We start from the raw sequence: 57248 nt of genomic DNA on the forward strand, positions 1-57248 counted from the left end.
CCTTGCCCCTGCTGATCCAGTACTTGCTACCGGAATCCTCATTCTAGCAGTCGCGATTGCGACGGTAACGAGTGCTGTCGAAATCGTGCAGGCGTACGAAAAGCGCGCGCTCACGGTGTTCGGAGAGTACCGAGAACTGCTCGATCCTGGTATTCACATCGTCCCGCCGTTCGTTTCCCAAACACACCGGTTCGATCTGCGGACACAGACCCTCGATGTTCCTCGCCAAGAGGCGATCACGCGGGACAATTCTCCCGTAACGGCAGACGCCGTCGTTTACATCAGAGTGATGGATGCCAAGCGAGCGTACCTCGGGGTCGATCACTACCGTCGGGCAACGTCCCTCCTTGCTCAGACAACACTTCGGGCGGTGCTCGGAGATATGAAACTCGATGAGACGCTTTCACGCCGTGATGAGATCAATGGCCGCATTCGGCAGGAGATCGACGAACCAACCGACCAGTGGGGAGTACGAATCGAAGCTGTCGAGGTACGCGAGGTGAATCCGAGTCGAGGTGTCGTGAGCGCGATGGAACAGCAGTCGTCCGCAGAGCGCCGTCGTCGAGCGATGATCCTCGATGCACAGGGTGAACGTGTGAGCGCCATTGAGCGCGCACAGGGTGACAAACAGTCAAATATCATTCGTGCGCAGGGAGAAAAGCAATCGCAGGTCTTGGAAGCACAGGGAGATGCTGTATCGACAGTGCTTCGAGCGAAAGCAGCCGAATCGATGGGTGAGCGGGCTGTCATCGATAAAGGCATGGAAACACTCGCAGAGATCGGCCAGAGCGACTCCACCACGTACGTGCTCCCACAGGAACTCACGTCACTCCTCGGGCGCTACGGCAAGCACCTCACTGGCGGTGATGCTCGAGCGTCCCCTATCGATCTGGAGAGTTTGACGTTTGATGCAGAGACCCGCGATCTGATCGGTATCGACAACATCGAGCAGATCACTCGGGGAGAAGAGACGATCGTTACAGAATCCGAACGCAGTCAGTAATCGCTCAGAACTCCTCGGACTCGGGTGCAATTCCGGACTCGTCGATCTCGAATTCTTCGTGGATGTTTCGAATCCGGTCACGAATGTCCGCAGCCAGCTCGAATTCGAGATTGTCCGCAGCTTCCTGCATTCGCTGTTCGAGTTCCGAGATGTACTCTTTTGCTTCTGTGCTCGAATCGGGTTCGACGCCAGTGACGCCACTGGTGTCTGTCTTGCTTCCGGGGAGATTCGTTTCTCCAACCTCCTTCTGGATCGTCTCGGGTGTATAGCCGTGTTCCTCGTTGAACTGCTGTTGAATCTCTCGACGTCGCTGGGTCTCTTCGATGGCCGATTGCATCGAGTCGGTCATCTCATCGGCATACAGTATGACTTCGCCGTTGACGTTGCGTGCTGCACGACCCATTGTCTGAACGAGGGTGGTCGTAGAGCGCAGGAATCCCTCCTGATCGGCGTCGAGAATGGCCACCAGTGACACCTCAGGAATGTCAAGTCCTTCACGAAGTAGGTTGATTCCGACAAGCACATCGAACTCGCCGAGACGGAGTCCTCGGACGAGCTCGTGGCGTTCGAGTGTGTCCGTCTCATCGTGCATGTACTCGACCGCGACACCAGCCTCTTCGAGGTATTCGGTGAGATCTTCAGCCATTCGTTTGGTCAGTGTCGTAACGAGCACGCGCTCGCCGTCCTCGATCCGATTATCGATTCGCGTGAGGAGGTCATCGATCTGGTTCGTCGCACTAGCGGTCTCGATGCTCGGATCTACGAGATGCGTTGGCCGCACGATCTGTTCTGCGATCTGATCTGAGTGTTCGCGCTCGTACTCGGCGGGTGTCGCGCTGACGTAGAGCTTATCGGCAGTACGCTCTTCGAACTCCTCGAACGACAGGGGACGATTATCGTAGGCTGTGGGAAGCCGGAAGCCGTTCTCGACGAGTGAATCCTTGCGCGCTTTGTCTCCCGCAAGCTGGCCGCGAATTTGTGGTAACGTTTGGTGTGACTCATCGACAACAGTGAGGAAGTCATCTGGGAAATAATCGAGCAGCGTGTACGGTGGTTCCCCCGAGTCGCGGTCGCTCATGTGAACAGAGTAGTTCTCGATTCCCGAACAGTACCCTGTTTCACGGAGCATTTCGAGGTCGAAGGTTGTGCGCTCCTCGATGCGCTGGGCGGCGAGGAGGTCGCCTTGCCGCTCGAAGTACGAAACGCGTTCTTGGAGGAGTCCTTCGATCTCTTCGATAGCTCGTTCGAGGCGCTCTTCGGGAATCGAGTAGTGTTCTGCGGGGTGAAAGAGCACTGCGCGCTGTTCGCCCTTCGATTCGCCCTCTAAAACATCGATCTTCTGCATCCGATCGACCTCCTCACCCCAGAATTCGACGCGGACGGCGTACCGCCCATACATGGGGAACACCTCGACAGTGTCGCCTCGGACTCGGAACGTCCCTTGCGTGAAGTCTACATCATTGCGCTCGTAGTTAAGATCGACAAGCGATGCGAGGAGCTCATCACGATCGATCTGTTGACCAACTTCGAGCCGAAGGGCCATCTCCTCGTAGTTCGCAGGATCACCAAGCCCGTAGATGGCCGAGACCGAAGCGACGACGATGACGTCGTTGCGAGTGAGTAACGAGCGCGTCGCTGAGTGTCGGAGTCGATCGATCTCCTCGTTGATCGAGGCGTCCTTATCGATGTACGTGTCGGTTTGCTCGACGTACGCCTCGGGCTGATAGTAATCGTAGTAAGAAACGAAGTACTCGACGGCGTTGTCCGGAAACAGCGTTCGGAACTCGTCGTACAACTGCGCCGCGAGGGTCTTGTTGTGTGCAATAACGAGTGTCGGTTTTTGCACCTGTTCGATGAGCCACGAAACGGTATTGGTCTTTCCCGATCCAGTCACGCCCAGCAACGTTTGTTCGCTTGCTCCATTTCCATAGCCCGCAGCAAGCTGCTCGATGGCTGTTGGCTGATCACCGGCAGGCTCGAATGGTGCCTCTACGCGGAACGGTCGTTCGAGGTCGGGACGGTCGGGTGAGAGCGGTGACGAACCAGAATTGGAATCGGAATCAGAACTGGAACTAGAGCGAGGGCTGGAGCCTGAGCTTGAGCTGGGGTCACTCATTGTCTACGATTAGGAGCGAGAGCACTTCAGGAACTCGATTGCGGTGGTTTGGGTTCGTTCGAGAATATCGACAAACACGAACACGGCTACTGATTTCAGCTCAAATTCTGATACACGTTTCTATTGAGCGTGGATGATTTTGATGATTGGCAGCTTCTCTAATCGGGGCTGTTGTTTCTATTGCAGCGAGAGTTTGAGAGACGAGATCTCCTCGAAAGCGCGACAGTGTGGTGGCTTGAGCATAGCTTCGCTTCGTAGCGGTCGTTCTCGGAAATCCTAAGTAGCGGACTCGACAGAGTATGAGTATGGCTAGTTTCCCCGAGGCAGAAGATCGGCTCCTCAACAAGATGATTTGCATGCGCTGTAACGCTCGCAATCCGGCACGCGCAGACAGCTGCCGGAAATGTGGATACAAAAATCTTCGACCAAAGGCGAAAGAGAGCCGCTCGGTCTGATTTTCATCACCTTTGGTGGTTAGCTACTTGGTACAATTAGTCCTCACTTTCAAGGTAGTCCTGTTGGACTGAAACGATGGCAGTGGAGTCCTCGCACGCGGCGTAGCGAGAAAGTGGTTCGGCGTTGAGTTCGAGGAACGTGTGTCCCCACCGAAATTTCGAGAGGAGTTGTTCTGCCTGTTCACGCTCGCCGAGAATACACAGTGCACCGGCGAACGCTTCGACAGTGTTCAGCTGGAAGGGCTGTCCGTAGTTCACGGGATTGGCGGCGACGAGGAATGGGAGTGCTCGATGTGTGCCCCGTAGTTGGAATGCTTCGCTTTCGGCTGTTTCCCACGAGCAATCGAGTGCGATGAGGACATCGTCAGTGTCGGCTGGTGAGAGTGCCTGCTCTGCGAACGGATTGAGAACAATTCCCGGAGGGACCGAGCGCGCCGACTGGTGTAACTCTGTGAGGTCAAAGCGCGCGAGCTTGCGAGCACTGCACTTCTCGGGATCGTCGTCTCCCTCGTACCGGACGTGAATCTCCACGCCTGTACTCGTCGCGCCACCGATAAAAGCCGACCGACCAGCGCGCTCTTGTGACCACCGCGCGTGGTTTCGCCATGGACGAACTCGTCCGTGAGTATTACCGAGCTATCGACGAGCACGATTACGATGCACTTCAGACCGTTCTCGCGCCCGCGTTCATCCACGACCGCCCTGATCGAACGATCGATGGCCGCGATGCCTTCGTTCGATTCATGCGCGATGAACGCCCCGAGACCGACACGACACACGACATTGTGGATCTGTTCCGAAAAGAGCAGGCTATTGCTGTCCGTGGGACTCTCAACCGAGCGAACGGTGAGACGTGGATCGAGTTCGTCGATGTATTCTCGGTTGAAAACGGTGTGATCGCATCGCTGAAAACGTACTCTCGTTCAACGCAGGAGTAACTCCGCGGCTATTCGTGGCTATCTATCGCTCTGGTCATGGGTGATCGATACCTCGCACTGTTTCTCCAGAATTTATCCAGCGCGACGAGATTCATCGGACAACACCGTGTTCGAGTATCGAATGTATCTCACCAGACAACGCTCACATACCAGTAGGCTCCTCGTACCCAAGGTTGCACTGTTGAGTTGTGCAACCGGTCAGTCCGTGCGCTTTGTTCCTCCCGCAACGATCGCTAACTCCGGTCGCTCTCGTTTCAATCCACTATAATCACCGTTTCGCCGGTAGTCGCTGTACTCAGCAAGCGCCTTGACCAGACACGTCGCTGCGCTGTTCGCATCTGGCAGTGGTGTCGTCGCTGCCGGCGTTCGTGAGTCCTCTGGCGCAAACACCACGCGGCTCACGCGCCCATCTGTTTGCTCGTGATACCGAAGCCGTGCTTCGTTCTCGAACCAACATCCTGAGATCGTTTCGCCCACCGCGCGATAGTTGGTGATGCGTGTAATCTGCGGAAGCTCCCAAGCACCGTTTGCTTCCTCGTTTCCGATGCCTGCTGCCGTTAGCACTCGTTCGACTTGCTCGGCATGTGTACAGTCCAGACACTGGCACGGTCGACACCACACACTGTCACCAACATCGACGACGTGACTGAGTTCAGCGGTTGAGACCGCACTGCGATTCTCGACCATTGACGGATTAACGCGCTGCCCCATTCGGTTGCGAAACTGCATAACTGGGAGGTTCATCGGTTATCACCCCACATCGAGTCTGTGAATCGATCAGCCGAGCTTACTGGACAGCCGGCACTATGTTCGAGCGGTACTCGACTCGTTTCAACTGTAATTCCGCAGTATCGGCACCGCACGACGTCAGAACTAACTAATTTCTCACACTGGTAGTTTGTATGATATTTTTCGATACCGTTACCTACGTCGGTCTCATTTCGGATCATGGGTTCTGTCGTTGAGAGAACCCCAGCGTTGGGTGTCCCTGCACCCGGCGTGATTTACGAACGAACACGCCTCCGGCACTGGCGTTCTCTACCGATCATCGTGCCGCGAACCATTATAAATATACTGATGATCTTCATACGAGTTTGTCATATTACCAGCTAACGGGAACGTATATCGAAAAAACCGTTCATTCTGTTGTGTCGTTACCCCTGTTCCCGATCTACTGTCGGGCCACACTCACATCAAAGCCTGACTGGTGTTACTCTCGATCGCCGCTCCCGAGCGCGCTTTCACCCACCGGTTCATGCCCCGCGATGACTTCCTGTCCTCCCATATATGGTTGGAGCGCATCGGGAACGTTCACAGTACCATCCTCGTTCTGGTAGTATTCGAGGATAGCAACCATCACGCGTGGAAGTGCAAGTCCCGAGGCGTTGAGCGTGTGGAGGTATTCTGCACTTTCGTGGCGCTCAGGCCGGTAACGCAGTCCTGCTCGGCGCGCTTGGAAATCCTCGAAGTTCGACGCACTCGACACTTCCAGCCAGCGACCGCCTTCTTCAGGCCCATCGGGCATGTCGTCAGCGGGTGCCCACACTTCGATATCGACCTGTTTCGATTGCTTATCACCGATATCACCGGCACAGATTTCGAGGATACGATAGGGCAGTTCGAGCCGACGGAGCGTCTCCTCAGCTTCATCCAATAATGCGTCGAAACGGTCGTAGCTCGTCTCCGGTTCGACGAAGTTGACCAGCTCGACCTTGTTGAACTGGTGGACGCGGACGATTCCGCGCGTTTCAGTGCCGTGCTCTCCGGCTTCACGTCGGAAGTTCGGTGTATACGCCTGATGTTTGAGTGGGAGATCATCACGGAGGAGGATCTCATCAGCGTACATATTCGTTACAGGGACCTCTGCAGTGGGACAGAGCCAGAGATCTTCGTTTTCGATCTTGTACGCGTCTTCGGCGAACTTCGGCAGCTGACCGGTCCCTGTCATCGATTCGCTGTTGATGGGAATCGGTGGGAAGACGTCCACGTATCCCTGCTCGCGGTGGAGATCGAGCATGAACTGGACGAGTGCGTGTTCGAGCCGCGCACCGTCACCAGTAAGGAAGTAGTAGCCACTTCCAGTCGTCTTTGCGCCGCGCGCCTCGTCGATAATAGCCAACCGTTCACCAAGTTCGTAGTGTGGAACAATCTCTGATGGAAGATGACGCAGCCCGTCGAAGCCCTCACGACGGAGCTCTACGTTGTCTTCTTCGCCCTCTCCCGGCGGAACACTCTCATGAAGGATCTGCGGGAGTTCGAGTAGCGCTGCCTCAAGCTCCTCGTTCAGTTCTTCTGCGCGTTCCTCGACGGTGTCGAGTTCGGCTTTGAGTTCCTGTGAGCGTTCGATCGCTTGCTGTGCTTCGTCCTCCTTTCCGTCCCGCTTGAGCTGACCGATACGCTCGCTGACCTCGTTGCGCTCGTGACGGAGCTCGTCGCCACGCGCTTTGAGTTTGCGCCACTCCTCGTCGATCGTGAGTACGCGATCGAGATCAACTTCGTCGGTCATTCCTCGTTTTTCGAGTGTGTCCCGAACGACATCTGGATGCTCGCGGACGAACTGCCTCGGTAACATGCGACCTGATTCCCACGGACAGAACTAAGGCGTATCGCATCCGTGATCTTCGTGAACACGAACGACAGAATCCTTTTGTCTCCTGCTCGTTCCTCTCTGGTATGGCTATCGGCGACCTGTATCCAGTCGAAACGGGCGACTGCACCGATCTGTATTACATCGACACCGGAATGTATGATACCCCTGAATATGGCGCGGTCTACATTCTCGATGCAGAGCGACCTGCTGTGGTCGACACCGGAATTGGCATGCGCTATGACGCTATTCTCGACGCAATAGAGAGGGTCGGTATTGCCCGCGATGAGCTCGAAATCATCGCGCCAACACATATCCATCTCGATCACGCTGGCGGTGCGGGGTATCTCGCTCGAGACTGTCCGAACGCCGACGTTGTCGTCCACGAGCGTGGTGCCCGCCATCTTGTCGATCCGTCGCGGCTAATCGCTGGTACAAAAGCCGCTGTCGAAGATCAGTGGGAGTTCTATCGTGAACCCATCTCCGTACCAGAAGATCGTATTCGGGAACTCACCGACGGCGATATCATTGATCTCGGTACCCACCAGCTGGTTACTCACCATGTGCCTGGTCACGCACCCCATCAGGTCGTATTCGAAGACCCAGAGAATAACGCTGTATTTACTGCCGACGCTGCCGGTATCTACGTGCCTGCCATCGATGCTGTTCGCCAGACGACGCCACCGCCGGACTTCGACCTCGAACAGTGTCTTGCTGATATCGAACTCATCCAATCACTTGAACCAGCGACGCTCCTATATGCTCACTATGGTCCCGCACCCACCGAACACCGACTTGATGAGTATGCCGACGTACTCACCGAATGGATCGAGTCTGTCGAAATGGTTCGACAGCAAAAGGATGACGTCGTCGATCACTTCATCGCCGAAACTCCGATGAGCGGCGTCTGGGGCGAACGAAAGGCTCGCGCCGAAGCGGCGATGAACACCCGAGGCGTCCTCCGGTATCTCGATACTCGTCACGACTGAATAGCTCTCTTATTTCCAGTATCTATCTCGGCCTCGTTTCAATCACTAAATCATATGATGTGATGAGTGAGTAGTTAGGGATATATTATTGATATTCGAAGATTTTAATTGATGTTCGGTAATTGAATAAATAACATTTGTATGAAAGTCACTTTCATTTAGAAATGCATCTAATCACCATTTTACCCATCTAAAGGCTTTTATCACTATTCTACATACCATTCACATCGGGATTGGTGAAACGGAATGAACATTGTCACCGCGCTCAGGCGGGAACTCACGAACACCACACCCACGGAACGGTCCCCCTACAAGTGCGGCGGCTGTGGGATGCGCTTTGAACTACAGCGACACGTCTGTCCTGCCTGTGGTGGGTACACGATTGAACGAACTGAGTGGCCCTGCCTCTCTGAGCGTTGACTCCGGCGTTCGATACGCAGTACCACAACCGATCTGGTGAGTGATTACGTTATTGTACGTATTCAAACTGAACACCGAAACAATTTTGTATAATATGAATAGTAAATATTTACTGTCGGCTATGCGCTTACTGCTACTCAACAGCCGACCTCCCCAGACACCACACTAACTCGACCTTGGAAACCGGTCAGACGTGTGCGTAGCATGACTCCCCGTCTGGTGGAGCCCTCCCTATTGTTGGTTTGTCACACAGCTACTCGAGCACTGTATAGTTCTCAAAATAGTTGGAGAGTGGCAGAAATCCGCTGGAGTCAGGCCAGAGCGGATATTACGAGCTCACTCCGAGCGCAGCCGCGACGTCGAGGAGGCCCGATCCTTGTTCGTTGCTAGACAGGCCGATGTCTTCGGCTGTATCCGTTAGGCGTTGACGTGCTTCGGTGTTCGTGTAGCCTTGTGCCATGAGCTGGGCACCAGCACCACTCACGTGTGGACAGGCCATCGATGTCCCACTGAGCGTTGAGTATCCACCGCCAGTGTACGTTGAGTAGATATCGGCTCCTGGAGCGGCGATCTCGACTTCCGGACCGGTTGAGGAGAAGCTTGCAAGTCCGTCGGAGCTGTTGGTCGCACTCACCGCAATAGCTTCTGGCTCGGCGGCCGGGTAGCCAACACAGTCGCTGCACGGTCCGCTATTACCAGCAGCAGCGACCACGAGAACGCCACGGTTGTAGGCGTATTGGACAGCGTCTGTGACCGCAGATGACTGACCGCCACCGAGGCTCAGGCTGGCGACGTCCCAGCCTTGATCGGCGACGTATTCGATTCCGGCAGCGACGTCCGAGAACGAGCCGCTTCCGGTACCAGTGAGTACCTTGACTGCGTGGAGCGTTGCGTTGGTGCTCACACCAACGACACCTTGACTGTTGTTGACCGCGTTGGCGGACCCGGCACAGTGCGTTCCGTGGCCGTTGTCGTCGTCCCAGTCGTAGTTGCAGTCCGATCCAGAACAGCTTGTAAATGCGGTTCCTGAACCGAGGTTGGCCTGTAGATCTGGGTGATCACTATCAATTCCAGTGTCGATGATAGCGATGTCGGCGCCGGAACCGGTATACCCACTGTCGTGAGCGTTGTCAGCGTCGACTCGGTCAACACCCCATGGGTTAGACTGAGCGAGCGCGTGCATCTGTCCGTTTTCTTCTACATATCGGACATCAGAACGCTGACGGAGTCCTTTTAGCGCCCGCTTTGGTACCCGAATCGTAGCAGCGTTGAATCCAAACTCTCGAACAGTCTGATTCGATGCTGAAATAGTCGCCTGTCGTCCACTCTCCTTGTCGTACCCGACGTTGACCTCTACAACATCGTCGGGACGAGCTGCTGCAAGCCCACCAAAACTGGCGAGGGCTGCAGTTCCGCCGATCGTTTGTAGCAACTGTCTCCGCGAAACAGGGTTTGTATTCTCTCGCATACCCAAGTAACCAATTATTTGGCACCAACTTATATTTTTTGCTCACTAATATATTGTGAATATATTATCGCACAATGCAATATTATATACAATACGCCGAAAACAAATTTTGTCACATATATTGACAATTCTCTATGGGTAATACTCGGGGTTGCTGTATTTTATATGCTGTTATTATAGTAATAACATGACAAAGGTTGTTATGAGGAAAAACACGAAAATAAAGTACTACGCGATCGTACAAGCAATTGTCTCGCGTCCTGAGAGTTGAACTCTCGCATACCCCGGACGTGAGACTTCCTACTTTGATTGACTGTAACTGTGTACGCGGAGAATGTGTGACGTACTCTTAGTGACGCGCACCGTCGATCACAGCTTGTCATTTGTCGCTCAGGACGCAGCCAATGTTACCGTGCTACTCTACCAATGAAATTCATAGTTCGCGTCCGATCATTTCAGCCCACGGTTCGAAACCAAACGTTTCGTAGAATGCTCGTGCGCGTTCGTTCGCTGGATCGACATCAAGGAGCATTCGATCAAGTGGGAGTGTTTGTTCGCGTGCATGATCGAGTGCGGCAGTGATGAGCATGGTTGCCGCATCAGTTCCTCGATATTCTGAGGAGAGATAGAGCTCGTTCAACACTGCTGCGTCCCAAATAAACGACAACGACTCGGGAAGGACGAACGCGTATCCGATCAGTTCGTCGTCCTCTGCAACGATAAGGCATCCGTCATCGCGTTCGATGCAGTCCGCGACCCACGAGAGGTAGCCACGTCGGTACTCTTCGGTGAGCTTTGCTTCGTACCGCTCTCCTTTCTCTTCGTCTTTCTGTCCAAGTTCCAACTCGAAAGACTGCTTGAGTGTCCAAAGACCATCCGCATCGTCCTGCTCGTACGGTCGCACCGTTATACCATCCATTTTGACCGTCACATACACGTGCTACTATTGATATCTGGTGGTTTTCCTCTTCATGCGTGAATCAGTCGTCGATAGAGATACGAATGGGCCGCTGCCCCTATCGCCTTAGAGTTCGTTTAACTTCCGGAGTAGCTGTCCTTGATACTGTTCATCGCTGTGCGTCCCTTTCAGTTCAAGGACATTGCGTTCGAGGCGGTCAAGAGCAACACGGAACGCCGAGTTGGCACCGTATCCTTCACCCGATCCAGCGACCTGACCACGGTTGGTCCGAAGACGGATTTGGCACTGGATGAGCGGCGTTCCACGGAGTTTTTCTTTGTGTTTCTGGAAGCGGACGTGTGCGTGCTCGACATTCATTCGTTGATATTTCTCAACGACCTGCTCGATGCTCTGTCTAATTTCTTCTCGTTGAAGCGTATTGAGGAGATCAATATTGGTAATCTGAACGTCGAGATATTCCTCTTCAGTAAACGTGAGTGCTCGGAGCACGTCAGTTTTGGTGAGAACGCCCGCAACGAGATCGTCTTCATCCATCGGGGTGACCACTAGTCCGCCGTAATCGTGTTCGAGCATCAGTTTGACAGCCGCTTCGACGGAATTTTCGAGCCCAATCGTCGTCACTGGGCTGCGCATCACGTCGTATACAGGAAGATCGAGAATTCGTTCTCTGTCACCGGCACGGTCGCCGTGGGTGGCCTTGTCCATGTCACGGACAGCGACGTCTATGATGTCGTGAGTGGTGACCATTCCCGTAAGCTTTCCACTCTCGTTGACCACTGGAAGTCGTGAAATCCCGTTCTCCCGAAGGAGGTTGATCGCACGCCCAATGTTGGTATCTTCTGTGGCTGTGACTACGTTTTCAGTATAGATCTGCTCGACAGAGAGGATATCGAGATTGTCGAGAACGGTTTCGAGGATTGCATCAGCAGTGATTATACCCCAGTGATCGTCGTGCTCGAAGACAGGGGCGACTTTCGTTCCTCCCTCGACGAGCATTCGTGCGACATCTCTCACGTCAGCGGTGCGGTCGATTTTCGGTGCCGATTCGGCCATTGCACCCACTTTCGTGCTGTCTTCAACGTGAGATTGTAACAATCTCCGCTCGGTGATGACTCCAGCGTACTCCCCGCTATTGGTAACAATGATCCCCTTCGGATTCTCGCGCTCGAAGATGGCCCGCACTTTTGCAAGGCGTTGGCCGGCATCGACCTCAACATCTTCTTGCGTCGCAATGTCTGCAATGTCCATGGTAGCCTCCGCGTCTCGTTTGTTTTGTATGGTAATCAAAGTGGCGCGCCAACGGCTATGGCCCTGGGACCTCTATGGCTAGTATGCTTTTCGACATCGGTATTCCCGATATCGGCGTTTTCGGGCCGTACACTTACCTCGCAACCGAATTCTTGTGGGGCTCAGTCGCGTTGTTGCTGTTATTACGCGCTGGTGCACTACGCACCGCAGCCCGCACGATACTCGTTCTCTATCCCTTCGCCTACATCTGGGACTGGTATACACTAGAAGTGGGCGTATTCAGTATCCCACTCCGAACCGGGATCGAACTGATCGGTATTCCCCTCGAAGAACACATCTTCATGTTCGTCGTCCCTGCGTTGGTCGTCGGCATCCACGAAAATCTGCGAGCACTCGACGACCACGCGCCCTCGATCCAAACTGAAAACAGGGACACACAGACTGATGCGAACACGAACCCACGAACAGATAGCTAGCACTGGAGCAGTGCCGTGTAATCTGATGTGGGGAAAGATTGGATAGGATGGGATGGGACTGGATGTGCCTATTCTCCTTCCCAGTAGTCGACATCGGAATCTGCGTGGAACATTTTCTGTAGCGTTACCTTTTTTCGTGGACCTCCGGGGGCTGCTCCCGCGACCATTCCGACCTTGTTCGAATCTGGGTAGACCATCACATCGGGTTCGTTCATCGTGGATACACACAGAAACCGAAGCGGTTCGTCCGAGGAGTTGATCACTTGGTGTGCGCCGTCTTCTCCTGCGGGGAGAGCAACGTAGCTTCCCTCGGAAATGTCGATCTCCTCTGTCTCTGTTCTGAGTCTTCCTGTCCCATCAAGCACGTAAATGGCTTCCTCGTTAGCGGTATGATAATGATAGGGAACTGGGCTTCGTTCCGGCGGTACCTCGTACAGTGTACAACCCAGCTCCTCGCCTCCAGCAGTCGCTCCGAGTCGGAGTCCCGTGCCAGCAAACTTCTCGCCGTGTGAGCGTTCCATTTGCTCTGCTTCGTCTTCGTGTACTACGCCATGCTCGTTCGGCATTACAACTATCTACAAAAGCCTGTTAAATCTATGTTCACCTAGCAGAGCGAAAGTAATCGGACCAAAAACTGCGTTAATAGTGTCTCGTTAGCAAGAGAACGGAAACAGAGTGACCAAAATAGTGGGTTCGGGCAGATTTGAACTGCCGACCTCCTCCATGTCAAGGAGGTGTCATAACCAGCCTAGACCACGAACCCGTTTTGCTGTTGCAATTCACTCTACTGCGGAGAGATACTTCAACCTTTCCGAATCGCTTCGCACATCCCGGCTTCGTATCGCCATTTGGCAAGTAGTTTTCGCCTTGATCTGTGCTATAGACACTCACTCACGCTGTCGACAGCATTAAGTCGATGTACACATTTGAACATGGTAGGACAACTTCGAACATTGGTTCCACTATGAATACATACATCGAGCGTGTGGCCGAGGGTGAGGATCTGACACAGGAAGAGTCTCGGGCAGCGGCGAGCGCCGTTTTCGAGGATGCGACAGAGGCACAAATCGGGGCACTCCTCACGGCACTACGCGCGAAAGGGGAAACAGAGCGTGAGATTGCCGGGTTCGCAGAAGGGATGCGTGATGCGGCACGCACGATCTCGCCAAGTCGTACACCACTCGTCGACACATGTGGGACGGGTGGAGACGACTACGACACAATCAACGTTTCGACGACCAGCGCTATCGTCGCCAGTGGTGCCGGTGTTCCCGTTGCAAAACACGGCAACTACTCCGTTTCGTCCTCATCGGGAAGCGCAGACGTTCTCGAAGAACTGAACGTGCAGATCGACGCCGAGCCCGCTGCCGTCGAACGCGGAATCGAAGCGCACGGCATCGGATTCATGCTCGCCCCTGTGTTCCATCCTGCGATGAAGGCGGTTATCGGGCCGCGCAGAGAGCTCGGCATTCGAACGATCTTCAACGTTCTCGGTCCGTTGACGAATCCCGCTGGAGCGAGCGCACAGGTTGTCGGTGTATACAACCGCGAGCTCGTTGGCATCATCGCACGCGCGCTCGCCCGAATGGATATTGAACGAGCACTCGTTGTCCACGGCTCGGGTCTCGATGAGATCGCCATTCATGGCCCCACACGAGTTGCTGAGATCACTGATGATGCAATCGAGGAGTACACCATCACGCCAGAAGATCTCGATCTCAAACAAGCCTCGATCGAGGCGGTTGCGGGTGGAACACCCAGTGAGAACGCTGAGGCACTCAGTGGGATCGTGTCTGGTGAACTGACGGGGCCAAAGCGCGACATCGTGCTTGCGAACGCTGGAGCTGCTATCTACGTCGCTGGCGAGGCGGACAGCATCGAATCGGGTGCCGAACGTGCCCGTGAGACGATCGAATCAGGTGCCGCTCGTGCGACACTCGACGAACTCCAATCCATCGCGGTTGCCAAATAGCTCATATAAACACGTTGAACGACATTACCAATACATGAACAATCTACGTCGTACGGGACAAAAGCAGACGGATCAAACGAGCCAAACGCGAATCAAGATTTGTGGTATCACGACGCAGAATGACCGCGATATTGCTGTCGCTGCTGGCGCGGATGCCGTCGGGTTCATCAGCGGTGTCACAGTCGAAACACCGCGGGAGGTCACGCCGGAGACGGCGGCCACTCTTGTTGCGACGACTCCTCCATTCGTTAGCACAGTCCTTGTAACCATGCCCGAACGGGTACACGATGTCGTCGAACGCATCGAACACGTGCGTCCGGATATCGTTCAGGTCCATGGACTGTCTCCTGATGCCGTGGAATGTCTCTCGTCCATGACGACTACCGCCGTGATCCCCGCTGTGACGGCAGCCGACACGGCGTGCTATGAACAGGTTGCAGACGCACTGCTTGTCGACTCATTGGACGAAAATGGTGCAGGAGGAACCGGATCGACACACGATTGGGAACGCACGCGCGACAAAATCGAGAAGATCGACACTCCCGTCGTGCTTGCTGGTGGTCTCACCCCCGAAAACGTCTCACGTGCGATTGAAATCGTCGATCCATACGGCGTGGATGTTGCAAGTGGTGTCGAACAGCGCGGTGGAAAGAAAGACGCCGACGCTGTTCGATCGTTCGTCGAACAGGCCCGGAGGGCAGTATGAACGGACACCGTGAGTCGAACGGAAAGAGAAACGAGATCGGGCACGCGACTGCAACTACGAGTGCAAGCACGACTATGGATCTCTCTCGGAGCGAGTTCGTCTCTCTCTCCGAGGACGATCGACCCGCTGTGATTCGAACGACGGCAGCGCTGGACAGCGACGTTGAGCCACTTGCAGCGTATGCTGCGCTAACCGAACACGATGACGCGTACGGATTTTTACTCGAAAGCGGTGAGAAGGTTGCCTCAAGCGACCCAGATGGAGCATTCACGTCTGCGACAGAGAACACCGACAGACACGCTCGCTACTCGTTCGTTGGGTACGATCCTGCTGCCGTTATCACTGTGATCGGTGATGAAGTGGATATCGAACTTCTCGACGATCGATACGAGGGGATCCTCAACACGACTGTTGAGGGTGACGTTCTCGAAACGCTCAGCTCTGTGCTTCCAGACGCTACCCTTCAGGGATTTCCCGATCGATCCCGGCGACAGCTCGATGGTGGGCTCGTCGGTGTGCTCGGCTACGACGCTGTATACGATCTCTTTCTCGAAGAGCGGGGATACGACCGTCCCGATACTCGCGTGCCCGACGCACAGTTCGTTCTGAGCGATACGACGCTCGTTTTCGATCACGTCGAGGACACCCTCGAACTCGTGTTCACGCCAGTTATCCGTCCTGATGAAGATGCGCGAGCAGTGTATGCCGATCTCGTTTCGGAGACAGAGCGCGTGCGTGCACTGCTGGCTGAGCATGGTGAGATCGAGACGGGTGGTTTCTCGAAGGAGGGTTCGGTCGCGGGGGACAAAGCGGAGTACGAAACCGCGGTTCGGCGGGCCAAAGAGCACGTTCTCGACGGAGACATCTATCAAGGTGTTATCTCCCGCACACGAGAGCTGTACGGAGAGATCGATCCACTTGGACTGTACAGTGCGCTTCGAGAGATCAACCCATCGCCGTACATGTATGTTCTCGGCTACGATGACCTGACGATCGTCGGTGCCAGTCCGGAGACGCTCGTCTCAGTACAGAACGATGAGGTGATGATGTATCCACTTGCGGGGACGTGTAACCGGGGAAGTAGTCCTGTTGAGGATCGTCGGCTGGCGGGCGAAATGCTCGCTGATGAAAAGGAATGTGCAGAACACACGATGCTCGTCGATCTTGCGCGTAACGATGTCCGCCGCGTGAGTGAACCAGGAAGCGTTACCGTCGAGGAGTTCATGAACGTGTTCAAATATAGTCACGTTCAGCATATCGAGAGCACAGTCACGGGGATGCTCGCATCCGATTGCAACGCGTTTGATGCAACTCGGGCTGCATTCCCGGCGGGAACGCTGACTGGCGCGCCGAAGATACGAGCGATGGAAATCATCGCATCACTCGAAACCAGTCCACGCGGTGTCTACGGTGGTGGCGTGGGATACTACTCGTGGACCGGTGATGCAGACGTAGCGATCGTCATTCGAACTGCGACAATCGAGCATGGCGTGTGCGATGTCGCGGCTGGTTTCGATGACCGTGATCGGGTTACAGTTCAGGCGGGAGCTGGTATCGTCGCCGATAGCGACCCCACTGCGGAGTACGAGGAAACAGAACAGAAAATGAATGGGGTGTTAGCCGCGCTATCGGAAATCGAGACCAACGAACCGGAGAATGTGAACCCACCAGAGGCAGGACGATGACTGAGACACGTGTCTGTTTTATTGACAACTTCGATTCGTTCACGTACAATCTTGTTGAGTACGTCAGCCAGCACGCTGATACCGAGGTGCTGCGCAACACTGCCTCGCTCGATGACGTGCGCACAGTCGATCCAGATGCGATCGTCATCAGTCCGGGACCTGGTCACCCGAAAAACGACCGGGATATCGGCATCACGCTGGATGTGCTCACAGAGCTAAGTACTACAGTACCAACACTCGGGATCTGCCTTGGATTAGAGGCAGCCGTCTACGCGTACGGTGGAGCGATTGAGCACGCGCCAAAACCAGTCCACGGCAAAGCATTCCCGATCGAACACGACAGCAGTGGTGTATTCGATGGACTTGAGAATCCGCTTCGGGGTGGTCGATATCATTCGCTCGTTGCAACTGACATCCCAGCGTGTTTCGAAATCTCAGCGACTACCCAATCCGACGGGGTCGATCTCGTTATGGCAGTTCGCCACCGCGAATATCCGATTAAGTGTGTACAATTTCATCCCGAAAGCGTGCTCACCAGCTCGGGTCATGCCCTCGTTCGGAACTTCCTTCAAACTGTGTAAAGTAGAGATTTCGTCTCGATAGATCTACGCATTGTTCATCCGGAGGGTCGTCTCTGTACCGCAAATTTGGCACTTACTCACGCGGTAGGGCTCACGCGAGAACTGTGCGTTTTCGGTCTTATTGCTTTCAGTGAGAATCTGGAGTGAAACACTGTGTGACGTTTCTCTGTCGCACGTCGGGCACTCCTCGTAGATAGCATTCTGCTTCGATTGGTGCTTCGTTGCTCCCATCAACTCCTCCTACCACATACCGGGGTATAAAAACCTATCTCTGTTGGGGGTCGTTTACGTCGATTATCGCCGTACGGAAGCCGGTTTTAGCAGAGACTGTTTTAGATTGGACGAGAGAGTTTACAAACGTTTTTCCAACGGTTTACGGTGAAATCACATGCATAGGGCCACTATATTTAAGTATCATCAACCAACCGTCGTGCCAGAAATAACGTGGTACGCTACGCTTAACGGTTCGCGGCACTCAGAAAGCGCATGGACCAGGTGTTCGCCCCGTGGCGTATTGAGTGGGTCGAGCGTGGAGATGCGAACGATGACTCTGACGGGTGTGTGTTCTGTTCGTTGCCAGAACAAGCGAACGATCGAGAGAACTGGATCGTTGCTCGGAGTGAACACGCGTACGTCCTGCTCAACAATTATCCATACAATCCAGGACACGCAATGGTTATTCCATACAGCCACACTGGTGAGTACGGTGATCTCTCTGATCAGGTGCTGCTTGACCATGCACGATTGAAACAGCGGACGTTTGAGGCGCTCGATCGTGCGCTCGACCCGAACGGCTTTAACGCAGGCTTGAATCTTGGACGGGCCGCTGGTGGCTCGATCGGGGATCATCTTCACACGCACGTCGTCCCCCGTTGGGACGGAGATACGAACTTTATGCCAGTCATCGGTGACACGAAGGTCATCGTTGACGCCATCGAGAACACCTACGATCGACTTCACGAGGCGTTTTCAGCACAGGAGAGAACATACATAGCAGACTCGGGTGCAGTGAAAGTCGAAGCACAAAATGAGTGAACGAAGCGACTTTCGCTTCGAATCACGTTCAAAGTGATATGGATCGGGACACCGCCCTTCGGCATGTCGGACTCCTTGTGTTGGGGATCAATGCCGTCCTCGCACTGGCAAAGGGTGGTGTTTATGTAACAACTGGGAGTATTGCTGTCGGTTCAGAGGCAGTGAACAGTCTCGCTGATGCCGTCTATAGCCTCGTCGTCGTCGCTGGTCTCTATGTGACGACCCAGCCGCCCGATACGACCCATCCCCACGGCCACGAGCGCATTGAACCGTTCGTCGCACTGTTTGTCGCGCTCGGAATCTTTGCCGCTGGCATTACTGTCCTCTGGAACGCTGTCCAGTCTATTTTGACTGGAACCGTCGCTGTTGCCGGTCTTCCAGCTATCGGTGTTCTCGCTGGAGCCGCACTTGTGAAATACCTGCTCTATCGGTACTGTCTTCAGATGAGTGAGACGTATCACTCGCCCGCCATCAAGGCAGCCGCACTCGACAACCGCATTGATGTTTTTACGGCTGGCGCAGCACTCGTCGGTGTCGTCGGTGCTGATCTGGGGGTATTAGTCCTCGATCCGATCGCCGGTGCCATCGTCTCCGTGGGCATACTGTACACTGGTGTAGAGATCGTCATCGACAACTTCGGTTATCTCGTCGGTGTGGCACCTCCGGACGGTCTCCGAGAGGAGATCCTCGACCGAGCGCTCGCTCACCCCGAAGTCAACGGCGTTCACGACGTCGTCCCTCATTACGTCGGTCCTGAGGTTGATGTGAGTCTCCACCTCGAAATCGAAGGCAACCGGACGCTGATCGAAGCCCACGATATTGAAACGACAGTCGTCGAATCGATTCGAAATATCCCCGAGATCGATGATGTATTTGTTCATCTCGATCCAAAAGAACTCGGGGAATGGAAGGAAAATGAAAGCGGACGAATCGGGGCCGAAGAAAACGATGACAATGAATGATGACGCTCAGATCTGGTGTTGGTCGTAATATGAAAGCACCTACTGCTAGACGGCAGTAATCGGCTACGTCTATCGTTGGTGAGAAACCGTCTCGTTTCGTCCGTCACTATACCTTGACGGTCAACTGCTCTACTGTCACGTACTCAGCTTTTCTTACTGAGCTCACATCTTGTCGTCGATCACCGTAACATCACACCGAATGTCCGCCATAATCCCACATTGTGGACAGCGCCGAACTCCGCTATTGACGTTTGTCATGATCATGTTACAGTCCCGACACAGGACGTTCGTGTAGGCGACAACCGGGCCGTCGGTGCTTGCAATGTCATCCTCTGTCATCGGTCCCGTATTGGTCAATCAACTCCCGGTAGTGTGTCCTGATTGTCATTCGGGTAATATCTGCCACATTGCTGATCTCGTGTTGCGTGAGTTGCTCGCCGGTTAGACAGGCGCTGGCGTACAGCGCAGCGGCGGCCAGTCCTGCGGGGTGTTTGCCACTCGTGTAGGTTGTTCCCGACACCGTTTCGAGAATATCGTGCGCTTCTCTGTGAACGTCCTCGGAGCAATCGAGCTCGGATGCAAATCGAGGGAGGTAGGCAGTTGGATCGGATGGCTCAATCGCTAGTCCAAGCTCGGTGGAAATGACACGATACGCTCGTGCAATCCGCTGTCGTTCGACGCGCGCGACCGTCGTGACTTCATCGAGTGTACGTGGAATACCCTCCCGACGGGCAGCCGCATACACCGCGCTCGTGGCAATCCCTTCGATCGATCGCCCGATGAGGAGGTTCTCGGCAAGCGCGCGTCGATAGATAACGCTCGCAGTTTCACGAACGGGTTTGGGCAATCCAAGCGCACTCGACATCCGATTAATCTCTCCGAAGGCTTGCCTGAGATTCCGCTCTTTCGAATCACGAGTGCGGTACCGTTCGTCCCATGTCCGGAGACGCCGCATCTGTTGGCGCTTGCGCGAGCTGAGTCGTCGACCGTGTGCATCTCGGTCTTCTTGACTGATAACGGTCGATAGCCCCCTGTCGTGAAGCGACGCTGTCGTTGGCCGCCCGACTCGAGAACAGTCCTCACGTTCGCTTGCAGTGTATGCGGTCCATTCTGGACCGTGATCGACGGTTCCTTCAGTGACGATTGTGCCGCATTCGGTGCAGACTGTTTCTCCGCGCTTTGGATCCGCTTCAACGTTCGAGTCACAGTGTGGACACGTTTGTTGACTTGGTAGTGATAGTTCCATAATGTATTACGAACAGCGTGTTGGTCGTTTACCCATCATCGATCGGAAAACGGCGTTTGTGAGTCATCAGACTCGATACTGAACTCACGACGCCGCAGTTCGCGCTTGAGCGTGAATGGATCAATACTCGTCCGCTTCCATCTCTGATCGGGATTTTGACGGTCGGCGTGACTGTCGCTGTAGAGCACGGTAAACTCGTGAACGACTCCTTCTGGTGCTTTCACGTATGCGTCGAACTCGGGGTCATCGAAGGATACGACCACGCGCTCCTCACGAAGCAGTCGGATCACATCCTTGTCACTCTCTGCTTCTTTTCGGAGCGCAAACACCCCACTCTGTGACTTTGCGTGATCATTCATCTGTCTCTCCCTCAGTAGCAGTGAGCCGCCACTGCTGTTCAATGCAGAAACTATTCGTATCTGTAGTCCGTTTTTGTGAACGCATCGGTATTATCTCGTTTCGACTCAGTTAGTCGTGGGCCGCTAATGTAGTGCTGATCGCTCCACCCTTTCGCCGGCGGTCGACGATTGCGAGGAGAGCGAATCGACACGATGCATCTGGTTCACACGACTGGAAACAAACACGACATAGCCCTCCTTTAATGTCACAATAGGGCGCATACAGCTGTCGTGCAGTAGTCCTCTCATGGTCGTGTGTTCTTGCTTGCCGGACGATGCTGGACACATCGTCTCGGCAGTTTCCTGACAACTGGTGTACATCACGAACTTTTCGTTTGGTAACCAGTTGTACGCTCGTTAGCTTCGCACGGTCTCCAGAAACAAGCCACATATACTTATATGTTTGAGATAATTCACTTCATCTTAATTCGATTTAGTATTGCTCATGGTATCTAATCCAAAATATTTTGGTAGGTGAGATAATTGAGTGTGACTATGGAATATCAACCAGAGATTAAGCTACAAGAGAAACTTTCAGAACTATTGATGGAAAGTGACTCAAGTGGTGCTGAAGTCGCCCGTGAGATCGGGGTTTCTCCCGCCTCGATTAGCCAGTACCGAAAAGGTGAAACACAACCCAGCTTGGACAAGCTCGTTGCTCTTGCACGAGCACTCGATGTAAGTCTCGATTATTTAGTCCTCGGCGAGAGCGAAGAGGCAGAAGAAGTTAGTGTTGGTCCAATCGCAGAACGAATGGATGATTCGCTCCAAGAAATGCAGATTCGAACTGCTGAACGGACGGCACTAGTTGCTCACGTTGGGCGACAGCTGTCACAGATGTTGGATGAAGAGATTGAGAAATTCTTATCTGAAGATTCCGGACGACATCTGTATGCAGGAATAATCACAGATACTGAAACTGGATCATTAGAAAAGCATAGTGAGACGACAAGGTTAATCTTACGAGATTTCAGCTATAATATGTCTCCCACAGAAATTCCAGGAAGCTTTTTCGCGACTGTCGCTAACAATCTGAGTCGTGGAAGGAAATACCAGTATCTCCTTGCACAAAATGCTAACACTGACTGGTCTAGCATTGTCAATGATTTCAGGACACTCTTAATAGAACAAACCAAGAGCGAAACCGCTGTTCGTAACAATTGTAGTTTCAAAATAACGACTGCTCCTCTATTGTCTGGCTATGCACTGTATCATCTATCAGAGGATAAGCTCGAAAAGGATGATCCGATACTATATAATTACGTTCATGAAAATAACTGCGTGGATGATGATGGTTGGTTTGGTTATTTGATCCCGCCATCGCTCGGTGGACGGGGAGAGCCAGTTATGGACAAAGAACATCTTGCTAATGCAATCGGGATATTTGAATCTCTCTGGCCTGAAGCAGAACCGGTCTAAGCCAGAGTCGCTTTCTTATTCGATTCAACGACAACGTCGAGGAACTCCATCTCAGCATCTGGACAAGTTTTCGAGATCAAGTCATAGGCTCGACGACAAGCTGCTCGATTATAATCTTCAGAAGTTTTTCGATTGCCACGTGCCACTAGCAATACTTCATTCGTCAAATCAGTGACTCTAAACTTTTCGGCATCTCTCGTTACTTCACCGAATAACGCGAGCATATGATCGTCGGTGCCGTATACGAGATCGCCAGATTGGGCCACAATGTACTCATCGTGGAAAATTGGGAGGAAACGCTCTCCACCACTCGCTCGCTGGATGATTACATCTCCACCCAGGGTTGCAGCATCATGCATCCCAAGGCTTACACCAAACTCAGCACTCGCAATATTGTATGCGTCGACGACGTTGTTGCGCCTCTTGAGTCCTTTCTTCTCGACGATTTTCACGAGTTGTTCTCCGGAGGGAGTTTGATCGGGGTAACCGATCTTCGAGAAAAACTCATGAAATTGTTTCACCTCTGGCTTATCAAGTATTGCATCGAGGTTGTCGTTTACTATCTTTTCAACTTTATTGATATCTCCGTCTAATTCGGGTGCCCCTATTTGGACATCAAGCCCTCGTATACGGCAGCCAACCGGACTTACGATACCCAAGTCATGGGCATCTTGTTTGACAACTATTTGGTTCATTGTATCCCCTTTACGTTCATTTATATCTCTAAGTTCTCCCTTAGTATACTTTTTGATAGTTTCCGAACATCACAATCATGCACCGATATCCGTGTTTTCAGTCCTCTAACCGGTGAGCGATTATTTTATATCGGATTTCCAAAACAATAGACGTTTTCCGCGCTCGTGATTTCAACGTCGAGAACGTCCCCCGGTTCGATACCGTGTTCGCTAGCGTTCGTAATGACAACTTGTCGGTATGCTTCATCGTAACACTGCACTGAATCTCCAGTTCCCGGCTGAACGACAAGTACCTCATGACGTTCACCAACCATCTCGCCATACGCATCGCCCACGATCTCCATTTTCAGCTCAACCATCTCAGACGAGCGTTCTTTTTTGAGTGTTCCTCCGAGACCTTTCAGTTGAGCGGCATCAGTATCCGGTCGCTTTGAAAACCGCGTTACATTGATCTTTTCAGGGCGGACTTCTCGCATCAGTGCGAGGCTCTGCTCGTGATCAGTGTCCGTTTCGGTCGGGAAACCGACGATGAAATCCGTCGAAAGTGTCCAGTGATCGAGTGCGGCATCAAACGTTTCAACGACCTCGACGAACTCCCGAACCTGATGTTGACGGCGCATCTCACCAAGAACAGTGTTACTCCCGGACTGAACAGGAGCATGAATGAAGTTGTACAATTTCTCGTTTTCGGCAAATACTCGTGCGAGTTCCTCACGGATACCGTGTAATCCTTTCGGGTTTGCCATACCGACGCGGATGCGGAACGTTCCGTCAATCTCACAGATGCGTTCGAGGAGCGTGTGTAGTTTTCGTTCGCCCCCGTCCCAGCCGTAAACGCCAGTGTCTTGCCCCGTGATGCGAATCTCCTTTGCACCCGCGTGGACGAGTGCGCGAGCCTTCTCGACGTTCTCTTCGACGGACGGGCTGTCGATCTTCCCGGTTGCTTGCTTTGTGATGCAGTACGAACAGTCGCTCATGCAACCCCGGGCAATCGGAAGGATACCAATGACACCGTCGAGAACTGGCTCGGTATCCGGTGTCGTCGTCGGACACTCGCCGTTTAGAACGGCGTTCGGAACAGCATCCCAGTGGAGAATATCGGCATCGACGCCAGCTTCATTAAATGTTTCACCCTGTGCGAGCGCCATACAGCCAGTAACAATGAGATCTGCTGTCGCTTCTTCGAGCTCTTTGGCCCGTTTGAGCATGTTGCGCTCAGTTTTCTCCACGACGGTACAGGTGTTGAGAATTGCCACGTCGGCTTCCTCGGGGCCGTTCGCACGGTGATGGCCTCCATCGCGGAGCAGTTGCTCTATCTGACGGCTCTCGCCACGGTTGGCAGTGCAACCGTACGTCTCGATGTGATAGCGGGCCATCGCTTGTCCGCCAATCCGGCCTGTGGAGGGAAAAACACGACGCTTCGACCTTCACTGAGCGGGATGAACACTTAGAAAGCATGAAGTGACGTGGCCATCCATGATGCGATATGAGCCTCGAAATCACTCACTATTGCCCGTCCTGTGATGAGGAACACACGTTCTATCGCACGGCGAGTACGCTTGTCCATCTCGGTGAGAAAACGAAATGGAGCTGTACCGAGTGTGAGTACGGCTTCGTCAAAATCGACAGCATCGAATCGGACGCAGATATCACAGCCTAACTAGAACATCGTATCTGTTGTTGATTTCGACGCTGCTTCGATTCTCGAATAGCTCTGTTCTCCGTTATACTCGATTTCACCTACGAGCGAGAACTACTCACGACTTAGGTGCGCCAATAGGCTGGTGTAAGGAGCACGAGCACCGGCAGGATTTCGAGTCGTCCGACCCACATCAGAAACACCATAAACAGCTTCGAGGTTGCCGGAAATGGGAGGTAACTATTCATCGGACCGACTTCGCCAAAGCCTGGCCCGACGTTACCAAGCGTAGCAGCGACGGCACTCATCGCTTCGAATGCGGTCACTTGATGGCCGACCCGCCACGCGTCCGCAATCACGAAAATGATAGCAACAAAGAAGAATACGAGATACAGCAGGGTAAATCCATAGATTCCTCGAATGGCCCGTTCATCGAGCGCTCGTCCACCTAGTCGGACCGGTGAGACCGCCTCTGGGTGTACAGTAGTGAACAGCTCTCGCCGGATGGATTTGATGATCACTACCCAACGGACAATTTTGACCGCGCCACCGGTTGAACCTGCAGATCCGCCGATGAACATCGCAAACAACAGTATGTACTTGGCGGGGTCACTCCAGGTGTTGAAATCCATGTTAGCATAGCCCGTTGTCGTGACGATAGAAACGATCTGAAATGTCGCATGGCGTGCTGAATCTTCGATTTCACCGACGATCGGCGGAACGTTCGTCGTGGTTGTTTCAATACCTGTGCCAACGAAGAGGAGTCCAGTAACAACAGCAGTGAGAGCGGCAAGAACGCCGACGTACGCCCGGAATTCAGTATCACGGGTTAGCCGCTCTGGCTCGCCGTTGAAAACGTGCCAGAACAGTGCGAAGTTCGTCCCTGCAGCGACCATGAAGGGAATGATTGCCCACTGAACCGCAGCTGAGAACGCCTCGATAGAGCGAGCCTCGGGTGAAAATCCACCCGTCGGCATCGTCGTAAGTGGATGAGCAACAGCATTGTACAGGCCCATGTTCGGAGCCAACCCAGCGAGGTGGAGTCCGTACAGAAGCGCCATTTCGGCGACGGTGAATCCGAGATACGCCAGCCAGAGTACGCGCGCAGTCTCGGCGATACGGGGGGTAAGCTTCTGAATGCCAGGTCCCGGAGCTTCGGCGTCCATCAGCTGTGCCCCTCCAACTGAAAGCTCCGGAAGAATGGCGACCGCAAGAACGATGATTCCCATTCCTCCGAGCCATTGGGTGAGCTGACGCCAGAGCATGATGGCGTGCGAATGGTCCGCGAGCGAGATACTGCCCATCACTGTTGCACCCGTGGTAGTGAAGCCACTCATCGACTCGAACAGCGCATTTTCGGGCTGTGCGAGTGTCGACTCGGTGCCGACGACTCCCGCAATCAGATACGGAACCATTCCGACGAGGGCAACGACTAACCATGTCAGCCCAACCATCAGGAACCCTTCACGCGCGCCTAAGTCGGGGTCGGGATCAATTCGCTCGAGAGCCACCCCTACCACGATGGTGAACAGAAAGGACACCGCAAATGTCGGTACATCCTCACCGTAGTAGAATCCAACTGCGAGCGGAATGAGAAACGTTCCGGAGAGGTATTTGATGACAGTTCCGACGAGACCGACGCTCGCCCGCCAATCAACGCGCAACCGCCAACTCATACAGCTTTTGCCACCGCATCAACGACCGCTGTCTCGGCGAACAGTACAACGTGGTCTCCGACTTCGATGACGGTGTCACCACGCGGTGTGATGAGCGTACCGTCACGGGTAATAGCCCCAACGGTCACACGTGCTGGCAGGTCGGCTGCGGATTCTCGGATCGGCTGCCCTGTGAGAACACTGTCGGCATCGACTTCGATTTCGAGCACCTCTGCTCGGTCGTGTTCGATGAGTGCGACGTTTTCTGTGTCGCTGTCACGCGTAAATCGAATGATCTCTTCAGCTGTTGCATCGCGTGGATTCACCGCTGCACCAACTCCCACCGCCTCGAAGAGGTCAGTGTACGCAGCGGTTTCGACGAGCGAAATCGTTCGATCGACGCCGATTCGGGATGCGAGTAACGAGGAGAACAAGTTCTTCTCATCCGATTCGAGCGCGGCAATCGCTACGTCTGCGTCGCCGACGTGTTCGCGGTTGAGAAACTCTCGATCCGTAGCATCGCTTTTCATCACGGTCGTTCCGGCGAGCATCTCGGCGAGTTCACGGGCGCGGTCGGGGTCGTGCTCGATCAATCGTGGACGGAGACCGCGATCTTCGAGTAACTGTGCGATCTGGACTGCTGCCTCACTTCCGCCAACGATGACAACGTCCCGATTCGCGCTGTCGTTGTCGCGCGCGAGATCACCAGCGAAAGCATGCGTGCTCTCGGGACTCCCGATCACGATCAGGTCGTCGTCGGCTTCGATGACCGTCTCCCCTTCGGGAATGATGACATCTCCATCACGGAATATGGCTGCGAACGTCAACTCTACGAAACAATCGACCTCGGCGACGGTTTGTCCAGCCACTGGACTGCCTTTGGGGACTCGGAACTCTGCCATGAGAACTTTCCCTCCGGCGAAGACATCGACGTCCTGAGATGCTGGCAGTCCGATAATTCGAACGATTGTCTCGGCGGCCAGAAGATTGGTACAAACCATAAAGTCGACGCCAAACGCGCCACCAGAGCGCTTCCACGTATCGAGGTAGTGCGTTCGCTTCACTCGGGCAATCGTGAATGCATCACTCACTGTCCTTGCTGTCGCGCAGGCCACGATGTTGGTCTCGTCGTCATCAGTACTAGAAATAAACAAGTCTGCATCTTCGACCTCGGCCTCTTGGAGCGTTGAGAGCGACACGCCGTCGCCTTCAATGGCGAGTACATCGAGCGAATAGGTGAGCGCATCGACTCGCGCCGTGTCTTTATCGATGACGATGACCTCGTGATCTTCGTCGAGGTTTGCAGCGATTGAGGATCCAACTTGACCTGCCCCAATGATGACCACGCGCATGTTACTGCCCTCGGACCATATCGTGGAGTGAGCGTGCCTGGGTAAGTGGATTACTATTCTGAAAGCAGCAATTTGCACGAGTACGCTCGAATTCGTGGCATCAATGCGTGAGTTCTGATGAGCAGGACTGTTCGAAACACGGTATCACACATCTGCCATTTTTCGCGCTGAACGAATGGAAGGGCGTATAACACGTTACTTTGGGACTTTCTAATTTATGGTAATCTCTCTTGATTGAGGCAACTGGTAAAACCGCCTGACGCACGTATTCTTTGTAGAATGTTACCAATCAGCACGATACCCCCATTAATCTTCCGGTTACTGAAAGCTTATATTATCTTGTGCTATAGTAACGCATGGAATCAACAGGCCCGGCAGAAAAGATAATGAGTACACGAACATACGACAGCACGGACGGTGAGGATACCGAATGGGAATGCATCGTCCTTGAGCTCGAAGACGGTGACGTAGTGATGTACGATCCAAGCAATCATTGCGCGTGGGTACAGTCCGACGCATCGATGGACATCAGTTCGCAGGTGTAGGCTACCAAACATCTAAGCGGTTGGCTGGTCGCTGTTTTACTATGATGCAGATTGTCGTCATCGGCGCATACGGCAGCGCTGGCGTCGCCGTCGCCACAGAACTCGCAGACAAGGGCGAGGTTGTAGATGAGGAGGTGAAACTCACACTGGTGGATGACGGCGATCCTGGTGGTGGTCTCTGTATCCTCCGAGGATGTATGCCGTCGAAAGAGGTGCTTTCGGCAGGTGCGCATCGATATCAAGCCCGACACGACGATCGCCTCGTCGGGTCGCGTCCCGATGTTGACCTCGAACATACCGTTGCAACGAAAAACGAGCATATCTCAAACTTCGCGGCTCATCGTCGTTCGACCGTTCAGGAGCTCTCTGAGCGCGACAATGTCGAATTCATTCACGATACTGCACAGTTCGTCGACGACCACACGATACGCGTCGGTGAACGGGAGATAGAAGCCGATTACGTCGTCATTGCAACTGGCTCGACGCCGAAGATTCCCGAACTCGATGGGATCGACGCGGTTGAATTCATGACCAGCGCTGATGTGCTCGATGCTACTACTCTTCCTGACTCGGGTATCGTCATGGGATTTGGCTACGTTGGTATCGAGCTCGTTCCATACCTTGTCGAGGCAGGCGGGATGGATCTTACTGTCGTTGAGCACGACGATCGTCCACTCGACGAGGCTGATCCTCCATTCGGTGACGAACTCATGTCCATCTACCGCGAAGAGTTCGACATTGAGATTCTCACGAACACGCACGAACGTGCTATCGAGTCGACGAACGACGGTATTCGAATGCTCGTCGATCAAGACGGTTCGGAACGAACGATTGAGGCAGAGAAGCTGTTCGTATTCACCGGTCGCCAACCTGAACTCGCCGGGCTCGGTCTCGAACACACTGCGCTCGAACCAGATGATGATTGGGTAACTGACACAATGCAGGCTCGTGACGATGAGCGAACGTTCGTTGTCGGTGATGTAAACGGTAAGGAACCCATTCTCCACGTCGCAAAAGAACAGGGATATCGAGCCGCTGAGAACATTCTCCGCCACCGAGATGGTCGCAGTCTTCGTCCATACGAGAACGTCACACACCGCGTGATTTTCGCCGGACTCGGTGTCTATCCTATCGCTCGTATTGGCCACACGGCTACTTCTGCCCGCACAGCGGGCATCGACCACACTGTTATCGATCGGCAGGCAAGCGACGATGGCGTCTTCCTCACAAAAGATGCAGCCTCAGGTCTCGCGCGGCTTATCGTCAGTGCCGATGGGACTGTGATCGGATATCAAGGAATGCATCTCCACGCGGATGTGATGGCAAAGACAATGCAGATCGTCGTCGAACGCGGTATGGATGTCCACGAGATCCCCGACCGAGCGTATCACCCGACAACTCCCGAAATCATCGACGGACTCCTCCGAGCAGCGAAGCAAAAACTGTAGTTCCCGGTGTGAACGTTGGACCTTGTCTCCTGTTATAACATGAATTCGACATAATCCGAAGGATTAATTGTGGACTTTGGTCTATATGGATTAACCATCGTTAGGATCTGACGGCCGGAAAGGTTTTCCCGTATCGCCACTCCATCGACTATAGAGACACAATTATGTCAGGGTTGGGGGATTTAGTGTCGAATATAATTGGGGACGCAGATGCTGTCTTTTTGTTCTCGCCGAGTGCTGCTAATCATGAAACGTTTGTTCATGGAACGGATGTTCCTATTGTCGTCGTTGCAGAAGAAAATAACGTCGATGCGGAAGCGTTCGTTGAGTTACCAATCGAGTTCACTAACATCACAGAGCGTATCCGGTTCGGTTTAGAAGGTGGTGTCGATCACGGCCACATTGACAGCGGCACCATTGTCCTTTGTGCGATGAACCTCTTCGATGATAGTGTGGATTCGTTAGTGCGTGTTCGTGCTGGTGAATTTACGCATACTGGAATTTATGATCTCTTCGTTAATTCCCGCGCTGAATCATCAGTCATCCGTAACGTACTCGAAGTCGTGATTGGGCTTGGAAAGAAGGGACAAAAAGGCAAACCAGTTGGAGCATTGTTTGTTGTCGGTGATGCGGGGAAAGTGATGAACAAATCCCGATCGCTGTCGTATAACCCATTCGAGAAATCACACGTTCATGTTGGGGATCCAATTGTTGATGTGATGTTAAAAGAGTTCTCTCGGCTCGACGGTGCATTCGTCATTTCTGATGCGGGTAAAATTGTCTCTGCGTACCGCTATCTCGAACCGTCGGCAGAGGGCGTTGACATCCCGAAAGGTCTCGGGACGCGCCATATGGCTGCAGGGGCGATCACGCGCGATACGAACGCCATCGCCATCGTCTTATCCGAGAGTGACGGACTAGTGCGAGCGTTCTCCGGTGGAGAGTTAATCTTTGAACTCGACCCGGAGGCATACTGAGATGGCACAGTCAGGTCCATTTGTCGGCAACGTACTGAACGAACTATCGACTTCGGTCATTCCGGTTGTAGTGCTTATTACCGGCCTGCTGGTCGGTATCATCGCCGGTCGGTTGAGCCGCCGCCTTCTCACAGCGGCCGGGATTCCCGGAGCGGTCGAAGGAACGACGTTCGAGCGGACGGTCAATCGTCTTGGCACATCGACGGCCGGTCTCCTCTCGGGATTCATCACTCTCTTCGTCATCGCACTCACGGTTGGACTGGCGTTGAGCATCGAGGGTGTCCTCGACACGAGATTCTACCTCCAACAGCTTCCGACATACCTGTTACGGGTGTTTGTCGCTGCGCTGGTGCTCATCATCGGACTGATCATTGGTGACAAAGCTGAGGTCGAGATCCGTGAACGGTTCCAAGATGTCAAGCTATCCGAGATGAGTCTGCTTCCTCGTCTGGCCAAGCACAGCATTATCTTTGTTGCTTCACTCATCGCACTCGCACAGCTCAAAGTGGAAACCGGGCCGCTCCTCGTTCTCTTCGGTGGATACGTCTTCGCTGTCGTCGTTTTCTCGGGTCTTGCGTTCAAGGATCTCCTCGCTGCGGGTGCTGCGGGACTGTATCTCATCCTCTCACAGCCCTACTCGATCGGAGATACCATCGATGTCGACGGCAATCGGGGTATCGTTCAGGAAGTTGGTGTGTTCGTCACTCACATCGAAAACGATGATGAGGAGTTCATCCTCCCCAATCATCTCGTGCTCCGTTCGGGCGTCATCCGTATTAGATCGTGAGAATGCACCGAAACTGGCGGGCGTGACACGCCCGAGATCCCAGTTCTCGATTGCGTTTTGTTGGCGTACATCAGTACCGTGACAGCGCGACAACTCGATATCTTGTGAAGCGTGATTCACAGAATGACTATTGTGGACACCGGAGTGGTCTGATTCGTGAACGCAACTGTCATCGGAGCGCAACTGGGCGACGAAGGGAAAGGCAGCGTTGTCGATCTGTTCGGTGAAACTGTGGACGTGGTCGTTCGGTATCAGGGCGGCACCAATGCCGGCCATACGGTTGTCCACCACGGTGAAGAGTACAAACTCAGACTCATCCCCAGTGGAGTCATTCGAGGAAAGACCGGTGTGCTTGGAAATGGCTGTGTGGTCGACTTAGAAATACTGTTTGACGAGATTTCGGAGCTTCGCAGACGAGGACTGGATCCTGATGTGCGTGTTTCCGATCGCGCTCACGTTGTTCTCCCGTATCATCGAGTGCTAGACCGGGCTGAGGAAGCCGCGAAAAACGACGACAGTCTGGCGGTTGGAACAACTGGCAACGGAATCGGACCCGCTTACGAAGACAAAGCTGGTCGCCGCGGAATTCGCATCGGGGACGTGCTGAACGAGTCGGCGCTTCGTCGTCGCCTCCAATACACCGTTCGGAAAAAGCGACGACTCGCCCAAGCGGTGTTCGGCATCGATACAGGAGCCGAATTCGACACAGAGCACCTCATCGATACACTCCGAGACTTTGGCGAGCGACTCGAACGCGAGGAGATGGTCGTCGATACGGGGACGTATCTCACTGAGAAAGACCGCGATGGAGCGACCATTCTGTTTGAGAGCGCCCAAGGGACGCATATCGACGTTGAGCACGGGAACTATCCATTCGTTACGTCGTCGAATCCGACCGTTGGGGGTGCCATAACCGGGACGGGAGTCAGCCCAACGCTTGTCACAGATGGTCGAATCATTGGGGTGGTGAAGGCCTATCTCTCACGAGTCGGCAAAGGACCCCTCCCGACCGAACTGGACGATGAATCTGCATCGGAGGTTCGGGAAAAAGTCGGAGGGTTCGGTACAGTAACTGGGCGCCCTCGACGAATCGGTTGGCTGGACTTGCCGATGCTCCGGCACGCAGCTCGCGTGAACGGATTTACTGGAATCGTCCTCAATCACGTCGATGCACTCGGGGGGTTGAACGAGCTGCGCGTGTGTGAAACCTACAAACTCGATGGTGAGACGGTGACCGGCCTCCCGTCGACGACGGACGCATGGGCGAGATGTACCCCTGAGTACAGAACCTTCGATAGCTGGCCGGACCAGGACTGGAGCAAGCTGCAAAATGAAGGCTACGACTCGCTCCCCGAATCTGCGCGGACGTATATCGAATACGTGAGCGCAGAACTCGGTCTTCCCGTGTATGCTGTCGGAATTGGACCAGCTCGAACCGAAACGATCGTCTTGCAACACCCGCTTGACTCATAGGAGATCGAAATCCGGTATGCAATAGTAATTGAACCATGTCTGAATCACTCGATCAAGACGCTGCCTTTTCGTTACTCGCTGATGACACCCGTGTCCGGATTATTCAGGAACTGGGGCGTGCAACTGCTTCGCCCGAAACGGGGATTCCGGAACTCGCCTACGCTGATCTCAAATCCCGTGTCGACATCCGAGATTCTGGCCGCTTCAACTACCACCTGAAGAAATTGGTGGGGAACTACGTTGCCAAGGGATCTGATGGGTATCGGCTTCGATGGCCGGGGATGGTTCTCTATCGGACGCTCGTTGCGGGACTGCTCACCGACCATACCGACCCAGCAATCGATCGATTTTCCGTCGGAACAGATTGTCACCGATGTGGCGATCCCATCGAAGCGCATCTTTACGAGACGCTCTTTCGGGTTCGCTGTGACTCCTGTGATTCAAATTATACAGATATCTACTTCCCATCCCACGGGCTGAACGACCGGAACGAGGAAGAACTGCTACAGGCAGTACATCGACGCAGCAGGATGATTCGGGATTCTATGGCCTCCGGTCAGTGTCCATGGTGTGCCAGTGAGGTGACTGCTGAAGTACACGCTGGTGATGACTCACTTCCCTCTCTTCACGATACTCGAGATCTCACTGCCTACGCTGTCTATCACTGTACCGATTGTACTGGGTTTCAGTACATGCCGATCTCTCAGATTCTGCTCTATCATCCGATCACTATCTCCTTTTATTATAGCCACGGAGAAGACCTTACAGCAATCCCGGAATGGACTCTCTCGTGGGCTGTCACTGATACGATGACGACCGTCCTCGACACTGACCCGTGGCGATTCTCGGTTCAGATCGAACTTGGTGATGAGACACTCACTGTCGAGATCGACGGAGACCTCACAATCACCGAGACAGCTATCACGCCCTGAGATTCGGAGACCGATCGAGATGTTACCCGAGTTGTGTGTGTTCTTCTGCGGGCACGCCTGCGACCGTCGCTCCCGGTGGCACGTCTTTCGCTACGAGCGAATTGGCGGCCACTTTCGCGCCAGCTCCGATCCGCACGCCGGGGAGAACAATAGCTCCGGCACCAATCATCGCCCGCTCACCAACGACAACCTCGCCAGTTCGGTACTCGTCCTGTAAGAATTCGTGACAAAGGAGGGTAGCGTCGTATCCGATAATCGCATCATCTTCGACTGTGACTAGTTCGGGCCAGAACACGTCCGGCGTCGATTCGAGTCCCCACGAAACGCCGCGCCCGACGGTCACACCGATTGCCCGGAGAAGATAATTCTTCAGTCGTAAGCTCGGTGAGTGGCGTACGAGGAGGATGACGACGTAGTTGAGCACGACGCGTAGGGGATTTTTTGCGCTCGTCCAGTGTCGGAGCGAGTTGAAAGCTCCGGATGTCACGTGTCGGGCGAGTCGATCGTGTCGGGTGGTGCTGGAATCGTCTGGCATGATACGCTACTTCTGAAACACTTGGTGGCTGGCTCTCCGAATCGCTGTGACAGTTCTTAAACTGCGCTCTTCGCTTCGATGGATGATAGATGCTATCCGCGTAGTTCGTTCATGTGGTCGATCCGCTGTTGGACGAGTTCGGGGGTTCCGATGTCGTGTCGGATGTGAAGTCCACTCTCGTCGGCAGCGAGCGCGTCTTCTGCGATCTGCTCTGCGGTTTCGATGGTGTCGGCGAGTCCGACGACGGCGAATGAGCGCGATGTGGTGGTGTAAATTCCGTCTTCGCGTTCGTCGACGCTGGCATAGAAGAGCAGGGCATCGCCCGCGCTTTCCTCGTCGATTTCGACGATCGTCCCTGCTTTCGGGTCTGTCGGGTAGCCTGCCGGAACAGCGTACTTACAGACGGTTGCCTGCTGTGTGAATTCGAGCTCCGGAAGTGGCTCGTCGTCGCGGGCGGCACACAGCATATCGAGGAGAGGTGTTTCGAGGATTGGTAGGATGTTCATTGCTTCAGGGTCGCCAAAGCGAGCGTTGAACTCGACGACTGAAACACCGTCAGCGGTGAGCATGAACTGCCCGTAGAGCGCACCTTTGTAGCCATCGAGTGTCTCGACGACCGCATCGATGACCGAAACGGCGTCTTCATAATCCGCTTCGGTCATAAACGGGAGGTTGTCCCCTGCTGCAGAATAGCTTCCCATCCCACCGGTGTTCGGTCCCTCGTCTCCTTCGTAGGCGCGCTTGTGGTCTTGAACGGCGGGTGAGACTCGGTACTCACCGTTCGCAACGAACGCTTGCACAGTGAACTCCTCACCAACGAGTCGCTCCTCAAGCACCACGCGATCGTACTCGGACTCGCGGAGGTATGTTTTCGCTTCGTCTTTCGTGATCTGATCGCCAGTCACTCGGACACCTTTTCCACCGGTGAGCCCCGCGGGCTTGACTGCGAGATGTGAATCAGATGCATCGATATACTCACAGGCGGCCTCCATTTGATCGAACGTCGCAAAGTCGGGACAGCCGGGGATGTCGTGCTGGGCCATGAACCGGCGCTGAAACGCCTTGTCCGTCTCGATGCGCGCCTCGCTCTCTTGTGGACCGAACGCGTACACACCAACCTCATCGAGCGCATCCGCCACACCGGCGGCGAGTGGTGCCTCTGGTCCGATGACGGCGAGGGTCGCCTCAATCTCTGTCGCGTATGTGACGACCGCGGTCGGATGTGTTTCATCGAGCGTTTCGAATCCCTCCGCGAGCTGGGCAATACCGGGATTGCGATTCGACGCGCAGGCATACAGCGATGCTTCGGAATCAGCCAGCGCGCGGGCAATTGCGTGTTCCCGCCCACCACCACCAACGAGTAAAACGGTCTCTCCCATGAGCGAGAGGGGTGCACACGAAGATGTAAGCGTTGTCTTTCCGGTGTATATCCCATCTCCCATCTCTCATCTCCCATCGGACTGTCGTGAGAGCAGACTGCACGGGCCAAAGCGTACAACCGCTATCGAGCGTCAATCCGTCCACGATTGAGCCCGATTCTTCGTCAGTCACAGAATGGTGTTCGTGCTTCCGGCTGTCCTGCTATTTACGTCCACTGCGGTTGTAGGCTACCTATGACCGACCCGACTCGTCGCAACCGTCTTGATGAGGAGCAGAGTCCGTATCTCCGACAGCACGCCGACAATCCGGTCAATTGGCAGCCGTGGGATCAACAAGCGCTCGACAGCGCCAAAGAACGCGATGTACCGATCTTTCTTTCGATCGGCTATTCGGCGTGTCACTGGTGTCACGTCATGGAAGAGGAGAGCTTTCAGGACGAATCGATCGCATCAATGTTGAACGAGCAGTTCGTTCCCATCAAAATCGACCGCGAGGAGCGCCCGGATCTTGACTCCATCTACATGACCATCTGTCAACTCGTTACTGGTGGCGGTGGGTGGCCGCTTTCGGTGTGGCTCACGCCCGATGAAAAGCCCTTCTACGTCGGGACGTACTTCCCACCCTCTCCGCGCGGCCGCGTCCCCGGATTCGATTCGCTCCTTGAGAATATTGCTGATTCGTGGTCTTCAACGGAAGATCGACAGGAAATCGAAAAGCGCGCCGAGCAGTGGACCACTGCTATTGAGGACGAACTCGAATCCGTGCCGGACCAACCTGGATCGGTCTCTGATAGCGTACTTGACACCGGTGTGCAGGCGGCTGTCCGGAGTGCAGACCGCGAGTACGGGGGATTCGGATCCGGACAGAAGTTCCCTCAAATGGGTCGCTTGCGGGCGCTCGGACGCGCGTACGAACAAACCGGACGATCAGTGTATCGTGAAATTATTGAAGAAACACTCGATGCAATGGTGAACGGTGGGCTGTTCGACCACGTTGGTGGTGGCTTTCACCGTTATACGACTGACCGCAAATGGGTCGTCCCGCACTTCGAGAAGATGCTCTACGATAACGCTGAAATCACACGGATGCTCCTCGAAGGATATCAACTCACTGGCCGCACACCCTACGCAGCGGCCGCCAGCGAGACACTCGAGTTCGTCAAACGCGAACTCACTCACGACGAGGGTGGCTTCTACGCAACGCTCGATGCACAAAGCGAGGGTGAAGAGGGAACGTTCTACGTCTGGACGCCCGAGCAGATCAGCGAGGCGATTGAGGACCAGACGGCGGCCGATCTCTTCTGTGACCGGTACGGCATTACACCAACGGGTAATTTCGAGAACAACCGTACCGTCCTCACCGTGAGTACCAGCATCGAACAACTGAGCACAGAGTACGACCTCCCTGCGGAGACGATCGAAACGAAACTGGAACACGCCCGCAAACAAGTGTTCGAGGCCCGCGAGAAGCGTGTCCGTCCCGGACGGGATGAGAAAGTGCTGACGGGATGGAACGGACTCATGATCTCCGCGTTCGCTGAGGGAGCGCTGGCGCTCGACGAATCCAGTTTCGAATCTGATTCAGCCCCACATTCTGATTCCACTACAGATTTCGCCGAAACAGCGCGTGCGGCCCTTTCGTTCGTTCGAGAACATCTCTGGACCGACAGCACCAGCGATAGCGATAGTGATAGTGATGGTGATGGTGATGGTGGCCGCCTTTGGCATCGATACAAAGACGGTGACGTGACAGGTGATGGATTCCTCTCGGATTATGCATTCCTCGGGAGGGGCGCGCTGAATCTGTACGAAGCGACTGGTGAAGTCGAGCACCTTAATTTCGCGCTCGATCTCGCAACGAGCATCGAGCGTGAATTTTGGGACGCAGAAGAACGCACGCTCTACTTCACGCCCGCGAGCGGCGAAACGACAATCACTCGACCGCAAGAATTATCTGATCAATCGACGCCATCCAGTACGGGGGTTGCTGTTTCGCTGTTTCTTGCACTCGATCAGTTTGTTCCTCACGATCGGTTTAGAACGATCGCTGACAGCGTCCTTTCGACGCACGCCTCGACTATCGAATCGGATCCACTCCGGTGTGTCTCTCTTGTGCTTGCTGCGGACGAATACGCTTCGGGATTTCTCGAACTCACCATCGCGGCCAACGAGATACCAACCCAGTACCGTGAGCGAGTCGCATCAACCTATCTCCCCCGCCGACTCCTCACAGTGCGTCCTCCCTCTGAGGATGGCTTGAACGCGTGGCTCGATGCGCTCGATCTGGACGAAGCGCCGCCGATCTGGGCCGGTCGAGAAGCTATCGACGACGATCCGACAGTTTATCTCTGTGAAGGGTTCACTTGCTCACCGCCGAAGAGAGATATCGACGACGCGTTTGCGTGGCGCGAACAGAACGCATAACGCTCACTCTGAAAGCTGCTCAGCGAGATACACCGCTATCGGTATGTCTTCACTCTCGACGAATCGAGCTATCTCTTCACCGTCGCGCTCGACAACAATGGTTGGGATGTACTCGATGCCGTACTCTTCGACACCGGGACCCTGCTTGTCCCGATCGACTGCGATGTGTTCAATCTGTTCGTCGGCAATGTCAGCCGCATCGAGCGCCGCACCGAAATTAGGAAGCTGTGATCGACAGTCCTTACACCAGTCCGCACCCCAGATCGTATACGTTGCGTCCTCGTTCGCCTGCAAGGTCGCTACCGTCTCGTCGTAGGCATCTGCATCCCAAACTGGGTTTGGAGCCATCGTTTCGAGTGCCATAGACGGACTATTCGTGAGGTGAACTTAATGGCCGCGTTCACAGCAATGTTGGTCGACTGCGTTTTTCTGTTCGTATAACAACGCTATATTCACGAGCGACATCTCGAATCCTAACTTTGGTGAAGTAAAATATGGGTAAAAACATGGATGTCTGACTGTATGGATGGAGCGAAATAGCCGAGGTCTGAATGTCGGCAGATATCGTAGTCTACCGGTAATCTAATCTTTTCTCTCGGTCAGTAAATGGATAAACTATGGTGGAAATACTAACAGTAGACCCTTTTAAATTCCTATTATTTCATCAATGGTTGAATATATTAAACGTTAAGCATGTCTATGTCTATAGATCAGAGTAGAGGCTGACATTCGAGAACACCAATGCTCCCTGATCTCTCAGCTCCTGCAGGACGTATACTCACACAGTATGGCTACGTCGCTCTGTTTAGCATCTTCATTCTCGAAGGTGCGATGTTGCTGTATTTTGCACCGAGCGAATCACTTGTACCGGGTGCCATCTACTTGCTCACGAATCAATCGAGCGTCGAAATTGCGGTAGTAATCATCATCGCCGCCATCGGCGCGACGATTGGTCAGACATTGCTTTTTATGCTGGCAAAACGCGGTGGTCGTGAGTATCTCTCCAAAAGTCGGTGGTTTCGTGTCTCTGATAAGCGTCTTGATCGCTTTGACCGCTGGTTCAAGCGTTGGGGGCCGATATCAGTAGTCGCAAGCAATTCGCTTCCATTCACACGAGGAATGATTACCGTTCCCGCCGGATTCGCACGCATGGATCTCCGACACTTCGTCGTGGGTTCTGCAGTCGGAACACTCCTCTTTCAGTCAATGCTCGCCTTGATCACCATTGGAGCACTCGAATTGCTCTGACCACAGCGAGCCGAACGCGGACTAATTTATCGAACGTCACGAATTTTCCGATACTTGTTAGAATGTTCGAAGACCTATCGATACTCTTAACAGATGGCGCTGTTAGTAGGATCATACTAACAACGAAGCGGCTGTGATTGTGTGCCAACTATACCACAACGAGTGACTAATGGACGTCTTAGATCGAGTATTGAATGGAGTAACGAGGTATAGCCGTCTCGTCATTGTCGTGCTTTTGCTGGCGACGGTAGTCATCGGATCGGGAGCGCCGATGGTTGAACAGACATCATCGCTCGAAGAGTTTCAGAGCGGTACGAGTCAGGCGGCTCACGCACAAGAGTATACTACGGAAAATTTCACAGAGGGATCATCTAACACCACAACGGTTCAGGTCATTGTCCGTGACGATAATGTCATCTCGAAAGCATCGCTTATCGAGCAGTTGGAGCTGCAACAAGCCCTCCGCGAGAACGAAACCATCAACAAGACCTTGGCGAACGATTCTCAGACGGTCGGTGTTGCCAACGTCATCTCGACGGCTGCTGTTCAAATGGATCGCGCAGAGCAGCTGAAAGCACGCGCAGACAAGCTCAAGCAGCAGGGGAATGCGATACAAAACCGATCTGAGCAGCTGAAACAGCGATCAGACGCGCTCAACGAGTCCAAATCAGAACTCGAACAGCGCGGTGAACAGCTGAAACAGCGCGGTAAGAAACTCGAACAGCGCGGTGAACAGCTGAAACAGCGCGGTGAGGAGCTCAACCAGAGCCAGAAGAAATTACAGCAGCGCGGTGAAGAACTCGAACAGCGCGCGAAGGAGCTTAATCAGAGTCAGCGGGAGTTGGAACAGCGCGGAGCAGCGCTGAAAGAGCGTGCGGACAAACTGAATGAGAGCAGTCGAGAGCTTCAGAAGGATGGTCAGGAACTCGAACAGCGCGCCAGAGCACTGAATCAGAGTCAACGACAGCTCGAACGGGATGGAGCTGCTCTCAAACAGCGCGCGGACGAACTGAATGAGAGTCGCGCTGGACTCGAACAACGGCAACAAGAACTCGAACAGCGTGCTCAGTCGGTCAACGAAACCCGAGCCTCGCTCACAGAGCGCCGCGCGGAACTCGAACAACAATGGAAGGAACTCGCTGCTGACCGTAAATCCGGAACCGTTCCGCCAGATGAACTCGAACGGCGAGCTCAGAAACTCAAACAGAAATCGCTCGATCTAGCGAACGATACGGCCGCACTCAAAGAGCGAGCCGATAGACTCCAGGCGGATCGAAACGAATTGGAACGCGACGGTGCTGCACTTCGAGAACGCGCACAGTCGCTCAATGAGAGCCGCGCTGAACTCGAACAACGGAAACGACAACTCGAACAAGAAGGCAAGGAGCTGGAGGCAGAAAGTGAATCGCTCGAACAACGGAAACGACAACTCGAACAAGAAGGCGAGCAGCTGGAGGCAGACCAGAACGCGTTAGAGCAGGACGCCCAACAGCTGGAAGCGAAAGGCGAGCAGCTGAAGGCAGATAAGAACGCGTTAGAACAGGACGCCCAACAGCTGGAAGCGAAAGGCGAGCAGCTGAAGGCAGACCAGAACGCGTTAGAACAGGACGCCCAGCAACTGGAAGCGAAGCAATCTGCGCTCGAAAACGATTCTGCTGAACTGAAGAAACGAGGGCAGGCGCTACAGAACGACTCTGATGCACTCAAATCAGACGCAAACAAGCTTGAACAGCGAACGGATGCGCTCGAAGCCGACAGAGATGAGCTCAGGAACGGCAGCCTGAATCTCTCAGTATCAGAGCGCATCGACGTTCTCGAATCGCGGAACCAATCGGAAATCGAGACGGTTGTAGAGGCTGTTCTTGGCAAGAGTGGTCGTGACAATGGGAGCGACCAGTCTGGTGTGTTCGCGTTCATGCCCACCAATTACGAGCCCGGAACGACGACGGCCAACGCGACGATGGTCCTCCTCACGCAGACGGCAGAGAGCGAGACCTCGGCACAAGGGACAGCGAGTGATCGGCTCATCGAATCACAACTCGCGGTTCGTGACGTTACTCGCGGACAGTACGCTGACAACGCGTACGTCTTCGGAGCTGGGATCATCAGCGATGAGATCGAACGTTCAATGACCGACAGCCTCGTCATCGTTGGCCCACTGGCGCTGTTGTTCGTTCTCATCGTTCTCGTCATCGCCTACCGCGATCTGCTCGATATTCTTCTTGGTGTGTTCGGCATCACACTGGTTCTCATTTGGACGTTCGGATTCATGGGCTGGACTGGTATCTCCTTCAGCCAGATCTTTATCGCGGTTCCGGTGTTGTTGATCGGTCTGTCGATCGATTACGCGATCCACGTCTTCATGCGTCACCGCGAGTCGCGCGAGCAGATCAAGGGCGTCAGAAACTCGATGAACACTGCGCTTGGAGGAATTGCGAGTGCACTCGTTCTAGTGACTCTCACCGCAGTCATTGGCTTCCTTTCGAACCTCACTAGCTCAGTTCCGCCGATCCGCGAGTTCGGTATCGTGAGTTCGGTTGGCATCTGTGCCGCGTTGGTCATCTTCGGTGTACTCATTCCGGCATTGAAGGTCGAACTCGACAGTGCGCTGGAAGCACGCGGCTGGGATCGAACAAAGCGCGCGTTTGGAACCGGCGGTGGCGCGCTCGGATCACTCCTCTCTGGCGGTGCAACAGCCGCACGGCGGGCACCACAGGTTGTTCTCGTCGTCGCGCTCTTGCTGACGGTTGCAGGCGGTATCGGCGCATCGCAGGTCGATACCAGCTTCTCACAAGAAGATTTCCTCGCGGACGATCCACCAGCGTGGATGGATTCACTCCCCGAACCACTCGCTCCGAGCGAATACACTGCGAAATCGTCGCTTGAGTACGTCAACGACCATTTCTTACGAGAGGATTCGAACGCCGTCATCCTCATCAGGGGGGACGTCACTAACCCGAACGCGTTGACAACCGTCGAACGCGCCGAACAGAACGCGAGTGATCAGGATGCGACGGTCGTCCTCTCCAGTGGCCAAAGCGATATCGAAAGTCCGCTGTCTGTGATGGAGACAGTCGCAGCGGACAACGAATCGTTCAACGAAACGTTTGTGGAATCAGATACGAACGGCGATGGTGTTCCGGATACGAACCTCGAGCAAGTATACGATGCGCTGTACGAGACGAATCCGCAAGCGGCATCGTCGGTCGTCTACCGCAACGACGGTGAGTACGAAGCGCTACGTGTGTCCGTTTCGACCAAGGGTGGTGCAAGCGGCAATGAAGTGACCGAACAGATGCGCACTGTTGCCGGGACGTTCGAAGGATCGAATAATTTGCGAGCTATCGCAACCGGGCAGCCGATCGTGTTCAAACAGGTGCAAGACCAGCTTCTTGAGACTGTGGTCAAAAGTCTGCTCATCACGCTCGTTGTGACGTTCGTCTTCTTGATGTTCGTCTACCGGTTCCTTCACGGGAGTGCGCTGCTCGGGTTCGTGACGCTGTTGCCCGTCGGATTCAGCGTTGCGTGGATTCTCGGCACCATGTACGTGCTTTCCATTCCGTTTAACATGATCACGGGACTTATCACGAGTCTCACTGTCGGGTTGGGTATCGCCTACAGTATCCATCTCTCGGAACGGTACAGTCTCGAACTTCAGGAGGGAGCATCAGCCTGGCAAGCGCTGCAGACGGCTGTTACCGGAACTGGTGGGGCACTACTCGGAAGCGCCGCAACGACTGTCGGTGGATTTGGTGTGCTCGCGTTTGCGATTTTGCCACCACTCAGGCAGTTCGGTATCATCACTGGTTTGACCATTATTTACGCGTTCTTTGCGAGCGTGTTCGTCCTGCCGAGCCTGTTGGTCGTCTGGACGCGCTGGTTCGGACCGCGCGGTTCCATCCGATCGAGACCATCTTCGTTCAAATTTGGCGATGAAACACCATCAACAGACGATGACTGAACCAATGTCACCAACCGAGGACGACGCTATCAGCGCGCTGCAGCGTCTGGGGCTCTCGAAATACGAAGCATCGGTGTTTGTCGCGCTACAAAAGCTCGAAAACGGTACCGCAAGTGAAGTAGACCGAATCACGGACGTTCCACGTTCGCAGGTGTACGGCGCTGCAGAGCATCTCGAAGCACTGGGGCTCATCGAAGTGCAACAGTCGAATCCGATTCAGTACCGATCAGTCGACCTCGATGAAGCGCGAGCGCGACTCCGCGCACGTCTTGACAACGAGGAACAGAACGCGTTCGAATACCTCGAATCGGTCCGCGGTGAACACGCAGAAGACAGTGAGTCACAAGTGGATGTCTGGACGAGTCTCGGTGAAGCGACGGTCAGTAACCGCATCGTTGAACTTGTTGAAATGGCTGACGATCGGATTCTGTTTGGAGCGGCCGAGGAAACGATGCTGAGTGATGCGATCATGGATACGCTCACTACAGCCGCTGCTTCTGGCGTTGAGGTGACCGTCGTTAGCGAGAATCCGGCGGTCTGTGAACGATTTGCTGATGCCGATGGCATCAGAACACAGGTGATCCATGAAGATCCGATGATCGAAGGACATGGTGGACGTGTCCTCACCGTCGATGCTGAGACCGTATTGCTCAGCGTTCTCGGCAGCGAAGAACTCCCCGATCCTGACCGAGAAGCAGCCATCTGGAGCGCCGGAACTGGCTTTGCAACGATGCTCACTGGATTAATCGACCGTTGGTTTAACTACCATCTCGATTGACGCCACCTGCTTTTCACGATACTCGAACTACGCAGCATTCGGAGTTCTATTTTGTAGGAATATTGCAAATTCGTTGAAGGTGAGTGGTTTCGAATTATCCGGGAGATCCGTTTACTGATCGAACTATTTCTGGTCTTGAAGCGATCCTCGTTGTCGATTGCTCGTCGGATACTCGGATACTGTGGGGTATTCGGAGTCGTGATGGGCGACACTTCTCAGCTGATAGCAAAAACAGAAGAACACTACATTCAAATGGGCATAAATTGTACCTTGAATAGCAACTGAGCATGGCGATCATCGAAGCGGACGGACTGACGAAGTACTACGGTGAGACGCGGGGTGTCGAGAAGCTCAGGTTCTCTGTTCAGGAGGGAGAAGTGTTCGGTCTTTTGGGTCCGGACGGAGCCGGGAAAACGACAACGGTTCGAACGTTAATGGGCCTTCAAGTACCGACACGCGGGAGAGCGACTGTTCTCGATTACAACACCTTGGACCGCCGAGACCGTAGAGCGATGAAACGGGATGTCGGATATCTTCCGAGCGATCCGTCGTTCGATGAGAAGGTCACTGGTCGGCAGCTACTCACGCATCACGCATCGCTCAAGAGCGAGGAACGAATGGACGAACTCCTCGAACTGTTCGCTCTCCCCCTCGATCAGGTGATCGGGAAGTACTCTCGTGAGGATGTACAGGCGTTAGCGATCGTTCTTGCATTCATGCACGATCCTGACCTTGTTATCATGGACGAACCAACGACGGGGATGGATCACCTGCTGCGAGAGCGATTCTACGGGTTCCTCCATACAGAGCGAGAACGAGGGACAACTATTTTCTTAGCCTCAAATATTCTCAACAATGTCTGCAAAATATGTGACCGAGTCGCTATCATACGAAATGGCCATCTCGTCGGACTCGAAGACACTGAAACATTGCTCGATCGCGGTGGAAAGTCAGTTCGGGTGGAACTCTCCAATCCGGTCGATGTGGATGACTTCGAATTTGACGGTGTCCATGCTATCGAAATCGCTCAAGAAACAGAGGCTGTGTATTCGATGAACGACGATGAAGACCAGTTCCCGGCGGATAAAGCTAGGAGTGACGGACATGAGGATCGACAGTTCGTGTCTCAGGAGAGTGAAAACGTGGATGGATCTGCTGTCGGTCAGATAATACGGCCTCGAACGACTGTGCAGTTCACGTACACCGGGGAGTATGACGCGCTTTTCGAACAGTTCCGTGACTATACGGTCACCGATCTGAACATCGTAGAGGAACCACTGGAAGAGATCTTCACCCGTTGTTATGGCAAACGACTCGGGGCGGTCGAGGACGGTGGTAGCGATGTTTGAGATCACGAGGTACGAAACGAAGCGACGAATGCTCGGGACGGGTGCGATTACGATCGTTCTCGCAGGGCTTGCACTGTTGTTTTTCGCAATCGCTCCGGAAACAATCAGCCGAGGTGAACTTTCGGCCATTGCCGAGACGTATCCGAGATCAGTGCAGACCGCGTTCGGGATTGCAGCACTCGGGACAATCGAAGGACTCCTCGCAGTAGAGTTGTATCAGTTCGGTTGGGTGTTCTTGCTTGGTCTGTACTTCGCTCACAACGGTGGCTCGATGATTGCCGGTGACGTCGAAAGCGATCGCATGGAAATGCTGTTGTCGGCACCCGTCTCGCGCTCGAAAATCGTCCGCGAACGGTTTCTCTCGCTGTGCATCACGATGCTCGTAATTAACGTCGTTGTTGGGCTCATTGTCTATATTGGGACTATACTGATCGGTGAATCTCTCTCGCTCATCGATATCAGCGCAGTGCACGCACTCTCGATCCCATACTTGCTCGTCTGTGCGGCGATTGGTCTACTGTTTTCGGTCCACTCGAGTAAACAGAGTACTTCCAAGTGGGCGAGCACGGCCTGTCTGTTCGGCCTGTTCGTGCTTGAATCACTTTTCGGTGGCACCGAGCACGAGTGGCTCGCTGCTATTAGCCCTACGTACTACTACGATCCAACGGCGATTCTGGTTCACAACACGTACGATCTGACTGGCGCACTGATCCTCTTTATGACAACTGTCGTGCTCGTGAGTGTGGGCCGACTGCGCTTCAGGCAGATGGATATCCGATAACAAGTGATCCGTTCCTGATTTTGGCGTTGCTGCTAGCACGATCGATGATGCGTCTTACGAGCACAATTAAATACGACTGACTAAGTAAGAGTCAACCGCGTCAGCCAATCAACCGTACGTATCCGTTGACGAAATGAACGTATCCGGTGTTTTCGAGACGATCCAGTATCTGTATCGTGTTCTCTTCGTCGTACCCCGCACGCTGCAGCACCTGACTCGCTTGTTCTATTGTTAAACTCTCGTTCTCGTTTGTAGTCGTATTACGAAGTTCTTCGAGTGCGCTCTCGGTTGGTAAGGGGAGACTCGAACGGGCGAGTGTGAGATGTGATCTGAGCTGTGAAGCTGTCGGACCGATAGCTACCGAATCGCTCTCCTGATCGTAGTCGATAGCGTCTGCCGTGACCAGCTTCGGGATGTGACAGTGATAGAGTGACATGTACATTCTCTTTACCGTCTCAGCGGGAATGTCATCAAGAGCGGTCTGATGTTCCATCACGACACACTCGTCTGCTAAGTCGGGTAATGACATCGGCGATCCATAGCGATCGAGACACTCTATTACGTATCGACGACGATGATGCGACAGTAGCTCGAATAGATCGTCAGCCGGTAGACTCTCCGCCGAATCTTCCGCCGGCTCATCCCCGGTATCGCCCGCCACTACTGAATCCAAGGTAACGCCAGTAATGAATATTGCGAGCTTATATTGTCGGGTATCAATACAATTATTAATATATTTGAAAATAGTAGTTGAGGACATTCAATTTTTACCGATCTTAACTATCTGATTGCTAACGACGAGAATAAATCCATATTTAAGAAACTTATCTTTATGATTATATAGTCTTTTAATATAGACATATATTAATGAATGAAAACATTAACGTCGCTTCCTGACCGTGATAGGATGAATAATGGGAACGTACATCGTCCGCAAACGAGATTCGTTACAGTCGGTGTTGAACAAGTCTAAGAGAGGTGATGCCGTGGTCGTGACGGACGGATACGATGCAACGAATGATTCGTGGCCGGTGACGATCGATACGGAGATTCGCATCGAATCAAATCCCCACAACCGGATCGCCGTTCCCAGCGCAGGAGAGGCTTCGTTCATTCTCGATCTGAACGGATCGAACCGGCCGCCGGGCATTACCCTGGTGAATATGTACGTCGATGCGAACGGTGCCGATTCGGCCTTTCGAGTCCAGAACGCTCGGTTTTGCAACTTCGTCGGCTGTCTCGCAGAAAATGCAGCCCAGCACGGATATTTACTACTCAACCTCAATCACCCACCGAACAGTAACCGGTTTTTCTACTGTGACGCGCACTCGAATCGAGGGAATGGGTTCTTCATCGACGATCGCGCGCACAGCACGACGTTCGTTGGCTGTCGGGCGGTCGGGAACGACGGTCGGGGGGTCTGGTCACAGAATAATTACGCGAGTTCGTGGATCGGGGGCGGATTAGAGCGCAACGGCGATCAGGGTGCCTATATCGATGGGAGTGAGGTGTTCACGCTCTCAGACGCCTATATCGAGGGGAACGCCCAGAATACCTCTGATCAGGTCCTCTTTGCCAAGGCACAGACGGCGACGCTTGCCGAGACGTATATCAACGGCTATGACGCCCCCGAGACGAACGGCGTCCGCTTTCTGGAGTCGAACAACTGCTCGCTCCGGAATATCGAATATCGAGACCTGAGCGGACTGGTCGTGAACGACGACTCGCTCAATACGGATCTCCACCGCGATAGCCACTTTTCGCTCGACAGCACACCGTTTCTCGTCGCCGATACCGGCGAGCAGACGCGAAATTACGGCGTGCTCGAACCGACGGACCTCTCTGAAGTCACCGGTCGCTACGAAGGCGAGCGCGGCATCAACAACGGCACCACCGGTCCTTTCGGACTCGCGATCTGGAACGGCTCTGCGTGGGTGAGCATGCTGAACGGCATCGCTATCTGAGTGAGTGGCTCTTTTTTCACGTCAGGATGAACAATAGCGTCTCGCTCGTCTCAGAGTCGTCCGGTGATCGCGCGCAGTGAGGTTCCCCCGACGTAGACGGTTTCGTCGGCCACTGCGGGTGGGGCGAATGCGTTCGTCAGATCGTCGGTCGGCGCATCCAGCCGCCAGCGGATGCGCCCGTCAGCGAGGGCAAGCGCAGCGCCGCCTGTATAGAGGGTGCCATCGGCAATGGCTGGCGTCTGGACGGTGACGCGGCTGTCGTTGAACACCCGCTGCCACTGGACGGTCCCCGTCTCGGCCCCGAGCGCGAGCACGCGGGCGCGGCCCTCTGGCTGTGGCGTGCGGTCGTTAAAGCCGATGTAGACGGTTGCATCGTCCACCGCAGCGCCGGTCCATACCCCCGTTTGCGCGTTCAGTTGTCCCGCAGAGATCTGGTGAGACGGCTGCACGGTGTGGGTCCAGACGCGTGCGCCGTCGGTGCGTCGCCGTGCTTCGACCGTCGTCGCCGTTTCGGTTCCGTGGCCGACGTAGATGTAGTCGTCACCGACTGCTGGGGTGTTCTGACCCGTCGCCCGGTAGGTCACGCCCGCATCGACTGCCCAGCGGACATCGCCGGTCGTTGCTTCGAGCGCGGCTAGTTCATCGCCGGCGAGATAGACGGTCTCGTTTTCGACTGCCACCGGAGGGGCTTCGTAGCCGTTGATGCCAGAACGGCCCGTCTCGTGCGTCCAGAGGAGTGCACCGGTTGCGCTGTCGAGTGCATAGAGCCGGCCAACGGTGCCAGCCCCGAAGTTTCGCCCGATAATATACACGATATCGCCAGCGACTGTCGGTGCGCAAAAGGCCGCCGCCTGGCGGTCCGGCTCGAACCGCCACACCTCAGTCCCGGTCGCTGCTTCGAGCGCCACCACTGAGCTACGCCGAGCCGAAGCACGCCCGTGTGAGCCTTGCTGTGTGCAACCCACGTAGACGAGCGTTTCAGCCACGGCTGGCGTGCTCACGGATGTGAGGTCGCTATCGGCCATTCGCCACCGCTCCGCTCCGTCCTCAGCGGCGAGCGCGATGAGGCTGGTGCGGTCGCTCGCGTACACGGTCGAATCGGCCACAACGACCCCCGAGATCCGGGCGGCCGCCTCGTGCTGCCAGCGGAATGCGACGCTCGATTTCGGTCCCTTTGCCCCTCGTCGATAGCCCGTTTTGGTCGCGGTTCCCCCGGGTTGTGGCCACGTTCGTGGGGCTGTCTCAACTGCCGAGTGACCGCCAGCGCCTGCCTGATTGGACGGCTCCGTGCTGCTGGCGGCTCCTCGTCCCACCAGGTTGGCACCTGTAACCATGCCAATCCCCTTTATGACGCCCCGGCGGCTGACGTCGTCTCTACCCATACCTTCTATATGGGATCTTTGCGCATATAATTATGTATGAAAAATAAAACAAAAGCAGGTGGTACGAGTAGATATCATGTGGCCGTCTAAGCTTCTACTTTCCTACTGTACGTGATGTGTCCTCTCTACGACCGCAACGAGATATGGGGTAGGTCAATCTCATGATATATGTCTGGAATAGTAATCGCGTAAATGACCTGATCGTGTGTTGTTGTTGGGCGAATGTAGTTTGACACCATCTCTGACAGACTGTCAAGATGACATTCAAATAGCTACGTGTGACAGTACCGGCATGGATCGTCATGGTCACGTCGGGTTCAACCTGCTCGTTTTTGCACCAGTCGCCTATTACTTTCTGCACACAGATCAAACAACACTCGCGATGATCGGTATTCTCGGGTTGTTCATGCTCGAACCATTGCCTGATATCATCTCAGGTATTCCTGGTGTTCAAAATCGGGGTACAAGCCATTCTATCCTCTCGGCACTTGTTGTCGGCATTCTCTGTAGTATTCTCTTATACATTCTCTCTCGACATCTCGTGAGTATGGTTATGCAGTTTATTTTTGGACAATCTATAGTTATCTCTGACATGTCGCAACAGAACCCTATTGATGCCAATCGGAACGCGTGGATTGGCTTTTTTATTGGCTCTAGTTCTGTCATTATTCACATACTTGGCGATTTGCTCACACCATCTGGAATCCGTCCATTGTTACCGTTTGCGCCGTTTCGGCTCTCTCTCGGCATCGTTCCCGATCAAGGATGGACGCAGTTCGTACTCTTCATTGGTGGTGTCCTGACCTTTGGTTGGGTAATCGTATCGAAATATCCGGTGGTGGGTCGAGCGTTGCTCAATAGTCTTGGACTCTATTTATTATAATATCGAAACACCAAATTCTACAAACTGCACCACCTCTCAACGGTGAATGAATTTCTATTTATGGTTCGATTTTAACACGGATATTCGATATATATGCGCTTGATGAGTGCAAATATTGGGCAATTATTTAATCACCACTCAGCTTTGATGAGTACTGTTGTTTCAATACGACTCTGTTCGGTCGTGATCCTCACGTCGAGTGCAACCACGAGAACGTGGGTTTCGCCGATACGATTCTGTACGACAACACCACGGTTATTTTTGCAGGGGCCAAACTGTCGGGCAGGCCCACTTGGACAGTGTGTGACAGCCCATGCGGCCGCCGCTGAGTCGTTGTAGGTGACGTGGTACACGGTCCCTTTTTCAATCTGAGACCGTTCGAGGGCGGTAATGTGTGGCTGTAGACGATTACGGACGTTGATGACTGTGTTATTACGGCGGTTCCACTCGTTGCGGGTGGAGACGTTCGTCCCTGTCCTGTGAATGGCATGTTCGAGCAGCTGTTTTGCGTTTGCCACTGGTTCAGCGTGTTCGCTGCTCACCTCGACATCGTCATTGTATCCTAACTGAAGATACGCGAAGACGATTGGAATGAGGGAAATAGCAACGAATATCGCTGCAACGAGCACCATCTGTCCTCTCTCTGTCGTTGCACTCTCATTTGAGCCGTTTCCTTTTGTCATACATACCACACGATAATGGTTACATCACCGTTCATGGTCGTCGTAGTCGCGGTTCCAAGAGAGACACCAGACGGTACCTGATACCCGGCAGAACCGTGTGGTGTTCTAATGTGGAACATCACATTCCCCGGAAGCAGATGGCTGATGCGATGTTTCAGCTGCCCACGTTCGCGATCGAATGAAGTTGGTGAGTGGATGATTTCGGATAGTCGAGAAGTTCCCTGTCCTCGATTGTGGGCTGGTTCGTTTGTCAGTACTGTTGCCACGTCATCCGCGTAGATTTCGAGTTGTGCATCAGGAGTATCCGGCGCTGGAATGCCGAGGACGACACCGAGTAGCACGGCGAATATGAATATCGTACCGAGTGCGACTTCTAATAGCGACAGCGACAGTTGTGCTTTATCGACGGTCGAGTGGCCACGAGCGGTGTCGAGTTTTATTATTTTTTCATTGTCGCTCTCTGCTCGATGTTCATTACCCATCGACTGTCACCACTAGTTCCGTCTTCGTCGTCTGTACCGGATAATGCGTGACAGTTACTGAGCCCGCCGCTCCGGCTGGTTCAAGCCGCAACTCTGTCTCTTCATAGCGTGAAAGATCGACATCGAACGTGCCTTCGATACCATTCGGTGCGTAGAGAGCGACCCGATCATTCGCTCGAACTGTCGTGATCGCCGCAGCGGGGTCGATAGTAATCGTTGCCCGTGAACTCCGGGGTGACAGTGTGAGTGTCTCACCACGAAACGGAACCGACACAGTGTTTTGATGCTTGATGAGTACCACACGACGAACCGTAGTTCCTCCTGTCGGATCGCCTCGTTTTAGAATTGTCTTGTTACCGAGTTGAATCTGGATATCAATCCCATGTGAGATCGGATACGTGCGATTGAGCTGTGTGCGTGTCAGTGATCGTGCTCGCGTTCTATTGATAACATTTGCTCGTGCTGTCAGATTCGATTCTTCGCTTACTAATTTCTCGGCGAGTGAAACAGCAATATGTCGCTCCCCTGAATTTCTATCGGCAGTTCGATATGCACCATCGATGAGTATGAGAGAGAAACCAACAGCCGTCGTCAGCACGAACAGCGAAACGACGAGTGCAAGGAGATTCCCCTGTCCCCTTTCGTCGATGTTCCTTCCGCGACGATCCTTCCTACTCATTGTTCTCACTATTCAAATTTATGATGTATCTAGAGTCCTTTCCTACAACTCGAACAATGAGCGTTTCGTGGCTCTGCCACTTGCCCTCAATTCCGATAACGGTTCTTGGCAGTACAAGCGGAACCCGCCCGCCAATATTCGGATGGGGATGATTGAGAACAAGCGATCGATTTGCTGCCTGTAGTGAATACGCCTGATCTCGAATTGTCGCTGGCAATTCGAGGCCGAATCGAGCATCGATATGTCGTGTAGGAGGTGGCACAGCTTGTTGTACCCGCTCTGCAGCGGTTGCCAGTGTCCGATCACTGACCTCGTTAGCGGTTGCCGTCCGGTATTCCGGTATCACGCTACCGTACAACACGGCTGTCAGGATACCGATGTACAGGACAACGATACTAATCGAGAGCGCTTTACTGATAATCGGAGTGAGACCACGGTTATCCACTGTTTACCTCCGTGTTGAAATCGTGAATTACGAGATAGGTGTCCTGTTCGCTCCCAAGCGTTGCAATGACGCTTTCAATGCCGTCCCCGTCAATATCTCGTCGTTCGACTGTCCCTTCCCAGTCGGAAAAATATCGGACAAATGGTTTAGGCGTCTCTGTCTCGATCGCAACTGCGTACGTTCCATTCCCAATCCGTTTTCTCGTGTGGGTTACGTTGGTACGCAGTGTTGCGATTACGCCTCCAGCTCCCGAGACGGCATCGGTTGTCCCTATTTTCGACGTTCCAACGATGAGCATGTCACCGTCGGATGATCTGGTTATTGGTGGTTCGGTGTGAAGCCACGCGTTTCCAGATGATCCGCAAACGATCGCACCGGAAACGAATGCGACACGACTGTTTCCTGTGGTGAAGACGAGCGCGTTAACGTCGACGGTGCGAACCACGTTCGAGTCGGTGAGTAGCCGCAGTTGACGATCAGACGATCGAAGCGTTCCTTCGGAGAACGACAATCGTTCATGGTGCGTACCGGTCATCTTGGCTGGAGAGAAGGCGGTGTCCATCTCGTCAGCGACACGCGTCGCGTCCGCGCTTGTTGTCTGCTGCTCGATGAGAACTCCAACGCTCGCGGTGAGAGCACTCATCGAGATGACCGCTACACCGAGAAGTAATGCAACCCCGATGACGTGTGATTGAGCACGGGTCGAACGATTATAGTCCGGCTTCGTGTTCTGACTCATATCATCCCCGTCCCTGAGAAAACGGCATAGGCTGCTCCGACCAGCAGTGCTGAGTGAAGCAAAGCCTCATACTTCCCGCGACGGGCAGTCCCGGCAAACCAGCCACACGCGAGCATTGTTGATTGCGTGACGACATAGAACTGAAATCGATCACGCTCTGGTTGAATAGCGTCTGGATTGATTGCTACTCCTGCATTCATCCCGGACACAGAGGCGAGCTGAGTGAAACTATCTATCACATAGCTATTAACTGCGATCATGATACCAACGATGAGCACTGCAGTCGTCCAGCCGACAGCGACGTATACGGCCATCGTGCTTCGGAGTGCCCGTTTCTCGTGATAGAGTCGTCCAATTTCCGTTTGGAGCGTCTCGAAAACGTCGTCGATATCGCTTCCGACATCGAGTGCGCCGGTTACGAGACCGATCGTCTGTTCCGTGAGTGACGTTCCAACACGATCGACGAATCGATCGAGTGCTGCTGTCCGGACATCACTCTCGTCGCTGTCTGCAGTCGTCAATAGCCCAAGATTGAATGCGAGAGCGTTGACATCCGGTTGAAGTGGGCCGAGATCGACATCTCGTGCGACCCGGGTGACTGCCGCATCGAATGGCCGTCCGAGGCTCACGTGGCCGGCAACAGCGTGGACGAAATCGCGCATTTCGTGATCCTTTGCATCATCACGCCTCGCACGTCGTGTTGACACAATACCAACGGGAATCCCAATGGTGACATAACCAATGAGGAGGACGTTCACTATGTTGTATCCAGCAACCGCACAAACCACAACGACGACGAGCGTAATTGGTGTCATAACGATACCCGCACTGATTGGGTTGATTGATGCACTATCGAGTGTCGCAAGAATTCCTTCGGGTCGCCTGTAGGCCGGATCGACCAAATCTGGTGGCCGGAGCGTTCCGATCAGCCACGACGTTCCGATACCGATCCAGAGAACAAATATTGCACTTCCGTAGACTAACACTGATCGGAGGGAAATGGATCCCACGGGCGTGGATATCGTTTGAGAAAGACTGGGTGACAGCACGGCCATAACCGTGAGAATGATAACGAGAAGCGCTGGAAGGACCAACAAGACGACGAACATCTCTGCGATGAGCTCGAGGAAGTCGCTCGATCGCTGTCGTGAACGTGCTTGTCGGTGCGAGAGCATTCGTGATTCCATCCGTAGGTAACCGGAGAGTGCATCACCCCCCTGGCTAGCGTGTTCGCCGAACTTCAGCAGAAAGGGAGCAAGAAGATCCTCTGAAGGGGTGTCTCGTGCTACCCTCCGGAGACCCGAATCGAGGTTTCCGGTTAGTGCAGCGTGGTTGAGCGCCCTTCGAAATCCGACGGCGGTTTCGCCATACGTCTCCTGTTCTGCAACCTTCCGGAGCAGTGTTCGTTGATCGTCGCTCCCTGCCGCCAGTGTACGGAGATATCTGACAGCCCCTGGTAGCGTTTGTTCGATATTTTCGCGTCTGACGGTCCTAATCCACTTGAGATAGCCCCGTCCTCCCAACAAAACTAAACGCTTTCCAATGAGTCCCAGCAGCGTTCCGCTTGCGAGGGCCACGTAGACGCGTGAGAGGGACCATGCTTCGAAACTTGTCAGTACCGATCGGGGAATACCTGTGGCAGGGACGGTACCCACGACGGTCGCCGACACGATTACTGTAAGAACGAACACGCCCCACGAGAGACCGTAGATCCGTGCCAGATAGAAATCGAAATCCATCTTGAATGCTGTACCACGAAAATATCGCCGGTCCTGATCGTGTCGTGTGCTCTCAGCATGCCGGGAAAACAGTGCATACAACCCTCGATCGAGCAGGCCAGGATTACTCGTCATCCCATTCCTCCTTTTCGCCTATGCTCTCGAGTTCGACACTACTTTGATAGAAGATATTTCCTTCTGAATTTATGGCGATATCGTTCTCTGAATTACGGTTGTGTGTGGTATCTTCGCGCCAATCCCAGTGAGGTGCGAACAGCTGGTTTTGTCTCTCCCGGCCGATTGTTGTGCTGTTAGTTTTTCTGAAAGAGGTAAGGAATCCAAACAAATCATCGATGTCAGTTACGTCTTCTTCGATGAGATGCTCGACGTATCGGTGTTTCCGATCGAACGATGACTCAATATCTTCAGTTTGGTAGTCCGTCCGTTCGGCCAATCGTTCGAACAGCCGAATTGATGCAGTCTCTGAATCATCGGACGCAGACTCGTCGTAAGCGAATGTGAAATCTCCGTCTGGCGTTCGCTTAAGGATCGTGTTGTAATGAATCGTCGTGTCCTCACGCCTGATGGTCGTCGTGTCGACACCGTCTGGCTCGGAAACGATTTCGACCACCTCTCCGACGTAGCGCTTGCCATCGACATAGCGTGGGAAGATTACGAGATCGATCTCTGAGAGCAGATACGATGGAAGTCCCTGTTCGATAACTCGGTTGACGAGTCTCTCCATTGTTTCTGCGTGCGTGGTCCCAATAATTCCGTGGCCGGTCGACATGATCTCGCCGAACGTGGCGAAACTCTCTGGAGTGTTGATTTCGGCGATGACTTCGACATCAGGGTTGAGGTAGTTCGCCTCAACCATCAGATCGGCCATCGTCATCTGCTTGCGTGTCTCCTGATGATCGCGAGTTCTCAGTGAGACCCCCGTTTCGTGGGGTAAACGAACCTCTCGGGATCCCTCATCGATGCTGATCGGGCGAGCATCGTGTGGAATGAATGGAATGTGAGCGTTCATTAGTGTCGTCTTTCCAACACCGGTTGGTCCCGAAAAGAGCACGACACCGTGGTATTCGAACAAGAGCCAGAGGAGGGCAACGAACTCAGTTGGGATACTTCCGTTCTGAACAAGGTCGACCGGCGTGAGCGGATCTGGTGATTGCTTACGGATTGAGATGTGAGGGCCGTCTTCTGAGATGATCGGCAACGCGACAGCACACCGGATCGTCTCACCAGTCGATTCACCAGCGATGTCAACTGGATCGAGATTTACCTTCGCGCTTGGTGTGCTCGCGTTGAGTTCGATGCCGTCGGCAGCTGCGAGCTGTGTGACGACGTTGATGAACGCTTCTTCGTCCTCGAACACGTGGTTCGTTGGAATTCGCTCCATGCCCCGAGGGACGACCTTGATTCGATCTCCGACGCGATTGGCCTCGATGTCTTCCAGCCGTCCATCGCGGATCGGGATCGTCAACTGTCCGTGACCGATGTAATCTCGAAGAACGTAGTAAAGGAGATCCGTTAGTCGATCTGGTGAATATCTGTCACTGATCGGTGGTTCGAGAAGATTGTACTCCACAAGCGCCGCGTGGAATCGATATCGGACCGAATCTAACCACGCACGCGTGTTTTGTGAAGTGAGCTGACGTGCGAGGAGTGTTTCGGCGCGTTCACGGACAA

At 54.0% G+C, this 57248-nt stretch carries 56 protein-coding genes and 1 tRNA gene (2 of these 57 running past the window's edge); 28 read left to right on the forward strand and 29 right to left on the reverse strand.

Features of this window, described 5'->3' with window-relative positions:
- Positions 1–1003: the 3' portion of an SPFH domain-containing protein gene (locus tag MW898_RS00865; RefSeq protein WP_248903718.1), read on the forward strand. The gene continues 104 nt to the left of window position 1, outside the view; the window shows 1003 of its 1107 coding nt (coding positions 105–1107); the start codon falls outside the window, past its left edge; it ends in the stop codon at positions 1001–1003.
- A 4-nt stretch (positions 1004–1007) separates the two neighbouring features.
- On the opposite strand, the gene uvrB is transcribed toward MW898_RS00865, so the two are convergent.
- Positions 1008–3119: an excinuclease ABC subunit UvrB gene (gene uvrB, locus MW898_RS00870; protein ID WP_248903721.1), complete on the reverse strand. Its 2112-nt coding sequence runs from the start codon at positions 3117–3119 to the stop codon at positions 1008–1010.
- A 305-nt stretch (positions 3120–3424) separates the two neighbouring features.
- Here uvrB and MW898_RS00875 point away from each other — a divergent pair, with 305 nt between their 5' ends.
- Positions 3425–3574, forward strand: a complete 150-nt coding sequence (locus MW898_RS00875) for a 50S ribosomal protein L40e (RefSeq protein ID WP_248909678.1) — start codon at positions 3425–3427, stop codon at positions 3572–3574.
- Between the two features lie 36 nt (positions 3575–3610).
- Here the strand turns inward: MW898_RS00875 and MW898_RS00880 are convergent, their stop codons facing one another.
- A complete protein-coding gene (locus MW898_RS00880; RefSeq protein ID WP_248903722.1) occupies positions 3611–4105 on the reverse strand; it encodes a DUF367 family protein in 495 nt (164 codons plus the stop codon).
- Positions 4106–4179: 74 nt separating this feature from the next.
- Between MW898_RS00880 and MW898_RS00885 the strand changes: the two genes are divergently transcribed.
- On the forward strand, positions 4180–4512 hold the full coding sequence (locus MW898_RS00885; RefSeq protein WP_248903724.1) for a nuclear transport factor 2 family protein: 333 nt from the start codon (positions 4180–4182) through the stop codon (positions 4510–4512).
- Positions 4513–4710: 198 nt separating this feature from the next.
- Here the strand turns inward: MW898_RS00885 and MW898_RS00890 are convergent, their stop codons facing one another.
- Positions 4711–5256, reverse strand: coding sequence for a hypothetical protein (locus MW898_RS00890; protein WP_248903726.1), 546 nt, complete (start codon positions 5254–5256; stop codon positions 4711–4713).
- A 466-nt stretch (positions 5257–5722) separates the two neighbouring features.
- Positions 5723–7084: a serine--tRNA ligase gene (gene serS, locus MW898_RS00895; RefSeq protein WP_248903728.1), complete on the reverse strand. Its 1362-nt coding sequence runs from the start codon at positions 7082–7084 to the stop codon at positions 5723–5725.
- 101 nt (positions 7085–7185) lie between these two features.
- On the opposite strand from serS, the gene MW898_RS00900 reads away from it, so the two are divergent.
- Positions 7186–8088 (forward strand): MBL fold metallo-hydrolase, encoded by a 903-nt coding sequence (locus tag MW898_RS00900; RefSeq protein WP_248903730.1) that lies wholly within the window; start codon positions 7186–7188, stop codon positions 8086–8088.
- Positions 8089–8334: 246 nt separating this feature from the next.
- Positions 8335–8508 (forward strand): FmdB family zinc ribbon protein, encoded by a 174-nt coding sequence (locus MW898_RS00905; RefSeq protein WP_248903732.1) that lies wholly within the window; start codon positions 8335–8337, stop codon positions 8506–8508.
- 328 nt (positions 8509–8836) lie between these two features.
- Here the strand turns inward: MW898_RS00905 and MW898_RS00910 are convergent, their stop codons facing one another.
- The 3 genes from MW898_RS00910 to MW898_RS00920 form a co-directional block, all read right to left on the reverse strand.
- Entirely contained in the window at positions 8837–9976 is a 1140-nt protein-coding gene (locus tag MW898_RS00910) for a S8 family peptidase (protein ID WP_248903734.1), read from the reverse strand.
- Between the two features lie 433 nt (positions 9977–10409).
- A complete protein-coding gene (locus tag MW898_RS00915) occupies positions 10410–10907 on the reverse strand; it encodes a GNAT family N-acetyltransferase (RefSeq protein WP_368409112.1) in 498 nt (165 codons plus the stop codon).
- A 93-nt stretch (positions 10908–11000) separates the two neighbouring features.
- Positions 11001–12143 (reverse strand): CBS domain-containing protein, encoded by a 1143-nt coding sequence (locus tag MW898_RS00920; protein WP_248903735.1) that lies wholly within the window; start codon positions 12141–12143, stop codon positions 11001–11003.
- An 83-nt stretch (positions 12144–12226) separates the two neighbouring features.
- On the opposite strand from MW898_RS00920, the gene MW898_RS00925 reads away from it, so the two are divergent.
- Positions 12227–12619, forward strand: a complete 393-nt coding sequence (locus tag MW898_RS00925; RefSeq protein WP_248903737.1) for a lycopene cyclase domain-containing protein — start codon at positions 12227–12229, stop codon at positions 12617–12619.
- Positions 12620–12687: 68 nt separating this feature from the next.
- Here MW898_RS00925 and MW898_RS00930 read toward each other — a convergent pair whose 3' ends face one another.
- Entirely contained in the window at positions 12688–13185 is a 498-nt protein-coding gene (locus MW898_RS00930; RefSeq protein WP_248903739.1) for a cupin domain-containing protein, read from the reverse strand.
- A gap of 122 nt (positions 13186–13307) precedes the next feature.
- A tRNA-Val gene (locus MW898_RS00935) sits at positions 13308–13382 on the reverse strand.
- A 201-nt stretch (positions 13383–13583) separates the two neighbouring features.
- Between MW898_RS00935 and trpD the strand changes: the two genes are divergently transcribed.
- From trpD to trpG, 4 genes are all read left to right on the forward strand, one after another.
- Positions 13584–14591 carry an anthranilate phosphoribosyltransferase gene (gene trpD / locus MW898_RS00940; RefSeq protein WP_248903741.1) on the forward strand — a complete coding sequence of 336 codons (1008 nt, stop codon included), beginning with the start codon at positions 13584–13586 and terminating at the stop codon, positions 14589–14591.
- A 34-nt stretch (positions 14592–14625) separates the two neighbouring features.
- The gene (locus tag MW898_RS00945; protein WP_248903743.1) at positions 14626–15297 is read left to right on the forward strand and encodes a phosphoribosylanthranilate isomerase; all 672 of its coding nucleotides are present in this window, start codon (positions 14626–14628) and stop codon (positions 15295–15297) included.
- A 74-nt stretch (positions 15298–15371) separates the two neighbouring features.
- Positions 15372–16982 (forward strand): anthranilate synthase component I, encoded by a 1611-nt coding sequence (trpE, locus tag MW898_RS00950; protein ID WP_248909680.1) that lies wholly within the window; start codon positions 15372–15374, stop codon positions 16980–16982.
- Positions 16979–17563, forward strand: coding sequence for an anthranilate synthase component II (gene trpG, locus MW898_RS00955; RefSeq protein ID WP_248903744.1), 585 nt, complete (start codon positions 16979–16981; stop codon positions 17561–17563). Before trpE ends, trpG begins: the two co-directional genes overlap by 4 nt.
- A gap of 24 nt (positions 17564–17587) precedes the next feature.
- On the opposite strand, the gene MW898_RS00960 is transcribed toward trpG, so the two are convergent.
- Entirely contained in the window at positions 17588–17794 is a 207-nt protein-coding gene (locus MW898_RS00960) for a DUF7835 family putative zinc beta-ribbon protein (protein ID WP_248903747.1), read from the reverse strand.
- Positions 17795–18049: 255 nt separating this feature from the next.
- On the opposite strand from MW898_RS00960, the gene MW898_RS00965 reads away from it, so the two are divergent.
- Entirely contained in the window at positions 18050–18598 is a 549-nt protein-coding gene (locus tag MW898_RS00965; RefSeq protein ID WP_248903748.1) for an HIT family protein, read from the forward strand.
- A 38-nt stretch (positions 18599–18636) separates the two neighbouring features.
- A complete protein-coding gene (locus MW898_RS00970; protein WP_248903749.1) occupies positions 18637–19560 on the forward strand; it encodes a cation diffusion facilitator family transporter in 924 nt (307 codons plus the stop codon).
- A 162-nt stretch (positions 19561–19722) separates the two neighbouring features.
- On the opposite strand, the gene MW898_RS00975 is transcribed toward MW898_RS00970, so the two are convergent.
- Genes MW898_RS00975 through MW898_RS00985 form a run of 3 tightly spaced genes read right to left on the reverse strand, consistent with a single transcriptional unit; the run spans position 19723 to position 21165 of the window.
- Positions 19723–19899: a hypothetical protein gene (locus tag MW898_RS00975; protein WP_248903750.1), complete on the reverse strand. Its 177-nt coding sequence runs from the start codon at positions 19897–19899 to the stop codon at positions 19723–19725.
- Entirely contained in the window at positions 19886–20806 is a 921-nt protein-coding gene (locus tag MW898_RS00980; protein ID WP_248903751.1) for a transcription initiation factor IIB, read from the reverse strand. Before MW898_RS00980 ends, MW898_RS00975 begins: the two co-directional genes overlap by 14 nt.
- Before the next feature lie 35 nt (positions 20807–20841).
- Complete coding sequence (locus MW898_RS00985; RefSeq protein ID WP_248903752.1) at positions 20842–21165, reverse strand: hypothetical protein; 324 nt, start codon at positions 21163–21165, stop codon at positions 20842–20844.
- A gap of 534 nt (positions 21166–21699) precedes the next feature.
- Here MW898_RS00985 and MW898_RS00990 point away from each other — a divergent pair.
- Complete coding sequence (locus MW898_RS00990; protein WP_248903753.1) at positions 21700–22623, forward strand: helix-turn-helix domain-containing protein; 924 nt, start codon at positions 21700–21702, stop codon at positions 22621–22623.
- Here the strand turns inward: MW898_RS00990 and MW898_RS00995 are convergent.
- Together MW898_RS00995 and MW898_RS01000 are read right to left on the reverse strand one after the other, a co-directional pair.
- The gene (locus MW898_RS00995; RefSeq protein WP_248903754.1) at positions 22620–23318 is read right to left on the reverse strand and encodes a B3/B4 domain-containing protein; all 699 of its coding nucleotides are present in this window, start codon (positions 23316–23318) and stop codon (positions 22620–22622) included. The two genes, MW898_RS00990 and MW898_RS00995, sit on opposite strands and share 4 nt — an antisense overlap.
- Positions 23319–23443: 125 nt before the next feature.
- Positions 23444–24694 (reverse strand): tRNA (N(6)-L-threonylcarbamoyladenosine(37)-C(2))-methylthiotransferase, encoded by a 1251-nt coding sequence (locus MW898_RS01000; protein ID WP_248903755.1) that lies wholly within the window; start codon positions 24692–24694, stop codon positions 23444–23446.
- Positions 24695–24804: 110 nt separating this feature from the next.
- Here MW898_RS01000 and MW898_RS01005 point away from each other — a divergent pair, with 110 nt between their 5' ends.
- Positions 24805–24978, forward strand: coding sequence for a DUF7838 family putative zinc beta-ribbon protein (locus MW898_RS01005; RefSeq protein WP_248903757.1), 174 nt, complete (start codon positions 24805–24807; stop codon positions 24976–24978).
- Between the two features lie 104 nt (positions 24979–25082).
- Here the strand turns inward: MW898_RS01005 and MW898_RS01010 are convergent, their stop codons facing one another.
- Together MW898_RS01010 and trkA are read right to left on the reverse strand one after the other, a co-directional pair.
- Positions 25083–26633 (reverse strand): TrkH family potassium uptake protein, encoded by a 1551-nt coding sequence (locus MW898_RS01010; RefSeq protein WP_248903759.1) that lies wholly within the window; start codon positions 26631–26633, stop codon positions 25083–25085.
- Positions 26630–27964 carry a Trk system potassium transporter TrkA gene (trkA, locus tag MW898_RS01015; protein WP_248903761.1) on the reverse strand — a complete coding sequence of 445 codons (1335 nt, stop codon included), beginning with the start codon at positions 27962–27964 and terminating at the stop codon, positions 26630–26632. Before trkA ends, MW898_RS01010 begins: the two co-directional genes overlap by 4 nt.
- Before the next feature lie 386 nt (positions 27965–28350).
- Between trkA and MW898_RS01020 the strand changes: the two genes are divergently transcribed.
- The 6 genes from MW898_RS01020 to MW898_RS01045 all read left to right on the forward strand — a co-directional run bounded on the left by MW898_RS01020 (position 28351) and on the right by MW898_RS01045 (position 34126).
- Complete coding sequence (locus MW898_RS01020) at positions 28351–28509, forward strand: DUF7331 family protein (RefSeq protein WP_248903763.1); 159 nt, start codon at positions 28351–28353, stop codon at positions 28507–28509.
- A 41-nt stretch (positions 28510–28550) separates the two neighbouring features.
- Positions 28551–29957 (forward strand): dihydrolipoyl dehydrogenase family protein, encoded by a 1407-nt coding sequence (locus MW898_RS01025; protein WP_248903765.1) that lies wholly within the window; start codon positions 28551–28553, stop codon positions 29955–29957.
- Positions 29958–30121: 164 nt separating this feature from the next.
- Positions 30122–30934 carry a diadenylate cyclase DacZ gene (dacZ, locus tag MW898_RS01030; RefSeq protein ID WP_248903767.1) on the forward strand — a complete coding sequence of 271 codons (813 nt, stop codon included), beginning with the start codon at positions 30122–30124 and terminating at the stop codon, positions 30932–30934.
- A gap of 1 nt (position 30935) precedes the next feature.
- Positions 30936–31721 (forward strand): mechanosensitive ion channel domain-containing protein, encoded by a 786-nt coding sequence (locus MW898_RS01035; RefSeq protein ID WP_248903769.1) that lies wholly within the window; start codon positions 30936–30938, stop codon positions 31719–31721.
- A gap of 156 nt (positions 31722–31877) precedes the next feature.
- Positions 31878–33194 (forward strand): adenylosuccinate synthase, encoded by a 1317-nt coding sequence (locus MW898_RS01040; RefSeq protein WP_248903771.1) that lies wholly within the window; start codon positions 31878–31880, stop codon positions 33192–33194.
- 35 nt (positions 33195–33229) lie between these two features.
- Positions 33230–34126 carry a DUF7351 domain-containing protein gene (locus MW898_RS01045; protein ID WP_248903773.1) on the forward strand — a complete coding sequence of 299 codons (897 nt, stop codon included), beginning with the start codon at positions 33230–33232 and terminating at the stop codon, positions 34124–34126.
- 22 nt (positions 34127–34148) lie between these two features.
- Here MW898_RS01045 and MW898_RS01050 read toward each other — a convergent pair whose 3' ends face one another.
- Entirely contained in the window at positions 34149–34661 is a 513-nt protein-coding gene (locus MW898_RS01050; protein WP_248903775.1) for an acyltransferase, read from the reverse strand.
- Positions 34662–34753: 92 nt separating this feature from the next.
- Positions 34754–36040, reverse strand: coding sequence for a phosphoribosylamine--glycine ligase (gene purD, locus MW898_RS01055; protein WP_248909681.1), 1287 nt, complete (start codon positions 36038–36040; stop codon positions 34754–34756).
- Positions 36041–36274: 234 nt separating this feature from the next.
- Between purD and MW898_RS01060 the strand changes: the two genes are divergently transcribed.
- Positions 36275–38464, forward strand: a complete 2190-nt coding sequence (locus MW898_RS01060) for a thioredoxin domain-containing protein (protein WP_248903777.1) — start codon at positions 36275–36277, stop codon at positions 38462–38464.
- Positions 38465–38467: 3 nt separating this feature from the next.
- On the opposite strand, the gene MW898_RS01065 is transcribed toward MW898_RS01060, so the two are convergent.
- Complete coding sequence (locus MW898_RS01065) at positions 38468–38827, reverse strand: thioredoxin family protein (RefSeq protein WP_248903779.1); 360 nt, start codon at positions 38825–38827, stop codon at positions 38468–38470.
- A gap of 378 nt (positions 38828–39205) precedes the next feature.
- Between MW898_RS01065 and MW898_RS01070 the strand changes: the two genes are divergently transcribed.
- The 5 genes from MW898_RS01070 to MW898_RS01090 all read left to right on the forward strand — a co-directional run bounded on the left by MW898_RS01070 (position 39206) and on the right by MW898_RS01090 (position 46581).
- Positions 39206–39712: a DedA family protein gene (locus MW898_RS01070; protein ID WP_248903781.1), complete on the forward strand. Its 507-nt coding sequence runs from the start codon at positions 39206–39208 to the stop codon at positions 39710–39712.
- Between the two features lie 169 nt (positions 39713–39881).
- Positions 39882–43673 carry an MMPL family transporter gene (locus MW898_RS01075; RefSeq protein WP_248903782.1) on the forward strand — a complete coding sequence of 1264 codons (3792 nt, stop codon included), beginning with the start codon at positions 39882–39884 and terminating at the stop codon, positions 43671–43673.
- Entirely contained in the window at positions 43666–44451 is a 786-nt protein-coding gene (locus MW898_RS01080) for a TrmB family transcriptional regulator (protein ID WP_248903784.1), read from the forward strand. Before MW898_RS01075 ends, MW898_RS01080 begins: the two co-directional genes overlap by 8 nt.
- A 287-nt stretch (positions 44452–44738) precedes the next feature.
- On the forward strand, positions 44739–45800 hold the full coding sequence (locus MW898_RS01085) for an ABC transporter ATP-binding protein (protein WP_248903785.1): 1062 nt from the start codon (positions 44739–44741) through the stop codon (positions 45798–45800).
- Entirely contained in the window at positions 45793–46581 is a 789-nt protein-coding gene (locus tag MW898_RS01090) for an ABC transporter permease (protein ID WP_248903787.1), read from the forward strand. Before MW898_RS01085 ends, MW898_RS01090 begins: the two co-directional genes overlap by 8 nt.
- A 100-nt stretch (positions 46582–46681) precedes the next feature.
- Here MW898_RS01090 and MW898_RS01095 read toward each other — a convergent pair whose 3' ends face one another.
- A complete protein-coding gene (locus MW898_RS01095; protein ID WP_248903790.1) occupies positions 46682–47242 on the reverse strand; it encodes a DUF7344 domain-containing protein in 561 nt (186 codons plus the stop codon).
- Between the two features lie 253 nt (positions 47243–47495).
- Here MW898_RS01095 and MW898_RS01100 point away from each other — a divergent pair, with 253 nt between their 5' ends.
- On the forward strand, positions 47496–48545 hold the full coding sequence (locus tag MW898_RS01100; RefSeq protein WP_248903792.1) for a right-handed parallel beta-helix repeat-containing protein: 1050 nt from the start codon (positions 47496–47498) through the stop codon (positions 48543–48545).
- A 50-nt stretch (positions 48546–48595) separates the two neighbouring features.
- Here the strand turns inward: MW898_RS01100 and MW898_RS01105 are convergent, their stop codons facing one another.
- The gene (locus MW898_RS01105; RefSeq protein ID WP_248903794.1) at positions 48596–49927 is read right to left on the reverse strand and encodes an outer membrane protein assembly factor BamB; all 1332 of its coding nucleotides are present in this window, start codon (positions 49925–49927) and stop codon (positions 48596–48598) included.
- Between the two features lie 292 nt (positions 49928–50219).
- Here MW898_RS01105 and MW898_RS01110 point away from each other — a divergent pair, with 292 nt between their 5' ends.
- Positions 50220–50810 carry a metal-dependent hydrolase gene (locus MW898_RS01110; protein WP_248903796.1) on the forward strand — a complete coding sequence of 197 codons (591 nt, stop codon included), beginning with the start codon at positions 50220–50222 and terminating at the stop codon, positions 50808–50810.
- Between the two features lie 131 nt (positions 50811–50941).
- Here MW898_RS01110 and MW898_RS01115 read toward each other — a convergent pair whose 3' ends face one another.
- The 7 genes in view from MW898_RS01115 to MW898_RS01145 are tightly spaced (each overlapping or abutting the next) and all read right to left on the reverse strand, a layout consistent with a single transcriptional unit that may run on beyond the window.
- Positions 50942–51493: a DUF7261 family protein gene (locus MW898_RS01115; protein ID WP_248903797.1), complete on the reverse strand. Its 552-nt coding sequence runs from the start codon at positions 51491–51493 to the stop codon at positions 50942–50944.
- Entirely contained in the window at positions 51490–51975 is a 486-nt protein-coding gene (locus MW898_RS01120) for a DUF7262 family protein (RefSeq protein WP_309242223.1), read from the reverse strand. Before MW898_RS01120 ends, MW898_RS01115 begins: the two co-directional genes overlap by 4 nt.
- Positions 51968–52654 carry a DUF7263 family protein gene (locus MW898_RS01125; protein WP_248903798.1) on the reverse strand — a complete coding sequence of 229 codons (687 nt, stop codon included), beginning with the start codon at positions 52652–52654 and terminating at the stop codon, positions 51968–51970. The genes MW898_RS01120 and MW898_RS01125 overlap by 8 nt, the downstream gene beginning before the upstream one ends.
- Entirely contained in the window at positions 52647–53099 is a 453-nt protein-coding gene (locus tag MW898_RS01130; protein WP_248903799.1) for a DUF7266 family protein, read from the reverse strand. Before MW898_RS01130 ends, MW898_RS01125 begins: the two co-directional genes overlap by 8 nt.
- Positions 53092–53838 carry a DUF7289 family protein gene (locus MW898_RS01135; RefSeq protein ID WP_248903800.1) on the reverse strand — a complete coding sequence of 249 codons (747 nt, stop codon included), beginning with the start codon at positions 53836–53838 and terminating at the stop codon, positions 53092–53094. The genes MW898_RS01130 and MW898_RS01135 overlap by 8 nt, the downstream gene beginning before the upstream one ends.
- A complete protein-coding gene (locus tag MW898_RS01140) occupies positions 53835–55691 on the reverse strand; it encodes a type II secretion system F family protein (RefSeq protein ID WP_248903801.1) in 1857 nt (618 codons plus the stop codon). The genes MW898_RS01135 and MW898_RS01140 overlap by 4 nt, the downstream gene beginning before the upstream one ends.
- Positions 55681–57248: the 3' portion of a type II/IV secretion system ATPase subunit gene (locus MW898_RS01145; protein ID WP_248903802.1), read on the reverse strand. The gene runs 847 nt beyond the window's last position; 1568 of the gene's 2415 nt are visible here — the last part of the coding sequence; the start codon falls outside the window, past its right edge — the gene reads right to left on this strand; the stop codon is at positions 55681–55683. The genes MW898_RS01140 and MW898_RS01145 overlap by 11 nt, the downstream gene beginning before the upstream one ends.

The organism is Halocatena marina (assembly GCF_023276375.1).
Classification (GTDB): domain Archaea; phylum Halobacteriota; class Halobacteria; order Halobacteriales; family Haloarculaceae; genus Halocatena; species Halocatena marina.

What these genes read in the sequence shown, in the direction of transcription:
- MW898_RS00920 (WP_248903735.1), bottom strand. Translation starts at nt 12,143, where the DNA reads ATGGACATTGCAGACATTGCGACGCAAGAAGATGTTGAGGTCGATGCC.
- trpG (WP_248903744.1), top strand. Translation starts at nt 16,979, where the DNA reads ATGACTGAGACACGTGTCTGTTTTATTGACAACTTCGATTCGTTCACG.
- MW898_RS01085 (WP_248903785.1), top strand. Translation starts at nt 44,739, where the DNA reads ATGGCGATCATCGAAGCGGACGGACTGACGAAGTACTACGGTGAGACG.
- MW898_RS00930 (WP_248903739.1), bottom strand. Translation starts at nt 13,185, where the DNA reads ATGCCGAACGAGCATGGCGTAGTACACGAAGACGAAGCAGAGCAAATG.
- MW898_RS01025 (WP_248903765.1), top strand. Translation starts at nt 28,551, where the DNA reads ATGATGCAGATTGTCGTCATCGGCGCATACGGCAGCGCTGGCGTCGCC.
- MW898_RS01005 (WP_248903757.1), top strand. Translation starts at nt 24,805, where the DNA reads ATGAGCCTCGAAATCACTCACTATTGCCCGTCCTGTGATGAGGAACAC.
- trpE (WP_248909680.1), top strand. Translation starts at nt 15,372, where the DNA reads ATGGATCTCTCTCGGAGCGAGTTCGTCTCTCTCTCCGAGGACGATCGA.
- MW898_RS00990 (WP_248903753.1), top strand. Translation starts at nt 21,700, where the DNA reads ATGGAATATCAACCAGAGATTAAGCTACAAGAGAAACTTTCAGAACTA.
- MW898_RS00875 (WP_248909678.1), top strand. Translation starts at nt 3,425, where the DNA reads ATGGCTAGTTTCCCCGAGGCAGAAGATCGGCTCCTCAACAAGATGATT.
- MW898_RS01135 (WP_248903800.1), bottom strand. Translation starts at nt 53,838, where the DNA reads ATGAGTCAGAACACGAAGCCGGACTATAATCGTTCGACCCGTGCTCAA.
- MW898_RS00910 (WP_248903734.1), bottom strand. Translation starts at nt 9,976, where the DNA reads ATGCGAGAGAATACAAACCCTGTTTCGCGGAGACAGTTGCTACAAACG.
- MW898_RS00975 (WP_248903750.1), bottom strand. Translation starts at nt 19,899, where the DNA reads ATGACAGAGGATGACATTGCAAGCACCGACGGCCCGGTTGTCGCCTAC.
- MW898_RS01120 (WP_309242223.1), bottom strand. Translation starts at nt 51,975, where the DNA reads ATGGGTAATGAACATCGAGCAGAGAGCGACAATGAAAAAATAATAAAA.
- MW898_RS01090 (WP_248903787.1), top strand. Translation starts at nt 45,793, where the DNA reads ATGTTTGAGATCACGAGGTACGAAACGAAGCGACGAATGCTCGGGACG.
- MW898_RS00925 (WP_248903737.1), top strand. Translation starts at nt 12,227, where the DNA reads ATGCTTTTCGACATCGGTATTCCCGATATCGGCGTTTTCGGGCCGTAC.
- MW898_RS01140 (WP_248903801.1), bottom strand. Translation starts at nt 55,691, where the DNA reads ATGACGAGTAATCCTGGCCTGCTCGATCGAGGGTTGTATGCACTGTTT.
- MW898_RS01115 (WP_248903797.1), bottom strand. Translation starts at nt 51,493, where the DNA reads ATGACAAAAGGAAACGGCTCAAATGAGAGTGCAACGACAGAGAGAGGA.
- serS (WP_248903728.1), bottom strand. Translation starts at nt 7,084, where the DNA reads ATGTTACCGAGGCAGTTCGTCCGCGAGCATCCAGATGTCGTTCGGGAC.
- MW898_RS01060 (WP_248903777.1), top strand. Translation starts at nt 36,275, where the DNA reads ATGACCGACCCGACTCGTCGCAACCGTCTTGATGAGGAGCAGAGTCCG.
- trpD (WP_248903741.1), top strand. Translation starts at nt 13,584, where the DNA reads ATGAATACATACATCGAGCGTGTGGCCGAGGGTGAGGATCTGACACAG.
- MW898_RS00980 (WP_248903751.1), bottom strand. Translation starts at nt 20,806, where the DNA reads ATGGAACTATCACTACCAAGTCAACAAACGTGTCCACACTGTGACTCG.
- MW898_RS01110 (WP_248903796.1), top strand. Translation starts at nt 50,220, where the DNA reads ATGGATCGTCATGGTCACGTCGGGTTCAACCTGCTCGTTTTTGCACCA.
- MW898_RS00970 (WP_248903749.1), top strand. Translation starts at nt 18,637, where the DNA reads ATGGATCGGGACACCGCCCTTCGGCATGTCGGACTCCTTGTGTTGGGG.
- MW898_RS00900 (WP_248903730.1), top strand. Translation starts at nt 7,186, where the DNA reads ATGGCTATCGGCGACCTGTATCCAGTCGAAACGGGCGACTGCACCGAT.
- MW898_RS01035 (WP_248903769.1), top strand. Translation starts at nt 30,936, where the DNA reads ATGGCACAGTCAGGTCCATTTGTCGGCAACGTACTGAACGAACTATCG.
- dacZ (WP_248903767.1), top strand. Translation starts at nt 30,122, where the DNA reads ATGTCAGGGTTGGGGGATTTAGTGTCGAATATAATTGGGGACGCAGAT.
- MW898_RS00965 (WP_248903748.1), top strand. Translation starts at nt 18,050, where the DNA reads ATGGACCAGGTGTTCGCCCCGTGGCGTATTGAGTGGGTCGAGCGTGGA.
- MW898_RS01020 (WP_248903763.1), top strand. Translation starts at nt 28,351, where the DNA reads ATGAGTACACGAACATACGACAGCACGGACGGTGAGGATACCGAATGG.
- MW898_RS01105 (WP_248903794.1), bottom strand. Translation starts at nt 49,927, where the DNA reads ATGGGTAGAGACGACGTCAGCCGCCGGGGCGTCATAAAGGGGATTGGC.
- MW898_RS00995 (WP_248903754.1), bottom strand. Translation starts at nt 23,318, where the DNA reads ATGAACCAAATAGTTGTCAAACAAGATGCCCATGACTTGGGTATCGTA.
- MW898_RS00885 (WP_248903724.1), top strand. Translation starts at nt 4,180, where the DNA reads ATGGACGAACTCGTCCGTGAGTATTACCGAGCTATCGACGAGCACGAT.
- MW898_RS00905 (WP_248903732.1), top strand. Translation starts at nt 8,335, where the DNA reads ATGAACATTGTCACCGCGCTCAGGCGGGAACTCACGAACACCACACCC.
- MW898_RS01070 (WP_248903781.1), top strand. Translation starts at nt 39,206, where the DNA reads ATGCTCCCTGATCTCTCAGCTCCTGCAGGACGTATACTCACACAGTAT.
- MW898_RS00985 (WP_248903752.1), bottom strand. Translation starts at nt 21,165, where the DNA reads ATGAATGATCACGCAAAGTCACAGAGTGGGGTGTTTGCGCTCCGAAAA.
- MW898_RS00960 (WP_248903747.1), bottom strand. Translation starts at nt 17,794, where the DNA reads ATGGGAGCAACGAAGCACCAATCGAAGCAGAATGCTATCTACGAGGAG.
- MW898_RS01000 (WP_248903755.1), bottom strand. Translation starts at nt 24,694, where the DNA reads ATGGCCCGCTATCACATCGAGACGTACGGTTGCACTGCCAACCGTGGC.
- MW898_RS00945 (WP_248903743.1), top strand. Translation starts at nt 14,626, where the DNA reads ATGAACAATCTACGTCGTACGGGACAAAAGCAGACGGATCAAACGAGC.
- MW898_RS00890 (WP_248903726.1), bottom strand. Translation starts at nt 5,256, where the DNA reads ATGAACCTCCCAGTTATGCAGTTTCGCAACCGAATGGGGCAGCGCGTT.
- uvrB (WP_248903721.1), bottom strand. Translation starts at nt 3,119, where the DNA reads ATGAGTGACCCCAGCTCAAGCTCAGGCTCCAGCCCTCGCTCTAGTTCC.
- MW898_RS01080 (WP_248903784.1), top strand. Translation starts at nt 43,666, where the DNA reads ATGACTGAACCAATGTCACCAACCGAGGACGACGCTATCAGCGCGCTG.
- trkA (WP_248903761.1), bottom strand. Translation starts at nt 27,964, where the DNA reads ATGCGCGTGGTCATCATTGGGGCAGGTCAAGTTGGATCCTCAATCGCT.
- purD (WP_248909681.1), bottom strand. Translation starts at nt 36,040, where the DNA reads ATGGGAGAGACCGTTTTACTCGTTGGTGGTGGTGGGCGGGAACACGCA.
- MW898_RS01050 (WP_248903775.1), bottom strand. Translation starts at nt 34,661, where the DNA reads ATGCCAGACGATTCCAGCACCACCCGACACGATCGACTCGCCCGACAC.
- MW898_RS01100 (WP_248903792.1), top strand. Translation starts at nt 47,496, where the DNA reads ATGGGAACGTACATCGTCCGCAAACGAGATTCGTTACAGTCGGTGTTG.
- MW898_RS01075 (WP_248903782.1), top strand. Translation starts at nt 39,882, where the DNA reads ATGGACGTCTTAGATCGAGTATTGAATGGAGTAACGAGGTATAGCCGT.
- MW898_RS01045 (WP_248903773.1), top strand. Translation starts at nt 33,230, where the DNA reads ATGTCTGAATCACTCGATCAAGACGCTGCCTTTTCGTTACTCGCTGAT.
- MW898_RS01125 (WP_248903798.1), bottom strand. Translation starts at nt 52,654, where the DNA reads ATGAGTAGGAAGGATCGTCGCGGAAGGAACATCGACGAAAGGGGACAG.
- MW898_RS01065 (WP_248903779.1), bottom strand. Translation starts at nt 38,827, where the DNA reads ATGGCACTCGAAACGATGGCTCCAAACCCAGTTTGGGATGCAGATGCC.
- MW898_RS01010 (WP_248903759.1), bottom strand. Translation starts at nt 26,633, where the DNA reads ATGAGTTGGCGGTTGCGCGTTGATTGGCGGGCGAGCGTCGGTCTCGTC.